At 70.2% G+C, this 56,783-nt stretch carries 57 protein-coding genes (1 of these 57 running past the window's edge); 32 read left to right on the forward strand and 25 right to left on the reverse strand.

Translation table 11 applies throughout. The features are described 5' to 3' along the window. Positions 1-215 (forward strand): hypothetical protein (locus AAF430_19680; GenBank protein MEM7412460.1); only part of this gene is annotated, 215 nt, incomplete at its 5' end. Positions 216-218: 3 nt separating this feature from the next. Beyond that, positions 219-1,274, forward strand: a complete 1,056-nt coding sequence (locus AAF430_19685; protein ID MEM7412461.1) for a lysophospholipid acyltransferase family protein — start codon at positions 219-221, stop codon at positions 1,272-1,274. A gap of 39 nt (positions 1,275-1,313) precedes the next feature. On the opposite strand, the gene AAF430_19690 is transcribed toward AAF430_19685, so the two are convergent. Continuing rightward, the gene (locus tag AAF430_19690) at positions 1,314-2,039 is read right to left on the reverse strand and encodes a Coq4 family protein (protein ID MEM7412462.1); all 726 of its coding nucleotides are present in this window, start codon (positions 2,037-2,039) and stop codon (positions 1,314-1,316) included. Positions 2,040-2,149: 110 nt separating this feature from the next. On the opposite strand from AAF430_19690, the gene AAF430_19695 reads away from it, so the two are divergent. Next, positions 2,150-2,830 (forward strand): TetR/AcrR family transcriptional regulator, encoded by a 681-nt coding sequence (locus tag AAF430_19695; GenBank protein ID MEM7412463.1) that lies wholly within the window; start codon positions 2,150-2,152, stop codon positions 2,828-2,830. 10 nt (positions 2,831-2,840) lie between these two features. On the opposite strand, the gene AAF430_19700 is transcribed toward AAF430_19695, so the two are convergent. The 4 genes from AAF430_19700 to AAF430_19715 are packed head-to-tail and all read right to left on the reverse strand — an operon-like array spanning position 2,841 to position 6,125. Continuing rightward, a complete protein-coding gene (locus AAF430_19700) occupies positions 2,841-3,395 on the reverse strand; it encodes a polyhydroxyalkanoate synthesis regulator DNA-binding domain-containing protein (GenBank protein MEM7412464.1) in 555 nt (184 codons plus the stop codon). Between the two features lie 47 nt (positions 3,396-3,442). Further along, entirely contained in the window at positions 3,443-3,937 is a 495-nt protein-coding gene (locus AAF430_19705) for a hypothetical protein (protein ID MEM7412465.1), read from the reverse strand. A 38-nt stretch (positions 3,938-3,975) separates the two neighbouring features. Continuing rightward, positions 3,976-5,163 carry an ArsA-related P-loop ATPase gene (locus AAF430_19710; protein MEM7412466.1) on the reverse strand — a complete coding sequence of 396 codons (1,188 nt, stop codon included), beginning with the start codon at positions 5,161-5,163 and terminating at the stop codon, positions 3,976-3,978. Continuing rightward, a complete protein-coding gene (locus tag AAF430_19715) occupies positions 5,163-6,125 on the reverse strand; it encodes an ArsA-related P-loop ATPase (protein MEM7412467.1) in 963 nt (320 codons plus the stop codon). The genes AAF430_19710 and AAF430_19715 overlap by 1 nt, the downstream gene beginning before the upstream one ends. A gap of 149 nt (positions 6,126-6,274) precedes the next feature. On the opposite strand from AAF430_19715, the gene AAF430_19720 reads away from it, so the two are divergent. Further along, positions 6,275-7,621, forward strand: coding sequence for a zinc-ribbon domain-containing protein (locus tag AAF430_19720; GenBank protein MEM7412468.1), 1,347 nt, complete (start codon positions 6,275-6,277; stop codon positions 7,619-7,621). 13 nt (positions 7,622-7,634) lie between these two features. Here the strand turns inward: AAF430_19720 and AAF430_19725 are convergent, their stop codons facing one another. The 8 genes from AAF430_19725 to AAF430_19760 all read right to left on the reverse strand — a co-directional run bounded on the left by AAF430_19725 (position 7,635) and on the right by AAF430_19760 (position 13,911). Next, a complete protein-coding gene (locus AAF430_19725) occupies positions 7,635-7,832 on the reverse strand; it encodes a twin-arginine translocase TatA/TatE family subunit (GenBank protein ID MEM7412469.1) in 198 nt (65 codons plus the stop codon). 84 nt (positions 7,833-7,916) lie between these two features. Continuing rightward, positions 7,917-9,008, reverse strand: a complete 1,092-nt coding sequence (locus AAF430_19730) for a thioredoxin domain-containing protein (GenBank protein MEM7412470.1) — start codon at positions 9,006-9,008, stop codon at positions 7,917-7,919. Positions 9,009-9,285: 277 nt separating this feature from the next. Further along, entirely contained in the window at positions 9,286-10,065 is a 780-nt protein-coding gene (locus tag AAF430_19735) for an acetylxylan esterase (GenBank protein ID MEM7412471.1), read from the reverse strand. Positions 10,066-10,099: 34 nt separating this feature from the next. Continuing rightward, entirely contained in the window at positions 10,100-10,678 is a 579-nt protein-coding gene (locus AAF430_19740) for a sigma-70 family RNA polymerase sigma factor (GenBank protein MEM7412472.1), read from the reverse strand. 188 nt (positions 10,679-10,866) lie between these two features. Then, positions 10,867-11,475 carry a hypothetical protein gene (locus AAF430_19745; protein MEM7412473.1) on the reverse strand — a complete coding sequence of 203 codons (609 nt, stop codon included), beginning with the start codon at positions 11,473-11,475 and terminating at the stop codon, positions 10,867-10,869. Next, positions 11,468-12,235 (reverse strand): hypothetical protein, encoded by a 768-nt coding sequence (locus tag AAF430_19750; protein ID MEM7412474.1) that lies wholly within the window; start codon positions 12,233-12,235, stop codon positions 11,468-11,470. The genes AAF430_19745 and AAF430_19750 overlap by 8 nt, the downstream gene beginning before the upstream one ends. Positions 12,236-12,239: 4 nt before the next feature. After that, entirely contained in the window at positions 12,240-13,316 is a 1,077-nt protein-coding gene (locus AAF430_19755) for an AAA family ATPase (GenBank protein ID MEM7412475.1), read from the reverse strand. A gap of 106 nt (positions 13,317-13,422) precedes the next feature. Further along, complete coding sequence (locus AAF430_19760) at positions 13,423-13,911, reverse strand: MerR family transcriptional regulator (GenBank protein ID MEM7412476.1); 489 nt, start codon at positions 13,909-13,911, stop codon at positions 13,423-13,425. 184 nt (positions 13,912-14,095) lie between these two features. Between AAF430_19760 and AAF430_19765 the strand changes: the two genes are divergently transcribed. The 8 genes from AAF430_19765 (at position 14,096) to AAF430_19800 (ending at position 23,388) form a co-directional block, all read left to right on the forward strand. Beyond that, entirely contained in the window at positions 14,096-15,322 is a 1,227-nt protein-coding gene (locus AAF430_19765; protein ID MEM7412477.1) for an ATP cone domain-containing protein, read from the forward strand. A gap of 47 nt (positions 15,323-15,369) precedes the next feature. Then, positions 15,370-16,203, forward strand: coding sequence for a M48 family metallopeptidase (locus AAF430_19770; GenBank protein ID MEM7412478.1), 834 nt, complete (start codon positions 15,370-15,372; stop codon positions 16,201-16,203). A gap of 54 nt (positions 16,204-16,257) precedes the next feature. Next, positions 16,258-17,673, forward strand: a complete 1,416-nt coding sequence (locus AAF430_19775) for a sigma 54-interacting transcriptional regulator (protein ID MEM7412479.1) — start codon at positions 16,258-16,260, stop codon at positions 17,671-17,673. Positions 17,674-17,684: 11 nt separating this feature from the next. Beyond that, complete coding sequence (locus AAF430_19780; GenBank protein MEM7412480.1) at positions 17,685-19,319, forward strand: hypothetical protein; 1,635 nt, start codon at positions 17,685-17,687, stop codon at positions 19,317-19,319. Then, positions 19,319-20,905, forward strand: a complete 1,587-nt coding sequence (gene sppA, locus AAF430_19785; GenBank protein MEM7412481.1) for a signal peptide peptidase SppA — start codon at positions 19,319-19,321, stop codon at positions 20,903-20,905. Before AAF430_19780 ends, sppA begins: the two co-directional genes overlap by 1 nt. Next, entirely contained in the window at positions 20,905-21,594 is a 690-nt protein-coding gene (gene trmB / locus AAF430_19790; protein ID MEM7412482.1) for a tRNA (guanosine(46)-N7)-methyltransferase TrmB, read from the forward strand. Before sppA ends, trmB begins: the two co-directional genes overlap by 1 nt. Before the next feature lie 11 nt (positions 21,595-21,605). Continuing rightward, entirely contained in the window at positions 21,606-22,640 is a 1,035-nt protein-coding gene (gene rlmN / locus AAF430_19795) for a 23S rRNA (adenine(2503)-C(2))-methyltransferase RlmN (GenBank protein MEM7412483.1), read from the forward strand. Positions 22,641-22,710: 70 nt separating this feature from the next. Continuing rightward, a complete protein-coding gene (locus AAF430_19800; GenBank protein ID MEM7412484.1) occupies positions 22,711-23,388 on the forward strand; it encodes a metallophosphoesterase family protein in 678 nt (225 codons plus the stop codon). Positions 23,389-23,445: 57 nt separating this feature from the next. Here the strand turns inward: AAF430_19800 and AAF430_19805 are convergent, their stop codons facing one another. Together AAF430_19805 and ffh are read right to left on the reverse strand one after the other, a co-directional pair. Next, on the reverse strand, positions 23,446-25,662 hold the full coding sequence (locus AAF430_19805) for a LysM peptidoglycan-binding domain-containing protein (protein MEM7412485.1): 2,217 nt from the start codon (positions 25,660-25,662) through the stop codon (positions 23,446-23,448). A gap of 106 nt (positions 25,663-25,768) precedes the next feature. Beyond that, positions 25,769-27,271, reverse strand: coding sequence for a signal recognition particle protein (ffh, locus tag AAF430_19810; GenBank protein MEM7412486.1), 1,503 nt, complete (start codon positions 27,269-27,271; stop codon positions 25,769-25,771). 134 nt (positions 27,272-27,405) lie between these two features. Between ffh and AAF430_19815 the strand changes: the two genes are divergently transcribed. The 6 genes from AAF430_19815 (at position 27,406) to AAF430_19840 (ending at position 33,724) form a co-directional block, all read left to right on the forward strand. Continuing rightward, entirely contained in the window at positions 27,406-27,621 is a 216-nt protein-coding gene (locus AAF430_19815; protein MEM7412487.1) for a biotin/lipoyl-binding carrier protein, read from the forward strand. Between the two features lie 9 nt (positions 27,622-27,630). Beyond that, on the forward strand, positions 27,631-28,482 hold the full coding sequence (locus tag AAF430_19820; protein MEM7412488.1) for a GNAT family N-acetyltransferase: 852 nt from the start codon (positions 27,631-27,633) through the stop codon (positions 28,480-28,482). Positions 28,483-28,552: 70 nt separating this feature from the next. Further along, positions 28,553-29,419 (forward strand): SDR family NAD(P)-dependent oxidoreductase, encoded by an 867-nt coding sequence (locus tag AAF430_19825; GenBank protein ID MEM7412489.1) that lies wholly within the window; start codon positions 28,553-28,555, stop codon positions 29,417-29,419. 67 nt (positions 29,420-29,486) lie between these two features. Continuing rightward, positions 29,487-32,156 carry a 1-acyl-sn-glycerol-3-phosphate acyltransferase gene (locus AAF430_19830; GenBank protein ID MEM7412490.1) on the forward strand — a complete coding sequence of 890 codons (2,670 nt, stop codon included), beginning with the start codon at positions 29,487-29,489 and terminating at the stop codon, positions 32,154-32,156. Positions 32,157-32,199: 43 nt separating this feature from the next. Continuing rightward, on the forward strand, positions 32,200-33,096 hold the full coding sequence (gene hisG / locus AAF430_19835; GenBank protein MEM7412491.1) for an ATP phosphoribosyltransferase: 897 nt from the start codon (positions 32,200-32,202) through the stop codon (positions 33,094-33,096). Between the two features lie 7 nt (positions 33,097-33,103). Then, positions 33,104-33,724, forward strand: a complete 621-nt coding sequence (locus tag AAF430_19840; protein MEM7412492.1) for an NUDIX domain-containing protein — start codon at positions 33,104-33,106, stop codon at positions 33,722-33,724. On the opposite strand, the gene AAF430_19845 is transcribed toward AAF430_19840, so the two are convergent. The 6 genes from AAF430_19845 to AAF430_19870 all read right to left on the reverse strand — a co-directional run bounded on the left by AAF430_19845 (position 33,721) and on the right by AAF430_19870 (position 40,411). After that, entirely contained in the window at positions 33,721-34,209 is a 489-nt protein-coding gene (locus AAF430_19845) for a hypothetical protein (protein MEM7412493.1), read from the reverse strand. The two genes, AAF430_19840 and AAF430_19845, sit on opposite strands and share 4 nt — an antisense overlap. Positions 34,210-34,748: 539 nt before the next feature. Further along, entirely contained in the window at positions 34,749-35,414 is a 666-nt protein-coding gene (locus AAF430_19850) for a heme exporter protein CcmB (GenBank protein MEM7412494.1), read from the reverse strand. Beyond that, positions 35,411-36,118 carry an ABC transporter ATP-binding protein gene (locus tag AAF430_19855; protein ID MEM7412495.1) on the reverse strand — a complete coding sequence of 236 codons (708 nt, stop codon included), beginning with the start codon at positions 36,116-36,118 and terminating at the stop codon, positions 35,411-35,413. The genes AAF430_19850 and AAF430_19855 overlap by 4 nt, the downstream gene beginning before the upstream one ends. Further along, positions 36,115-37,896, reverse strand: a complete 1,782-nt coding sequence (locus AAF430_19860) for a zinc ribbon domain-containing protein (GenBank protein MEM7412496.1) — start codon at positions 37,894-37,896, stop codon at positions 36,115-36,117. Before AAF430_19860 ends, AAF430_19855 begins: the two co-directional genes overlap by 4 nt. Next, positions 37,893-39,845, reverse strand: coding sequence for a heme lyase CcmF/NrfE family subunit (locus tag AAF430_19865; protein MEM7412497.1), 1,953 nt, complete (start codon positions 39,843-39,845; stop codon positions 37,893-37,895). Before AAF430_19865 ends, AAF430_19860 begins: the two co-directional genes overlap by 4 nt. A 110-nt stretch (positions 39,846-39,955) precedes the next feature. Further along, positions 39,956-40,411 carry a cytochrome c maturation protein CcmE gene (locus AAF430_19870; protein ID MEM7412498.1) on the reverse strand — a complete coding sequence of 152 codons (456 nt, stop codon included), beginning with the start codon at positions 40,409-40,411 and terminating at the stop codon, positions 39,956-39,958. A 125-nt stretch (positions 40,412-40,536) separates the two neighbouring features. Here AAF430_19870 and AAF430_19875 point away from each other — a divergent pair, with 125 nt between their 5' ends. Both AAF430_19875 and yihA read left to right on the forward strand, forming a co-directional pair. Then, positions 40,537-41,691, forward strand: coding sequence for an aminotransferase class I/II-fold pyridoxal phosphate-dependent enzyme (locus AAF430_19875; protein MEM7412499.1), 1,155 nt, complete (start codon positions 40,537-40,539; stop codon positions 41,689-41,691). Beyond that, a complete protein-coding gene (gene yihA / locus AAF430_19880) occupies positions 41,688-42,368 on the forward strand; it encodes a ribosome biogenesis GTP-binding protein YihA/YsxC (GenBank protein MEM7412500.1) in 681 nt (226 codons plus the stop codon). The genes AAF430_19875 and yihA overlap by 4 nt, the downstream gene beginning before the upstream one ends. A 3-nt stretch (positions 42,369-42,371) precedes the next feature. Here the strand turns inward: yihA and cofE are convergent, their stop codons facing one another. From cofE to AAF430_19900, 4 genes are read right to left on the reverse strand one after another with little or no spacing between them, the layout of a single operon-like run. Then, positions 42,372-43,118 (reverse strand): coenzyme F420-0:L-glutamate ligase, encoded by a 747-nt coding sequence (gene cofE / locus AAF430_19885; GenBank protein ID MEM7412501.1) that lies wholly within the window; start codon positions 43,116-43,118, stop codon positions 42,372-42,374. Beyond that, positions 43,115-43,744 (reverse strand): 2-phospho-L-lactate guanylyltransferase, encoded by a 630-nt coding sequence (gene cofC, locus AAF430_19890; protein MEM7412502.1) that lies wholly within the window; start codon positions 43,742-43,744, stop codon positions 43,115-43,117. Before cofC ends, cofE begins: the two co-directional genes overlap by 4 nt. Then, entirely contained in the window at positions 43,741-44,697 is a 957-nt protein-coding gene (cofD, locus tag AAF430_19895) for a 2-phospho-L-lactate transferase (GenBank protein ID MEM7412503.1), read from the reverse strand. The genes cofC and cofD overlap by 4 nt, the downstream gene beginning before the upstream one ends. Next, entirely contained in the window at positions 44,694-45,233 is a 540-nt protein-coding gene (locus tag AAF430_19900) for a hypothetical protein (GenBank protein ID MEM7412504.1), read from the reverse strand. The genes cofD and AAF430_19900 overlap by 4 nt, the downstream gene beginning before the upstream one ends. 222 nt (positions 45,234-45,455) lie before the next feature. Here AAF430_19900 and AAF430_19905 point away from each other — a divergent pair, with 222 nt between their 5' ends. From AAF430_19905 to dxs, 12 genes are all read left to right on the forward strand, one after another. After that, positions 45,456-47,081 carry a hypothetical protein gene (locus tag AAF430_19905; protein MEM7412505.1) on the forward strand — a complete coding sequence of 542 codons (1,626 nt, stop codon included), beginning with the start codon at positions 45,456-45,458 and terminating at the stop codon, positions 47,079-47,081. After that, complete coding sequence (locus AAF430_19910; GenBank protein ID MEM7412506.1) at positions 47,078-47,722, forward strand: PEP-CTERM sorting domain-containing protein; 645 nt, start codon at positions 47,078-47,080, stop codon at positions 47,720-47,722. Before AAF430_19905 ends, AAF430_19910 begins: the two co-directional genes overlap by 4 nt. 108 nt (positions 47,723-47,830) lie before the next feature. Continuing rightward, entirely contained in the window at positions 47,831-48,457 is a 627-nt protein-coding gene (locus AAF430_19915; protein ID MEM7412507.1) for a methyltransferase domain-containing protein, read from the forward strand. Positions 48,458-48,681: 224 nt separating this feature from the next. Further along, complete coding sequence (locus AAF430_19920; protein MEM7412508.1) at positions 48,682-49,254, forward strand: hypothetical protein; 573 nt, start codon at positions 48,682-48,684, stop codon at positions 49,252-49,254. A 56-nt stretch (positions 49,255-49,310) separates the two neighbouring features. After that, entirely contained in the window at positions 49,311-50,003 is a 693-nt protein-coding gene (ftsE, locus tag AAF430_19925; GenBank protein MEM7412509.1) for a cell division ATP-binding protein FtsE, read from the forward strand. After that, entirely contained in the window at positions 50,000-50,905 is a 906-nt protein-coding gene (locus AAF430_19930; GenBank protein ID MEM7412510.1) for a permease-like cell division protein FtsX, read from the forward strand. The genes ftsE and AAF430_19930 overlap by 4 nt, the downstream gene beginning before the upstream one ends. After that, complete coding sequence (locus AAF430_19935) at positions 50,902-52,062, forward strand: peptidoglycan DD-metalloendopeptidase family protein (GenBank protein MEM7412511.1); 1,161 nt, start codon at positions 50,902-50,904, stop codon at positions 52,060-52,062. The genes AAF430_19930 and AAF430_19935 overlap by 4 nt, the downstream gene beginning before the upstream one ends. Before the next feature lie 141 nt (positions 52,063-52,203). After that, positions 52,204-53,607: a S41 family peptidase gene (locus AAF430_19940; GenBank protein MEM7412512.1), complete on the forward strand. Its 1,404-nt coding sequence runs from the start codon at positions 52,204-52,206 to the stop codon at positions 53,605-53,607. 2 nt (positions 53,608-53,609) lie between these two features. After that, a complete protein-coding gene (gene xseA / locus AAF430_19945) occupies positions 53,610-54,851 on the forward strand; it encodes an exodeoxyribonuclease VII large subunit (GenBank protein MEM7412513.1) in 1,242 nt (413 codons plus the stop codon). Between the two features lie 90 nt (positions 54,852-54,941). Beyond that, positions 54,942-55,241, forward strand: a complete 300-nt coding sequence (locus AAF430_19950) for an exodeoxyribonuclease VII small subunit (protein MEM7412514.1) — start codon at positions 54,942-54,944, stop codon at positions 55,239-55,241. Next, a complete protein-coding gene (locus AAF430_19955) occupies positions 55,238-56,074 on the forward strand; it encodes a polyprenyl synthetase family protein (protein ID MEM7412515.1) in 837 nt (278 codons plus the stop codon). Before AAF430_19950 ends, AAF430_19955 begins: the two co-directional genes overlap by 4 nt. Continuing rightward, positions 56,071-56,783 carry the start of a 1-deoxy-D-xylulose-5-phosphate synthase gene (gene dxs / locus AAF430_19960; protein ID MEM7412516.1) on the forward strand. It continues 1,180 nt past the right edge of the window, so 713 of the gene's 1,893 nt are visible here — the first part of the coding sequence; the start codon lies at positions 56,071-56,073; the stop codon falls past the right edge of the window. Before AAF430_19955 ends, dxs begins: the two co-directional genes overlap by 4 nt.

Below are 56,783 nucleotides of genomic sequence, written 5' to 3' on the forward strand. Positions count from 1 at the left end.
CCCTGCCGCTGCCTCCGCCGCTCCTGCATCGGCTGGCCTACCTCCCGTCCCAGGGGCAGACCGGCGATCCACCGGCCGCGTTCTACGATTACCTCCGCTACGGGTGGGTCGCCGACGGGCGACGCGCCTGGGAAGCGTTCGGCACGCCGCACTACACCACGAAGGAAGCCTGGAGCTCCTTCGTGTCCGCGCAGCGCTTGCAGAGCTACACCTGAGCCATGAGCGAGACACCCCCCATCGCGCGCAACCGAGCGCCCTCCGACGTCGCTGACGATCCCTGGGAACGCCTGCCCGGCGACGCCGACGACCTGCGCGCGCTGCGCGAGGCCCTCGAAGATCTGCGCAGCGAAATCCGCACGCGCTTCGGCGCGGTGGCGCGCCGCGAGGAGACGCCTCCGGCGCGACCGACACCGGCGATCGACTGGGACGGGATGTTCTCCCAGCTGCGCCGGCGCCTCGCCACCTTCGGGATGCGTGAGTACTCGGGCGAGGTGGACGCCTTCGGGTTCGACGCCGACGCGCTCGAATCGGTCCGACCGGTGCTCGACTTCCTCTACGAGACCTATTGGCGTGTCGCACTGCAGGGCGATTCGCAGCTGCCCGAAGAAGGTCCGGCGCTGCTGGTCGCGAACCGCGCGGGTCTCCTCCCCTACGACGCCTTCATGGTCGGGCACGCCGTCGAGCGCGCGTGCGGTCGCGACGCGCGACCGCGGATCGCGCTCGGCGACGACTGGATGACCTTGCCCATCGCGCAATCGCGGCTGACCCGGCTCGGCGCCGTGCGCGCTTGTCCGGAGAACGTCGAGCGGCTGCTCGAGGCCGGCCACCTCGTGTTGGTCTTTCCCGAGGGCGCACAGGGCGCGACCAAGGAGTTCGGCGATCGCTATCGGCTGCAGCGCTTCGGGCGCGGCGGCGTGATGCGCGTCGCCCTGGAGCAGCGCGTCCCGGTGATCCCGATCGGTGTCGTCGGCTCGGAAGAAGCCCAGCCGCTGCTCCACAAGAGCCGCACTCCGGCGCAGGTGTTGGGGCTGCCCTTCGTGCCGCTCACCGCGACCTTCCCGTGGCTCGGACCGCTCGGCGTCTTGCCGCTGCCGACCCAGTGGACGATCCGGGTGGGCGCTCCGTTCGCGCTCGACGGCCTGCATGCGGATGCGGTCCGCGACGAGCTGCTGTTGTCGCGGCTGACCGAGGAGCTGCGCGCTGCGGTGCAGGCGCTCGTGCACGACGCCCTCGGCGAGCGCGGGTCGGTCTTCGGGTTCGGCGACGAGAGCTGAGCCGCGTCGCGCTGAGCCGGCACGCGATCCGGGAGGCGGCTAGCTGGCGAGGGCCGGCGCCCCTTCCGAGCGGACCTGGGCGTACTCGGGCGGCGCCCCCAGGCGCAGCTGGGCCCGGACGGCTTCGAGCGGCTGTTCGAGCAGGTCTTCCCAACGCTGCTCCGGCAGCCAGGCCGCGTCACGCCCGCGCCGGTAGCCGTCGCGGATCACCGGACGCGCGTGCATCGAGTCCTCCTTCGCCTTCCAGTACGCGGCCGCCACGATCAACCCGATCCCCGGGTTGCGGGTCTGGGCGTAGGTGAAGGCGAGCAGGGCGGCTTCGCCGACGAGGTCGCGCTCGTAGCCCGTGACGACGTGCCAGAGATCGTGCATGTCGCGCAGGCGATCGCCGAACCAGCGCTCTTCGGGGCTGGCATTCGGATTGCGCTGCTCTTCGCTGGCTTCCACGAGACCGTCTGCGTCGATCTGCTCGCGGTTCATGAACTCGGCGTAGGTGCGGCCGAGGGAGCCGGGCGGCAGCGCGAGCAGGGCCTCGCGATCACTGAGCCGGGCCAGCAGGTCGGGTCGCGCCTCGAGCAGGGCGGGGCCGTTCGGCCGCTTGCGGAACTTGCGCAGCACCCGAGTGCGCGTCGGGCCCGAGAGGGCCTCGATCACGTCGAAGACCTTCGCCGTGTCGTCGGGGTCCCGGAGCAGCGCGCGGAGCGCGCGCAGGGCCGCCATCGGTTGGATGCGGGAGGAGGCGGGCGTGGCGCTGCGGTCGGTCATGGCGTCGATCTCCCTGTGCTCGGTGTCCCGGGGCGATTCTTCGTATTGACAACACTGTAAATAGTGCTGACAGGATTGTCAATAGAAGGGCATCGCACCACACTGGAGCCATGGCCCAGCGAAGCGGAGAAGCGGGGGTGCGCCCGGATGCTCCCGGACCCACCGGCAAGCGGGTGCGGCGCAGCGCCGAGGAGGCCCGGCGGGTGATCCTCGATGCAGCCGAGGCGCGCCTGCGCGCGGGCGGACCCGAGGCCCTGCGTCTCCAGGACATCGCCGCCGACGTCGGGATCTCCCACCCCGCCATCCTGCACCACTTCGAGAGCCGCGATGGGCTGATCGATGCCCTCGAGAATCGCGCCATGCAGCGCCTCGAAGACGAACTCGTCGAGATCCTGCGCGATGCCCCCGCGAACGAGGACACCGTCCTCGGATTGCTGGAGCGGGTCTTCGCGACCCTGGGCGACGCAGGCCACGCGCGGGTGCTGGCCTGGCGGGTGCTCGGGCTCGACCGGCCTCGGGCCGACGAGGGCGGGCGTAACCTTCTCCGGGCGATCGCCGACCTCGTGCACGTCCGGCAACGCGAGCTCGCCGAACGCGCGGGGCGTCCCGTCCCCGCGCCGGAAGCGGCCGAGTTCCGCGTTCGCCTGTGCGCGATGGCGATGCTGGGCGAAGGCGTCTTCGGCCCGTTCATCGATGCGGACTTCGACCGCGAAGACGACTCGGACTACCGCCGGCGCTTCCGCGCCTGGTTCGCGCATCTCCTGATGGACGAGGCGTCCGGGTCGGATTGACGCCGGCTCGCTAGTCGCGCGAGAGCGGCTCGGCGCCGCGGGCGCCCTCGAGGCGCTCCAGCGCCTTCGCGACCCGCTCGAGGTTCTCGTTGAGCGCGTCGATGTCACGACGCCGCGGCAGATCGAGGGCCTGGAACACCCGCTCGACGGCGCCCTGGAGGCGGTCGTCCCAATCGGCGCGGGCTCCTTCGAGCGAGTCGCGCCAGCGCTGGGCCTCTTCTTCGCGGCTGCGAACGGCCTTTCGCAGGTTCTTCTGCAGCTCTTCGATGCCGTCCTGGGCGTCGCCGACCCCGCGCTTAAGCGCACCGTAGAGCGCGTCGCCGCTCTTCTGGATCAGGTCGGAGAGCACGCCGCGCGGAACCGTGCCCGAGCCCGGGTTACGCTCGTTGTCGACCAGGATCTGCGAGAGCGCGACCGAGGTGATGTCCTCGCCAGTCTCGTTGTCGATCACACGGACTTCCTGGCCCTGCTCGATGAGCTCGGCGATGCCCTTGAGCGTGATGTAGCGGCTCGTGTCCGTGTTGTAGAGCTTGCGATTCGCGTAGCGCTTGATGAGGACGGTCATTGGGGGTGTCTTCCTCTGCGTCGCGATCGACGCGGCGTGTCAAAACGCTAGCTCGGCTCCGGCGCTGGTGCTCCACCTTCGACGGGTACACGCTCGACCCGGCGCGCCGGACGCGACCGGGGCGTCGGCTCCGCCGGGGTGTTGCGGGGGGAGGACGCCTCGCTCCGGCCGACGCCGAGTTCCCAGAGCAACTCGCGCAGCCCGAGGAACGCGCGCAGTACGGCGCGCGCCTCGTCGTCGTTGCGCGCCTGGTCTTCCCAGCGACGGATCTCGGCGTCCAGCGCTTCGGCGAGCGCGACACCGAGCTCGCTCGCCAGCGGGGCACGGTCGCGGAGCTCGCGTTGTCGCGACGCCACCCAGGCGTCGGCCGTCGCGAACAAGGGGTGCTCGGCGGCACCGACTCCCGACGTCGCCAGCGCCGCGGCATCGAGCAGTGCGCGCCCGGCGAGGAGCGCCTCGGAGAGCGCCTGAGCCGCGTGTCGACGCGCGCGGGCCAGCGCCGCGTCCATCGCGGCGCGGCTGGAGCCGTTGCCTTCAGCCATTGCGCGGGCCCGCGTCGGTGGGGGAGGAAGCCATCGCGTCAATCATCCTGACCGGGTTCGTCGGCGGTCGCCACCAGCGTCAGCGCCCCGGCGACGCGTCCGATACCGCCGAGGTCATGGACCTCGGCCGAGAACTCGGGCACCTGGCGGAAGAAGGCGCCGCGCCGCTCGGCTTCGCCCCGCAGCTCGCGGACGGCGTCGTCGTCCCGGGCCACCAGCGCGGCGTAGCGCCGGGCGGCGCCGAGCGCTGCCTCGGCCGCTTCGTCTGCCGGGAAGTCCGCCCCCCGCTGCTCGCGCAACGCGTCGACGAGCGGCGTCGGGTCGACCGCGGAGAGATCCGGGTCGAGGGGCGCTTCGTTCCCCGGCCACGCGCGAACGCGATTGGCGACGATGCCCGCGGCGTGCAGCTCGGTCGCTTCCAGTCGTTCGAGAAAGCGTCGGGCCTGGGCGACGGATTCGGTCTCGGGGCCGGCGATCAACACGAAGGCCGCGTCGGGCCCGCGCAACAGGGCGCTCACTTCCCGCGCGTGGCGTCGGAAGCCCTCGGACATCTCTTCGAAGGCGAGCAGGAACTCGGAGACGTCTTCCAGAAACCCGAGGCCCGTGATCCGCTCGATCAGGGAGAGCGCGCGACGCGTGCCCCACTGAAACCAACGCACGCCCGCACGGCCGGCCGCGAAGGCCGGATGGATCCACATCTGGACCAGCCGGCTGTCGAGGAACTGCAGAATGCGCTCCGGGGCGTCGAGGAAATCGAGCGCATGCTGCGACGGGGGCGTGTCGACGACGATCGTGTCGAAGGCGTCGCTCTGCGCCATCTCGTACACCTTCTCCATCGCCGAGTACTCGACGCTCCCCGACAACGCGTCCGAGACGTGCTGGTAGATCGGATTCGCGAGGACGCGATCGCGCGTGTCCGGGCTCGAGGCGAGCCGCTCGACGAGATCGTCGAAGGTGCGCTTCATGTCGAGCATCATCGCCGACAGCGCACCCGAAGCCGGCACTCCGAGTCGATCGAGCACCTCGCGCGGGATCGCCTCTGGCTGGTTGCCGAGGGCCTCGACACCGAGCGCGTCGGCGAGACGCCGTGCCGGGTCGATCGTGAGCACGAGCGCGCGGCGGCCCGCCTGCGCCGCCTGCAAGGCCACCGCCGAGGCCACCGTGGTCTTGCCGACGCCACCGCAGCCGACACACACGATCACCCGACGCTTCAGCGCGGGCAGCATCAGGATGGAGCTCCGAGCAGGGCTTCGGACAGCGTGTCGAGATCCGCCGGGCCGCGCAGGCCGTTCGGCAGGTAGGGCAGCTCGGTGATCGGCAGCTCGGTCTCGTCGGCGATCTCGGCGACGTAGCGCGCGTTCAGCGAAGCGCGGTCACGCAAGAGCGCGCCGCACTCGGCGAGCCAGCCCGGCGAGGGCAGGTTGCCGAAGTCGCGATCGCCGGGCAACGCCGCCAGCGTCGTCTCGAGCCCTTCGAACGCGGGCGGGTAGGGCGGGGCGTGAACCGCATTGACCACCACCCGCTCGAGGCCGATGTCGAGTTCGCCGTGCACGCGCTGCACGAGCTCGATGGTTTCGCGGGCGGGTAGCTCCTCGCCGATGGCGACGGGCAAGAGCACCGAGCGCGTGCGGTCGCCGATCAACGTTTCGACCGCCTCGGTGTGCTGGCGCAGAGGGCCCGCGCGCACCGCGCTCACCACGACGCGCGGCACGTCGAGGAAGGTGAGCCCGTGCCCGGTCGCGGGCGCGTCGACGACGATCAGGTCGTAGCGGGGGCGGCGACCCTCCTCCATCTGCTCCAGGTGCCACACTTTCCCGAGCGTGATCAGGTCGCGCCAGCCGGGTGCGGCCATCAGGAACTGCTGGAAGGCCTTCTGGCGGATCACCGGGTCGACGAGTCGACGCGTTCCGAGTTGGAGACCCAGATACTCGCTGAGCGCTTCGAAGGGCTCGATGTGGCAGAACGCCACTCCGCCCGCCTGGACGGGCGTGTAGGTCAGCTTGGCGCGCGGGGCGCCCAACAGGCCGCCGAGGCGGGCGTCGGGATCGACTGCCGCGAGCAGCACGCGGCGTCCGCGGGCCGCGGCTCCATGGGCGAGCGCCGCGGCGACGGTGGTCTTCCCGGTGCCGCCCTTGCCGGTCACGATCACGAGCCGGCGATCCAGCAGCCCAGCTTTCGGTCCCGTCAAGCGATCTCCACCCCGGCCCCCTCAAGCGCACCTGTGCGGGCTCCGAAACGTTCTGGGAACCCGAGTCGCTGCTCCCCCAAAGGGGCATCGCGGGCGGGTTCGTCTCCAATCCGACTCTTCGACCTCGACTGTAACGGGAGAACGGTAGCGTGATCGTTACCTGCGAGCGCTGCGCCACGCAGTTCCAACTCGACGACACCCGCGTGCCCGTCGACGGGGTGCGTGTGCGCTGTTCGCGCTGCAAGCACGCCTTCATGGTCGAGCCGATCGCGAAGACCGAGATCGACCGCGTCCACCAGGCGGCGCGTCGCGCCCTGCGCGAGGAGGCGTTCCCCGGAGTCACCGAGGACATGCCCGAAGGCGAGGCGGCCGAAGCGGCCGCGCCGGCGGACGCACTCGACGACAGCTGGGACGACGAAGAGAGCGATTGGGAGTTCAACGACGATCTGCCCGAGGACTTCGCCGACGAGGATCCGGCGCCGGCCTCGGAGGACGACCCGCCGGCGCTCGGTGAGGTCGGCTTCGCCGACGACGGACCGGTGCCCGACCTGGCGAGCGACCCGTTGCCGCCGTTGGCGGACGAAGGAACTCCGGCGGCGAGCGAGGCTCCGACACCGGTCGAAGCCGCCGCGCCGGTCTCCGCTGAAACGGCCCCGATCGACACGGACGCCGAGAACGACGCCGGTGAGAGCGTGCTGACCGAGGCCGAACTCGACGCGGGTCTCGGCCTGGGGCCTGCGTCGTCGGACGCACCCGCGGCGTTGCCCGACCTCGAGCCGCCATCCGCGGAACCCGCGGCACCGGCGCCGCTCCCCGAAGCCAAGCCCGAGGCGCTGCCTCCTGCGCCCGCGGAAGCGCTGCGCGATCGGAACGACGATTCGAGTGACGAACTCGGCAGTCCGGTGGACTGGGACATCTTCGACGAGGCCCCGGCTGCGGCGCCCGTTCGCGAGCAGCGCGCGGCCGCTCCCATCGAGGTGGTCCAGGACGATGCCGACGGCGAACTCCAGCTCGACGACGACGACTCGGGGCGCTTCGCCGCTCGACTCGGAGCGGGCGTCGGCTGGTGCGCCACACTCGCGCTGGTCGCGGTCGGTCTGTTCGCCGGCCTGTACGCACCCCAGCCGCCGCTCGGCGACGTCGAACTCGCGCCGGGCGTGATGCTCGAGAACGTCGAGCACCGCTGGGTCGACCACGCCTCCTTCGGTCCCGTCTTCGTCGTCTCGGGTGTGCTTCGGAACGCCAGTGATGGATCGCTCGCGGTTCCCGACTTGGCGCTCGAATTGCGCGATGGCGCGGGGAACGGGGTGGGCCGCGCGCTTCCGCTCGGCGCGCCGCGCTCTTCGCGGGTACTGCGCCAGGGAGATCGCGACGCGCTGCGGAGCGCCGGGAGCTTCCGACGCCCGCTCGGGCGCGGAGAATCGCGGGCCTTCGAGGTGGTCGTGCAGCCCCTGCCCGAGAAGGCCGCTCGCTTCGTGGTGCGCGATCAGCGCTAGTCCCGCGCTCGTGCTAGCGGGTCGTCCCGGAATCGCCCTCGGTGACTTCCTCGTTCTTCGGGGTCACGTCGAGCTCGTCCTTGCCGGACAGCCCTGCCTTGAAGTTCTTGATCGCCTTGCCCACCCCGGAGCCGAGCTCCGGAAGACGTCGGGCGCCGAAGACCACGACGACGATGGCGAGCAAGATGAGGAGCTCTTGCGTTCCGAACATGGCAGGCCTCGCGAGACCGCGGACGGCGGGGGATCCGGTCCGTGGCAGTGGGCGGTCAGGGACCGCGAAAGGACGCTCTAGAGATTACTCGGCCGCGGCGGCGGGCGCCGCGGCTGCCAGTTCTTCTCGGATGATTTCCTCGAAAACTTCTGTGGGTTGCAGCCCGAACAGAACGATTCCGTTCACGACGAAACCGGGCGTTCCGGTGATCCCCACGCGGGCTGCCTCGACCGCGTCGGCCTGCACCTTCTGGGCGTGCCGGCGCTCGGCGTAGCAGGCGTCGAAGCGCTCGAGGTCGACCTCGAGCTCCTCGGCGTAGCGTCGCAGGTCTGCGTCGGCGAGCGCGCGCGGATTCTCGAAGACCGTGTCGTGGTACTCCCAGAAGCGCCCCTGTTCGGCGACGCATTCCGAGGCCTCGGCGCTGGCCCGGGCGCGATCGTGGGAGTCGAGGGGCAGGTGGCGGTAGACGACCCGAACCTGGTTCGGGAAGCGTTCGACCAGGTCCTTCATGACGGGACCGGCACGACGGCAATACGGGCACTGGAAGTCGCTGAACTCGACGATCGTGACCGGTGCGTCGTCGGGGCCGATCGACGGACCGCTGCCCGTGACGGAAACGCGCGGACGCTCCAGTTCGGTCTCGATGCCCGCGGCATCGATGAGCGCGCGGACCGCGTCGCGGCGCCGCTCGTTCTGGAGGTGATTGCGGATCTGGGGCTCGACCTGGTCGAGGGTGGCGCCGCCCATCTGGGCGCGGTTCTCGGTATAGAAGGTCGCGACTTCCTGCATCGTGACCTCGCCGAGCTTCGCCGCTTCGGCGTCGACGAGCGCGTCGGCCGTCAGGCCCTGCGCCGCGGCGGCACCATCGAGCACGCGTTGCGCGGAGAGCTGTTGCAGCGCCCGGCTGCGGATTTCGTAGAGCCGCGACTCGTTCCCGCCGCGGGTCTCGCGGCGGAACAGATCGTCCTTCACGAAGTCATCGAGCTCTTCGAGGGTGATGACCTCGTCGCCGATGCGCGCGGCGATTGCGGCGTCCTCGTCCGGCGCTTCGGATGTGGGGGTCTGGCAGGCGACGACCAGGCCCGCGAAGGCCAGGGCCCCGAGCGTCCAGAGTGCGCGATGGAACGACCGATGGCGAAGCCCGTTGCGCGAGCACCCTGTCATCGAAGCGATCATGAGACCTCCGTTGGCTGACATCCACGAGGCGAGCGTCCCAGCGAACACGCTGGCCGTCCGGCGGCCCCCCCGAGGTCGGGGAGTATAGGAAGCCCCTGCGGTGCGCGCGGCCTCGTCCAGAGGGCATCTCATCGACCCCGACCGAGACAGGGGCCCGAGTTCGGCCCGAGGTCGAGGCGCGAAATCGCAGGCATAGCGCCGCTACGGCGAGGTTTCGCAACGAAGAGATCGGGGCGATGACGGGTGCCTGGCGACCGAGGGGTTGTTGAGATGCCCTCTACGCGCGACCGAGCAGAGTCTCGGCGAGGAACCGACCCATCTGCTCCGCGACCTCGCGGGGCAGCGCACCGTTGCGCACCTCGGTATCGAGGCGCCGCGCCGAGCCCTCGGCCGCCGCGTGGAGGGCGTCTCCGGAGCCCACGGGGTCGCAGACAACCAGCAACGGCCGCGGGGCGATGCGACCGACGAAGTGGCGCGGATCGGCGGGATCCGGAAGTGGCTCGTTCCCTGGAAGGGCCAATACGACCGCTCCCGCGCGGGCATCGAGGGCACAGAAGGCGGCTCCGAGCCGGGCGCCCAAGCCGAACCCGACGTAGCCGACCCGCTCGTGGTCGATCCAATCGCGGGTCATCAGCGCGTCGAGCCCGTGCTCGAGATCGACGATGGCCTGCCGCGCGAACTCGAGCTGCAGGTCGTCGCGGAGGGGCGAGGGCGTCTCGCTCCACAGCCAGCTGCGGAGCTTCGCCTCCGAGCGTTGTCCGTGGAGCGGAAAGTCGATCGAGGCGACCGCCATGCCCTGTTGGGCCCACACGCCGCCCATCGCTTCGATCGATGCGTCGTGGGCCGAGCCGCCGAGGCCGTGCTGGAGGAGGACCAACGGGTAGGGGCCGCCACCCTCGGCGGGTAGCAGGACGCGGCCGGTGACGCGGTCACCGCGACTCGAGTACTCGATCTCCTCGACCCGCAGCGTCGGATGCGACGCGACGCGGGGACTCGGCCGGGTCCACAGTCCGAGCGCTTCGCGGTAGCCGGACAGTCGCAGCTCGTCGGTGGGCACGCGCCCGAGGATAGGAGGCTGGTTGGCTTCGCGCTCAGCGCGCGAGGAGCATCTTGCGCGCGCGGTAGAGGTTCGACTTCACGGCGTCCTCGCTCTTGTCGAGGAGCTGGGCGATGTCGGCGATCGGGCGATGCTCGACGTGGTGAAGCACGAACAGGCGGCGCTGTTCCTCGGAGAGCTTTTCGGCTGCCGTCTCGAGTCGCGTCAAGCGCTCGCGGAGCTCGTAGACCTCGAGCGGTGTCGCGGCTCGATCCCCGCCTACCATCGGCTCCCCGGAGAGTTCTCCGTCCTCGTCCAGATCGAACGGCACCGTCGGGTGCTGCTTCTTCTTGAAGCGGCTCGCGATGGTGAAGCGCGCGATCCCCAGCACCCAGGCGGCGAAGGGCGCCTCGGCGCGGAACGAATCGAGCGACGAGAACACCGCCGCGAAGACCTCTTGGGTGGTCTCCTCGGCGTCGGCGCGGTTGTGAAGACGCTTCTCGACGAAGCGGTACACGCGACCCACGTAGCGGTCGTAGAGCGTGTCGAAGGCCTCGGCGTCGCCCGCCAGGACCGCGGTGACCAGCTGCTCGTCACTCAGAGCGGGTGCGGAGCACGCAGCTGCAGCAGACATCCCAATCCCTCCAATCCCAGGTCCGAGAGCGGGCCCGGAGGCCGCATCCCCGCCGAGGTCGGACCCCAGAGTCCGGCCCTCGTGGTGGAAGTGGGATCGAAGGCTAAAGAGGTGTTGAAATTTTCTGCGGTGCGCAGAAAATTTCCCCCTCGGGGGGCGAAGGCGGGTTCAGGGCCGTCGGCCGCCGCTCAGCGCCTCGGCTCGAACTCCGCGTATTCCTCGGCGGAGAGGCCCAGGTCCTCGGCCGAGAGACCGGTCCGGAACGGCGAATCGGAGCCCGCGGGCTCGTGGCCGGGCGGGGCATCCTCTGCCGGACCCGCGACCTCGGGGGCCGCCGCGGACCGGGGAGCGCCCAACGCCTCGAGCAGGGCCACCAACCCGGACCCATTCTGCGCGAACCGCACCTCGGCCAGGCGGATCCCCTGGCTCGCCACCGAGTGGCTGGCGCTGCGCGCCGCATCCGTGTGTTCCGGCGCGATCAGCCAGCTGGTGATCCCGGCTTCGGATCGCAGACCCGCGGCAGGCACCAGCTGCGCCCAATCGGCGATCCGCGCGAACAGCCAGGCCTGGTGCGCGAGGGCCTGGCCGATCAGCGGCAGCGTGTCGCTCTCGGTCGCGCACAGCACGAGCACGAGGCGTCCGCGCCCGTCGTGTCCCACCCAGTCGATCCGATGGTCTGCGGCGAGCACCTGGGCGGCGAGCGGTGTCCAGGTGGACTCGAGCTGGGACAGCGCGCGCTCGATCGCGCGGCGGCGATCGCCATCGGGGATGCGGGCAGCGGGGCGGAGGTCAGCCAAGGTTCATCTTCAGCGCGTCTTGCCAGAGCATTCCGGCGACGTCGCCGACGGCGCGTGCAGCCCGCGACTGCGGATGGAGCAATCCGATCGGACGCCCCTCGGCGGTGGCGCGGTAGACCTGCAGGTCGTCGACGACCAGACCGTAGCTCACCGGACTGCGCGACAGATGCCGACGGGCCGTGCCCGCAATGCGGGCGAAGGCGCTACGCGCGTCACTCGCGTCGCGGGCGCCGTGCACCACCAGACCGATCCGCGCGTCGTTCCCTTGCAGCCAGGCGCGCTTCGCGAGGGCGTAGTTCTGTCTCAGATCGGGCAGGTCGGGCGTGCTCCACAGCAAGAGCCAGCGCAGGAGCGGCCGTGGCAACGTCTCGTGTTGGAGCCACTCGCGCGGCAGAGCCACCAGCACCAGTCCCCCGTCGCTGGCGACGGCGGCCTGCTCGACCGCGAGATCGATCGCGGCGTGGGCCAGGGCGGATGCGTCGTGGGCGGGGGCGTAGTGCACCTGGCAACCGAGGGGGCCCGGGCCTGCCTCGGGCCACAGCGGGGCCAGCGCGCGGTCGCGCGGCGCCACCAGGACACTGCGGGCACCGCGCCGAGCCCACTCGACTCCGAGGTTCCAGGCCAGGCCCGCGCGCACCGCGTCGTCCGGCGCGAGCGGCACGGTCAGCAGAGGCAGCGCGGCCGGGTTCGGGCGGGTCGATTCCTCTTCCTGCGCGGGCGGCAGGAAGTAGTCGAGTACGTCGTCCAGATTGCGGGGCAAGGCCTCAGCGCACCACGAGCACCGAGTTGCGGCCGCCGTTCTGGTTGGTGACGGCGTCCGGGTTCTCGGGGTCGTCCCGCCACTCCCCGTCGACGACGTAGCGGTACTGGTATCGGCCGGGCGACAGCTGAAGGATCTTCGTCCACACGCGATCGTCGCCTTCGGCTTCGACCAGTGAGCGCACGCCGCGATCGGGAACCCAGCCGTTGAAGTCGCCCGCGATCCGAACGTCGTGCGCGCGGCTCTCCCGGAATCGCACGACCACCTCGCGCGAACTCGCCACGGCCGGTTCGGGTGTGGCTTCGTAGACCTCGGGGGCGTCGACGGCCACTTCGATCGCAAGTGCGGCGTAGTCGTGGGTTCCGTTCGCCGTGCGCGAGATCGCGTTGATCGGCTTGCCGCGGCTCGCGGCTTCGCGGAGCTTCACGTTCTGACGGATCACCGTGTCGAAGCAGAGATCCTTGAAGAGCTCGCGGATCTCGCCGAGCGTCTGCCGCGCATAGCGCGTTCGCCCGTCGAAGAGGGTGGGCAGGATGCGCACCGAGAGCTCGTGGCCGATGCGTTCGGAGAGCAGGGCGATCGTCTCGAGCAGCTTCTGCACGCCGTGGATCGCGAAGTAGCTCGTCTCGAGGGGAACGATGACTTCGCGGGCGGCGCGCAGCGCGTTGAAGGTGAGGAGACCGACGTTGGGCGCGCAGTCGATCAACACGAAGTCGTAGCGGTCCTCGAGTGCCTCGATGGCGCGGGTCAGTCGCTCGGTGCGCGTCTCTACGGGCTCGGTCGCGAGCTTCTGTTCCAGGGCGGAGAGCACGATGCCCGACGGGGCGACGTCGAGGCCTTCGCGAACCGCGACGCAGACGTCCGGCAGCCGCGTAGCTCCGCTGGCATCGGCGAAGACCTCGTACAGGTTCTCGTCGAGCCGCTCCGGATCGGCACCGAGGGCGAGGGTCGCGTGGGCCTGCGGATCGAGGTCGACGACCAGGACGCGATGCCCGTCGGCGCAGAGCGCACCGGCCAGGTTGACGGCCGTGGTCGTCTTCCCGCATCCCCCCTTCTGGTTGACGATGGCGATCACGCGCATGGGCAGTTCCCCCTTGTGGAATCCGGACGAATCGATCGGGGGGGCTGCTGCGGAGGATGCGGAGGAGAAACGGGGCGGAAACGGTGGAGGGCGGAGCGGAGTCGGGTCACGGCACGCGCGCCGAGGCGTTGCCGAGAGAGGGGCGTGGAGCGGTTCGGCGCGTGGAGTCGCGCCGGGCTTCGGCCGAAGCCTGCTTCTCGCGATGCGCGTCCACCGCACGCTGGAGCTCGGCCACCTCGAAGATCCACTCTTGACCGGTGATGGCTTCGAAGGCGGTCCCATCCTTGAACGCGAGCACGACGTCGCCGGTCGCGACCAGCACGACCTCGGAGAGGGGGCGGCGGACGGCCGGGAGCATCTCGCGCAGGGCCCGGATCGAGCGACGGATCCGCTGCAGCGAAACGCCGGCGTCGATCAGTCGCTTCGTGGCCCGCAGCGCCACGAGATCCTCGAACGCGTAGCGTGCGTGGCCCCCGCGGGTGCGACGGCTGGGCTGGACCAGGTCGGTCTCAGACCAGTACTGCAGCTGACGTCGGGAGACCCCAATGATCTCCACCACGTCGCCGACGCGATACAGGTCGGACGATGCCGTCATGTCCGTGGCGGACCCCCCTGTCCACTGGACGATGGAAGCGTAAGGCGGTGTTCGGGGGCCAGTCAACCCACCGGGCCTCGGGAATCGTCTGATTTTCCACCCATTGGAAATCGGGAGGGCGGAATCCGTCCCGCTGCGGAGGCGATTGTCCAGCGAGGGGTAGCAGGGGTAGGGTCCAGCGATCGTGTCGACCCGTGAGGACGAACTCCGCCGCCCGAATGGGGCCTCGGGGCGCTCCGCCGAGAGTGCCGAAACGGGCTCCGACGGCCGCCTTTGGGTGGAGCAGGCGGGCGTCCGGCGTCCGTTCATGCGGGGCATCATGATCCACTCGCTGATGGCGCGGGGGGTGCCCTTCGACGAAGCGAACCGCACGGCCAACATCGTGCGCGATCGGCTGAGGCCCCAGGGGGTGGTCGCGAAGGTCGACATCGTTCACGTCCTGCACGAGCTGCTGGACCCCGCGCTCTTCGACGGCGAGCACCTTTCGGCCCAGGGCGTGGAGGTGATCGTCGAAGGCGACGGCAAGAGCGCACCCTTCTCGAAGGGCGTGTTGTCCCAATCGCTGCTGGCCGCCGCGATCGATCCCGACGACGCCTTCGAGGTCGCGCGCGACATCGAGACCGAACTGCGTCAGCGGGCCGTGCGCTCGATCGAGCGGTCGGAGCTACGCCGCCTGGCTTTCCATACCGTGACACGGCGGGTCGGGCCGAAGTCGGGCGAGCGCTACCTGGTCTGGCGGCACTACGAGGAACCCGAGCGTCCCGTGATCCTGTTGCTCGGGGGCGCCGCCGGGGTTGGCAAGACCTCGCTCGCCCTCGAGGTCGCCCACCGGCTCGGCATCGGACGGGTGCTCTCGACCGATTCGATCCGCCAGATCATGCGATTGATGCTGTCCGAGGAGCTCGCACCGGCGATCCACGGCTCGTCCTACGACGCGCATCAGAACTTCGCCGCGGGGGCCCTGGGCAGCGACCCGGTCGTGGAAGCGTTCCGCGCACAGGCGACCACCGTGTCGGTGGGCGTGAAGGCGTCGATCGAGCGCGCCATCGACGAGAACACCCATCTGGTCATCGACGGCGTGTCGCTCTTCCCAGGCAGCCTCGACCTCGACGCCTACGTCGATCGGGCCGACGTGATCTTCCTGGTGGTCGCGACCCTGGATCCCGGCGCCTTCCCCGCTCGGTTCGCGGCCCGCGAGACCACGGGTGGGGGAATCCGGCCGGCCCACCGCTACGTCCAGAACCTCGATGCGATCCTGCACATCCAGGACGCGATCCTGGACGCGGCCGAACGCCTCGACGTGCCGATCGTCGACAACGAGAGCTTCGACCGGGCGGTCCTCCTGGTGATCCGCCACCTGACCGAGGCGTTGCGTGAGCGGCCGGGCTTCGATCCGCAGGGCATGATCTAGCCGTCGGCGGGTTTGACCCGGGCGGGCCGTCGGCCGATAGGGAAGCCATGGAGAGACGCGCTTCGGATCGACGCGGGGGGCTCGCGAAGGGGTTGGGCTGGGTCCTGGTCGCGCTGCTGGCGACCGCCGCCTGCGGAACGCTCTCCGTCACCGAGGAGGAGGAGCTCGGTGCCGACGCGGCGCGCTCCCTGCGCCGCGAGCTCGACTTCGTCCGCGACGAACGCGTCCGCACCTACGTCGAGGAGATCGGCGCGCGGATCGTCGCGGCCGCCGGCTCGCAGCCCTACGACTTCCGCTTCCACGTGGTGAACGACGAGAGCCTCAATGCCTTCGCGCTGCCCGCCGGTCACATCTACATCCACACCGGCATCATCCTCGAATCGGCCGACGTCAGTGAGCTGGCCGGGGTGATCGCCCATGAGATCGGCCACGTCACCGAGCGCCACGTCGCGCGCAACTACCGGCGTCAGCGCAACACGGGCATCTTCTACCAGCTCGCCGCCATCGCTGCGTCGATCTTCGTCGGGGGGCAGGCCGCCGCCGGAGGGCAACTCCTCGGTGAGCTCGCCGCGGTCGCCTTCGTCAACACCTTCACCCGCGAAGCCGAGGACGAAGCCGATGCCTTCGCCGTCGAGGTGCTCCCGCGCGCCGGCTACGACCCGCACGGCCTCGTGTCGTTCTTCGAGACGCTCGAAGCGCAGGGTTCGGCGAACGTGCCCGAGTTCCTCTCGAGCCATCCGACCACCGAGAACCGCATCGAACGTACCCGGGCGCTGTTGGTCGAGGCCGATTTGCCCGAGGGCCTGATCACACGCGACGACGGGAAGCTCCAGATCGTGCAGCGGCGCATCGAGTTGTTGCAGCGATCTCGCCGTCGCTGAGGCCGCTTCCGGCGTAGGGCAGTATCATGGCCGCCTCTGTACCGAGGAGAGCCGATGCCGCCCCAGCCCCCCGAGCCCACCACCCTGGGCGCCCTGCGCAACAGCGGGGCCGCGCCCTTGCGGAGCGTGCGAGAGGAAATCCGCACGAACCTGCTGGACCGCCTCCGCAACGGTAAGCAGATCTTCCACGGCGTCCTCGGCTACGAAGACACGGTGATTCCGGCGGTCGAGAACGCGCTCTTGTGCGGACACGACCTGATCTTTCTCGGCGAGCGGGGGCAGGCGAAGACGCGGATGATCCGTCAGCTCACCCAGCTCCTCGACGAGTGGGTCCCGGCGATCGAGGGCAGCGAGATCCACGATGATCCCCGCCAGCCCGTGTCGGCATTCGGGCGCGCCCGCGTCGCCGAGCTGGGCGACGACACGCCCGTCGTGTGGGTGCATCGGGATGCGCGCTACGTGGAGAAGCTCGCCACCCCCGACGTGTCGATCGCCGACCTGATTGGCGACGTGGATCCGGTGAAGGTCGCGGCCGGCCGGACGCTGGCCGACGAAGACACCATGCACTTCGGCCTGGTCCCCCGGACCCACCGCGGGATCTTCTGCATCAACGAACTGCCGGACCTGACGGAAAAGGTGCAGGTCGGCCTCTTCAACGTGATGGAAGAGCGCGACGTCCAGATCAAGGGCTACCGGATCCGCCTGCCCATCGACGTACTCGTCGTCGCGAGCGCCAACCCCGAGGACTACACCAGCCGCGGCCGCATCATCACGCCGCTGAAGGACCGCTACGCCGCCCAGGTGCGCACCCACTACCCGCCCACCCCCGAGCTCGAGCTCGAGGTGGTGCGTCAGGAAGCGGACCTGCCCGAGGTGCCGGGTGTCGAACTCGCCGTCCCCGACTACATGCAGGAGATCCTCGCCGAGATCACCTTTCAGGCGCGCGCGAGTCCGGACGTGAACCAGGCTTCGGGCGTGTCGGTGCGGATGTCGATCGCGAACTACGAGACGCTCGCGGCGAACGCCGCGCGGCGCGCGCTGGCCGAGGGCGAGGCCTTCGGGGTGCCGCGCATCTCGGATCTCGGCGCCCTCGAGACGTCGACCCTGGGCAAGCTCGAACTCGAGTACGCCGGTGGCGATCGCTCGGAGTCCGAGGTCGCGCGCGACCTCGCGCGGCGCGCGTGCAAGGCGGTGTTCGAGCGCCGCTGCGACCCCGATGCGCTCGCGCCGCTGGTCGCGGCCTTCGACGAGGGGTGGAAGGTCGAGGTCGGCGCGTTCCTGCCGTCGCCCGAGTACCTGGCCGGCCTCGAACAGATCGGACCGCTGGCCGACGCCGCGCGCGACCTGGCCGGACGCGAGGAGCCGGCGTTCATGGCGGCGGCGATCGAGTTCCTGCTCGAGGGCCTGCATCTCTCCAACCGCCTCAACAAGACCGACCACGAGCGCGGCGCGCGCTACGCGCGAGGCTGACGGACGCGCTCTTGGCCCACGCGACCACCCACGTCTACTCCCGCTGGGACGGATCCCAGGAGGAGTTCCGTCTCGATCCCGAGCAGGCCCTCGACGCCCTCTCGGATCTGATGATGGAAGGGCTCGACGCCCGCGAGGCCCTCGAGTGGATGCGGCAGCACGGCTTCGAGATGGCCGGAATGCAGATGCGGGTGATGGGCACGGAGGAGCTGCGCCAGGAGCTGCAGCAGGAGATCCGCGCCCTCGAAGAGCAGTACCATCTCGAGCACGCCACCGAAGACATGGCGCAGCGCTTCGAGGAGGCGCTCGCGCGCGAGCAGCAGGCGCTGGAACACCAGCACGGCTACGAGTCGGCGCGTCTGAACGATTTCCTCGAGCGGCGCCACCGCGACTCCGAGACCCTCGCCGATGCCATCGAGGCGTTTCGCGATCACGAGTTCGCCGACGAGGAGGCGGGCGAGACGATGCGCGCGCTGCTCGAAGAACTCGATCGGCTGCGCGCCCTCGAGGAGTTTCGACAGGAGCGCGGCGAACGATTTCGCGGGAACGAGGCCGCCGACTACGAGACAGCCCAGCAGATTCGCGAGCAGATCCAGGCCCTCGAGCAGCTCCGCCAGGATCTCGCGGACGGGAATCTCTCGGAGATCTCCCCCGAACAGCTCCGCGAGTGGCTGGGCGACGACGCTGCGCGATCGATCGTGCTCTTGCGCGACCTCGAGTCGACGCTGGAGGGGGGCGGCTATCTCCGGCCGGGCGACCCGCAGCTGACGCCGCGCGCCATTCGTCGCATCGGGGCGCAGGCCCTGGCCGAGGTGTATGCGAGCCTCCGCAAGGGGCGTCCCGGCGCGCACGAGGTGGATACGCGCGGGGCGGCGCTGCCGCGACCCGACGAGACGAAGCCCTTCGAGTTCGGCGATCCACTCGATCTCGACGTGGTCCAGACCGTGCTCGCGAGCGTGAAGCGCCACGCCCGCGCCCACCCCGGTGAGGCGCTGCCGATGCCGGTGCCGATGGATGTCGAGGACTTCGCGCTGCGTGAGCGCGACTTCAACACCCAGACCACGACCGTGCTCCTGCTCGACATGAGCTGGTCGATGTCGTGGGCCGGTCGCTTTCCCGCTGCGAAGCGGGTCGCGCTGGCGCTCGATCACCTGGTACGCACCCGCTACCCGCGCGATCACTTCTTCGTGGTCGGCTTCTCGACCCGGGCGCGCGAGCTCAAGCCGAGCGAGCTCCCCGAAGTGAGCTGGGACATGGGCGATCCCTTCACCAACCTCCAGGAGGGGCTGATGATCGCGGAGAAGCTGATCGTCAAACATCCTTCGGGTAGCCCGCAGATCCTGGTGGTCACCGACGGCCAGCCAACGGCCTACTACCAGGACGGCGATCTGCGAGTCGAGTGGCCGATGGGCTTCGGCGGCGTGTCGCCCCACGCAGTGGCCGAGACGATGAAGCAGGTGAGAAGCGTGACGCGCCGTGGTGTGACCATCAACACGTTCATGCTCGACGATGCGCCGGAGCTGGTGGGCTTCGTCGAGCGCATGACCCAGACCAACCGCGGACGGGCCTTCTTTACCAGCCCCGAATCCCTCGGTTCGTTCCTGATGGTCGACTACCTCCGTGGGGGGAAGAGGCGCCGCAGCTGATGGCCGCCCCGCTCGATACCGCCCGCCGCGTCGTCGGCGGCCTGTCGCGTTGGGCGCGCGGCGGGATCGCACGCCGGGCGCTGCGAAGCGACGCGCCGGTCTGGGCCCACTGGGAACTCGATGCGCCGCCGGCCGAGCTACCGCTGCCGGGACCGCACGGGCTCGAAGGGCTGTTGCCGGTGCTGCGCGAACTGGAGATCGCCGCCGACGCGGACACCGCGGGCCTGCGCCTCGAGCTGCGCGCCCCGGTCGGTGGGCTGGCGTGTGCCGAAGCGCTGCGTCGCGCGCTCGATGCCTGGCGCGATCGCGGCAAACCGATCGTGGTGTGGGCCGAGATGCTCGATCTCGCGTCGCTCTACGTCGCCGCCGTCGCCGATCGCTTGTGGATGCCCGAGACCGGGCGACTCTCGCTCTACGGACTGCGGGCCGAGGGGTTCTATCTGAAGGACGCTCTCGACCGCTGGGACGTGAACCCGGAGGTCGTGCGCATCGGAACCCACAAGAGCGCGGGCGAGATGTTCACGCGGCGTGACATGTCGGACGCCCAGCGCGAGCAGCTCGACGGGCTGCTCGACGTGTCCTTCGACACGCTGACCCACGGCATCGCGTCCGGACGCGACCTCGATCCGGCGGCGGTGCGCGGGGCGATCGATGCCGCGGTCTCGGGCGCGCGCGATGCGCGAGAGCTGGGCTTGATCGACGACCTCGTGTACCGCGACGCGTGGGATGCGTCTTTCGAAGCCGAGGCGCCCAGGCTGGCACGTTCGGCGGGTCGGCCGGTCTTCCAGCCCCTGGCGCGGGTCGCGGCCGGTGGGGCGGCACCGCCCGCGCGGGACGCCTGGCGCGAGCCGCTGCGGCTCGCCTACCTGGTGGCCGAGGGGTCGCTCGGACGCGGCGAAGGCGCGCGGGGGATCGCGTCGGAGACCTGGGAGGCGCGCCTCGCCGGCCTGGCGGCCGACCCGCAGGTGCGGGCCGTGGTGTTGCGCATCGACAGCCCCGGCGGCGATGCCCTGGCGTCGGACCTCTTGTGGCGCGCGCTGCGCGCCCTGCGTCGCGAGAAGCCGCTCGTGGCTTCGATCGGCGGGGTGGCCGCCTCTGGTGGGTACTACCTGGCCTGCGCGGCCGACCAAATCTTTGCCGAGCGCACCTCGGTGACGGGCTCGATCGGAGTCATCGGCGGGAAGCTCGATCTCTCCGGGCTCTACGAGCGTCTCGGGATCGGACGCGACGGGGTCGAACGCGGCGCGCGCGCGGGAATGCTGAGCGAGACGCGGGGCTTCCGCGATGACGAGCGCGAGGCCGTCGCCGCCGAGATGCAGGAGCTCTATCGGATCTTCCTGGAGCGGGTTGCGGAAGGGCGCGGCACGACGGTGGATGCGATCGCGCCGATCGCGGAGGGACGCGTCTACGCCGGCGCCGACGCCCTGAAACTCGGACTCGTCGATCGCCTCGGCGGGCCTCTGGAGGCGATCGCCGAGGCGCGGCGCCTGGCCGGGGTTCACGCCGGCGAGCCCCTCGCGATCGAGGTGCACCCGAAGCCGACGCCCTGGGCGTCGCTGGCCGCCTGGTCTCGTCGGATCGTCTGATGTCCCGCACGCTCAAGACGGACATCCCCGGCCCGGATCACCGGGTGGGGCTCGAGGAGATCCACGAGCGCGGCTTCCAGGACATCTTCGCCGGGCGCGTGCCCGAGGCCGGGCCGCTCGTGGTCGAGATCGGTTTCGGGCGTGGGGAATTCCTGCGCGGTCTGGCCGAGGCCGAGCCCGAACAGCCCTTCGTCGGGATCGAACTGTCCTACAAGCGCGTCCTCAAGATGGCGCGGCGCCTGGCGGTCAGTCCGATCCGCAACGTGGTGCTCGTCGAGGGTCACGCCGAGGAGATCCTCCGCGAGGGGTTCGCCGACGGAAGCGTCGCGGGCTTCTGGTTGAACTTCCCGGACCCCTGGCCGAAGAAGCGCCACGCGCGACGCCGCTTCGTGCAGGCCGAGAGCCTGGCCTGGATCACTCGGCGCCTTCGGCCCGGCGGATGGTTTCGCGCCGCCACCGACGATCCGACCTACGCCGAGTGGATCGACGAGCACCTGCGCGCCACGCAGGGGCTGCGCAACGCCTACGCACCCGACCCGTGGCGTCCGGCGGTGGAGGGGCGCCAGCCGACCGCCTACGAGCTCGAGTGGCGCGCCCTGGGCCGCAGCTTCCACTTCTTCGAGTACGTCCGCACCGAGCCCTCCGAGGTCTCCAGTGGGGCCGACACCGCGGAGGCGCCCGCGAGCTAAGCTCCGCGCCCATGGCCGAGCCCTGGCACATCAAGGACCACTCCCTGGACGGGCTGCGAGCGCGGCTCGCCGAGCTGGGGGAGCGTCCCTATCGCGCCGAGCAGATCGCGGCCTGGTTGTATCGCCGCGGGATCGAGGATCCCGACCGCATGACCGACCTGGGCCAGGATCTCCGCGCGCGCCTCGGCAGCGACTGGCGGCTGCGCGCACTCGAGGTCGAGCGCGTCGACCGTTCGCGCGACGGCACCTGCAAGGCCGCGTTGGTCGCCGAAGATGGCGAGCGCGTCGAGGCAGTACTGATTCCGGAAGAAGACCGCATGACCCTCTGCGTCTCCACCCAGGTGGGTTGCTCGATGGCCTGCGACTTCTGCGCCACCGGGTTCATGGGGTTTCGACGCAACCTGCGCGCGGCCGAGATCGTCGACCAGGTGTGTCGCATGCGCGAGCTCGCTCCAGACGACCAGCCCATCAGCAACGTCGTCTTCATGGGCATGGGCGAGCCGCTCCTCAATCTGCCCGCCGTCGTCGAAGCGATTCGACTGCTCATCGACCCGAAGGCCTTCGCGATGGCGCCGCGGCGCGTGACCGTGTCGACCGTCGGGCTGGTCTCGAAGATTGGCGAGCTCCTCGAGCAGGTTCCCGTGAACCTCGCCGTGAGCCTGCACGCCACCACCGACGCGATCCGCGATCGGCTGGTTCCCCTGAACCAGCGCTACCCCCTCGAGAAACTGCTCGACACCCTGCGAGGCACCCCCCAGATCACCCCCCGGCGCCCGGTGTTCTTCGAGTACACCCTGATCGAGGGCGTGAACGATCGGGAAGAAGACGCGAAGCGGCTGCCGGGACTGCTGCACGGCATTCCTTCGAAGCTGAACCTGATTCCGATGAACCCGCACCCGGACAGCCCCTACGGGCCGCCCTCCGATGCGGTGACCGATCGCTTCCTGCGGACGTTGGCCGCTCGAGGGATGACCGTGACGCTGCGGCGCAGCCGCGGTCCGGACATCCAGGCGGCCTGCGGCCAGCTCGCGCTACGACCCTCCTGAGCGCCCCCGTCGTGGGGTTCGTCCTTCAGCGGGCACCGCGTTCCGCCGAAGACGACCCCTGGGGAACTCATTGCTCTACGCAGTTGGTGACATTCACGGCGAGCGCGACCAGCTCGAAGCCCTGCTGGCGGCGCTGCCGCTCCTGCCGGAGGACCGGCTGGTGTTCCTCGGGGACTACGTCGACCGCGGACCCGATTCGAAGGGGGTCGTCGACCTCCTGCTGCGTCTCGACCAGGACTACGACTGCACCTTCCTGCTCGGGAACCACGAGTCGATGATGCTCGACTTCCTGGGCTGGCAGGACGACGCCTATTTCGCCGGAGACGCATTCCTCGCGAACGGCGGCGATCGCACCCTCGCGAGCTACGGCTACTTCGACATGCCGGTGCCCGAGCCGGGACAGTTCGATCTGCCTCCCGAACACGAGAAGTTCTACCGCGAGCTGAAGCTCTTCCATCGCGAGGGCGACTACCTCTTCGTGCACGCGGGGCTCGGTCACGCGCTGCTGAAGGAAACCGACCTCGAGTTCGCCCTGCGCCGCGCGAAGTCCGAGGACCTCTTGTGGGACCGGTCGACCCTCGAGGCGCCGCACTCCCTCGGTGTCAGCATCGTGTACGGTCACACCCCGAGCCCCGACTTCGGCGTGCGCTGGAACAAGCCCTTCAGCATCGGCATCGATACCGGCGCGGTCTACGGCGGGGTGCTCACCGCCATTCGCCTGCCCGACGAGACGATCTTTCAGGTCTAGTCCGGGCGCCCCGGACTTCGCGCAGCTCGGCCGCGTCGCGCGCGAACGCGCCGGCCGTCAGCTCGAGCGCCGCTCCACCACCGGCACGACCATCGCCGTCCCGGCCGGCAACGACGCGAAGTCGAGGTCCGGGTTGTACTGGCGCAGCAGCCACACGGGCACCCGGTACTTTCGCTTCGCGAGGTACCAGAGCGACTCCCCACGGCGGAGCACGTGGCGTTCGGTGCCGGTCACGACGAAGGCGTCGAAGAACTCGTTCTGCAGCGACTGGTGGTGCTCCAGTCGCCGTCGTTCGAACTCCTGGGGCGTGACCCGGGCGAAGTCGAGTCGCAGGCGCTGCCCGATCACGACCGGCTGCTCGAAGCGCATCCGGTTCAGCTGACGCAGGCGGCTGGCGCGCACTTCGAGCCAATCGGCGTAGTGCCCGAGGGTCTCGGCCGCCTGCACGCGGATGCGGTTGCCGTGGACCGCGTAGTCCGACGGATCCGGGCGCGTCGACGGATCTCCCACCGCCGCCGGCGGCGGCTCGGGCTTCGACTCCGGGGCGGGTTCGGTGGCCGGCTCGGCCGCGGGCGTCGGCGGCGGGGTCGGCTCGGCGGGCGGAGCGACCTCCGGCTTCGGTTCGGGCACCGGCGCTGCCGCAGTCTCGGCGGGCTTCGCAGTCTCGGCCGGCGCGCTCGGGGCGGGCTTCGGCGAGGGCTTCGCGGCTGCGGGCTTCGCTTCCGGCGCCGGCGGCTTCGGTGCCGCGGGAGCGGGTGCCGGCTTGGCCGATGCGACCACGGTCGTCGCGCCGGGGATGCGCAGACGCTGGCCGACTGCGATGCGGTTGCGGTTGCGGATCCCGTTCTCGCGCTGGAGGGCGCGTTCGCTCACGCCGAAGCGCTTCGCGATGATCGACAGGGTGTCGCCCCGGCGCACCCGGTACTGGCCGCTGGCGGGCACCGGCTCGCGCGCGACGCTGACCGAGCCACCGCTGCCGCCAGGCAGCACGAGCACCTGGCCTACGCGAATCCGGTGGCGGCTGCGGAGGTTGTTGATGGCGACGAGCTCGCGCTCGCGAACGCCGTAGCGCTTGGCGATCCGCGACAGCGTCTCCCCGCGCCGGACCTTGTGGTAGCGGTCGCGGTGCTGCTGGCTGTGACGCGCCTGGGCCGGGACCTTCGCGATCAGGACGTCGGTCGACTGGTGCAGCGTGCCCTGCGGAACCTTCAGCGTGAAGTTCGCGGGGATGTGCTTGTTGCCGTTCCAGACCGCCGGACGCAACGCCGGGTTCGATTCCTTGAGCACGCGCGTGTCGATGCCGAGGGCGCGGGCCAGCTCGGACGCCGGCGTGAACCAGGGCAGCTTGATCTCCGTGTACTGGCGCGGGGACTGGAACTGCACCTTCCCGAAGTGGCGGGTGGGGTCCTTGTCGACGTTCGATGCGGCCTGGAAGGAGGCGTAGAAGTTGCGCGACGCGAAGCCGAAGGTGCGGCTCTTGTAGCGACGCACGATCTCGCCCATGTCCTTCGTGCCGAGCTTCTTCGACGCGCGCCGCATGCCCGCAGCGCCGTGGTTGTAGGCGGTGATCGCGAGCGGCCAGGCGCCCGTGATCTGGTAGTTCTTCTTCAGCAGGCGCGCCGCCGACTCGGTGGCGATGTACGGGTCGAGGCGCTCGTCGACGACACTGTCGATGCGCATGAACAGGCGACCCGTCGAGCGCGTGAACTGCCACATGCCCGCGGCGCCCACACTGGAGTAGGCCTTCGGGTTGTAGGACGACTCGACGTGCGGCAGGGCAACCAACTCTTCGGGCACGCCGTGGCGGTCGAGGGCCTTTTCGATGTGGCTGCGCCAGATGCCCGACCGCTCGAGGCCGGCGCGGAAGCGGTTGGAGAGCCCGAGCTGGAAGCGCACCTGGTCGGCGGCCTTGCGCAGCGTCGCGTTGCTCACGTTCTTCGGCCACTGGGCGAGCACCCGCGACTGCATCGACGTGAGGCCGGTCCGCTTCCCCTTCGCGAGGGCGAGCAGGGCGGCCCGGATCTTCTTCTTGGTCTTCTCGTTGCGGCGTTCGCGCGCCCGGTAGGAAATGCCCTCCGGGAACCGCACGGTCTCGTAGACCACGCCGAGGTTCACCGAGTCGTGGATCAGTCCCGAGTTGGTATCCACCTCGGTGTAGATCCGCGTCCAGAACCGGACGGCCGGAACCAGGCTCGGCGGAGTCGGCAGCTTCTCCGCCAGAGCGGTCGAAGCCATCAGCAGGATCAGCAGTGCAGCGGCAATCGGTCGAAACATGGACGCGACGTGAATCGGCAAGCTCCCCCCAAAACCTGTGCCGGATCCGCTCACGAATCCCACTCCAGGATCCCCCGAACCGCCGCAACTGTGTTCCCCGTGGGGATCAGCGCTTCCGGTTCTTCTTCCGGGATTTCCGGGCCTGCTTCCGCTTCTTGTTCTGCTGGGTGCGGCGCTTCGCCAGGGTCCGCTGATTGGGCCCCGACGCCCGGCCACCCCCACCGCCGAGCAGGGCGCTGGGATCCAGCCCCCCGGCCCCGGCCAGTTGGCCCATTCCCGGAATCTTCGACAGCAGGCCCCCGCCCGAACCCAGTGCCGACATCATCTCGCGCATCTCGCCGAAGCGCTTCAAGAGCTCGCGCACGTCCGAGCTGCGGCGTCCGCAGCCCCGCGCGATCCGCCGCGCCCGACTCTTGTCGATGATGTCGGGCTGCTTGCGTTCGCCGGGGGTCATCGAGCCGATGATCGCCTCGACCCGCTTGAGCTGGGATTCTTCGACCTGGTCGGCCAGCTGCCCGAACATCGGCAGCTTCGACACCACTTCGCGAAGTGGCCCCAGCTTCTGGACCATCTTCAGCTGCTTGAGCAGGTCGTCGAGCCCGAACTTACCCTTCAACAGCCGCTCGGCGTCGGCTTCTGCCTCCTTCTCGTCGACGACCTCTTCGAAGTCCTTGACGAGGCCGACGATGTCGCCCATCCCGAGGATGCGCGACGCCAACCCTTCGGGTCGGAACTCCTCGAGCCGGTCGAGGGTCTCGCCGGTTCCGAGGAACTTGATGGGGACGCCGGTGACCGACTTGATCGCGAGGGCGGCGCCGCCACGGGCGTCGCCGTCGAGCTTGGTGAGGATCAGCCCGTCGAGGGAGAGCCGTTCGGAGAACGCCTTCGCGACGTTGACGGCGTCGCGGCCCATCAGCGAGTCGCACACCAACAGCGTGTTCGCCGGCTCGGTGGCGCCCGTGATCTCCTCGAGCTCCTCCATCAGGGCGTCGTCGATCGCGAGACGTCCGGCGGTGTCGTAGATGATCGCGTTGAAGCCTTCCGACTTCGCGCGCGCGGCGCCGGCGGCGCAGATCGCGGCGGGCTTCTCGCCCTCGGCACCGGCGTGCACCGGCACCCCGAGCTGTTTGCCGAGCGTCTGGAGCTGTTGGACGGCCGCCGGGCGGTAGACGTCCGCCGCGACGAGCAGCGGGCGACGGCCGCCCTTCTCGAGGTGGCGAGCGAGCTTGCCGGCGATGGTCGTCTTGCCGACGCCCTGCAGGCCGACCAGCATGATCGAGGTGGTGCCACGCTCCCGTGCGAGGGAGGTGTCCACCGGCCCCATCAGCGCGACGAGCTCTTCTTCGCAGGCGCGGACGAAGTGCTGGCTCGGGTTGACCTTGACCAACTTCCCCGCGGCGTTGCGGACCCGGGTCTCGACCTTCTCGCCGAGAGCGCGCTCCTTCACACGGGCGAGGAAGTCGCGCACCACCGACAGGTCGACGTCGGCTTCCAGCAGCGACATGCGGACGTCCCGCAGCGCGTCCGAGATGTTCTCCTCGCTGAGTTCGCGGACGCCGGAAAGACGTTCGCGCGCAGCGGTGAACCCTTGGGTGAGGGTCTCGAGCATGGGGGCGGAGAGTAGCGCGGCGAGGCTATGCTGGGTGACCACTCCAAACCGTCCCGGAACGGCGCGAAACGCGTCGTGACGGCGAACACGAGCCAGTGCGGTGCCGCGCTGCGAAACGGGGAACGGTCAGCGGGATGCCCACGGAAGTCGAAGCCGAGATCGCTGGAAACGTCTGGAAACTCGAGACCGCAGTGGGAGCATCGGTCGAGGAGGAGGACGTGCTGCTGATCCTCGAGTCGATGAAGATGGAGATTCCCGTCGAGGCGCCCTGCGCGGGACGGGTCGCCGAGATCCGGGTGGCCGAGGGCGACAGCATCGAAGAGGGTGCGGTGCTGGTCGTGCTGGACTGAGGCACGCGCGTGATCGCGGATTGGAAGATCCGCTCGCTCACTGCGGCCGGCCTCCCCGCCGCCGTCGCGCTGCTCCAGGGGCGGGCTCGCGACAACCTGCTGCTCCTCGATCTGGTGCGCCGTTTCGGCGAGGCCCCGGCGCCCGGAGAGATGGCCGCCGAGCTGCTCGGCCTGTACGCCGGTGCCGAACTCGTCGGAGTCGCCGCGCTGCGTCCGATCGTGGCCGTCGATGCGGACTTCCCGGGCGCCGCCCTCGACCTGTTGGCTCCCTACCTCGAGGACCTCCAGGTCGGCTTGCTGAAGGGCGATCCGGCGCCGATCGAGCGGCTGTGGTCGTTCATCCGACGGCGCCGGCGCCACCGGATCTGGGTGGACCGACTCGAGACCTGCTTTGCGGTCGATCCCAACTCGGCATGTCTCAGCCCGGCCTCGCCCGAGGCGATCGCCCGCGGAGCCGACTCGCGCGATCTCGATGACCTGGTCTTCGCCGCGCGCGAGAGCCTGCGCGAAGAGGGGCGTCCCGACCCCTTCCGCGGCGACGCCCGGGGCTTCCGCCGCTGGGTGGCGGGCCGCGTGGCCCGAGCGCGATTGCTCGAGACCGAGGCCGGCGTGGTGTTCGTGGGCTACGCGGACGTGCGCTCCGCCGAGGGCTGGCTTCTGCAGGGCATCTACACCTGGCCCGAGGCGCGCCGTCAGGGATTCGCCGCCCTCGGCACGTCGGCCCTCTGCCGCGAGACCTTTGCTGCCGGCGGCGACCACGTGCAGTTGGCGGTCGTCGACGGCAACGACCCCGCGCGCCGGCTCTACGAGGGGCTCGGTTTCAAGCCCTACGGGCGGCTGCGCACGATCCTCTTCACCTAGGCCCGGCCTTTCGGCTTCTCCGCTGCGCGCTTCTCGGCTAGTGTGCGCCGAAACGAAGACGGAGGCGCACATGGGTTGGCTCGACGGCAAAGTGGCGATCGTGACGGGAGCCGGTGGTGGCATCGGGCGGGAGCATGCACTCGCGCTCGCCGGTGAAGGCGCCTCGGTGGTCGTGAACGATCTCGGCGGTTCCCGTGACGGGACCGGCGCCGGTAGCGCGATGGCCGACCAGGTGGTCGAAGAGATTCGCGCCGCGGGCGGCGAGGCGGCCGCGAACTACGACGACGTCTCGACCGTCGAGGGGGGGCAGAACATCCTTCAGGCCGCGGTGTCCGCGTTCGAGCGCGTCGACGTTCTCGTGAACAACGCCGGCATCCTGCGCGACAAGTCCTTCGCGAACACCACCGAGGACCTCTGGGACATCGTCGTGAAGGTCCACCTGAAGGGTACCTACTGCGTGACCCATGCGGTCTACAACCACATGAAGGAGAGCGGGCAGGGCGGGGTGATCATCAACACCTCCTCGACCTCGGGGCTCAACGGGAACTTCGGCCAGTGCAACTACGGCGCCGCGAAGGCGGGCATCGCGGGCTTCTCGCGCTGCCTGGCGATCGAGGGGCAGAAGTACGGCGTGCGTGTGCACATCCTCGCCCCGGTGGCGCTGACCCGACTCACCGACGATCTGCCGGGCTTCAAGGACAACGAGTCGATGAAGGCGAAGATGAACCCGGGGCTCGTCTCGCCGCTGATCGTCTACCTGGCCAGCGATCGGGCGAAGGATCTCACCGGAAAGACCTTCTACGTCGGCGGCGGCCGGATCGCCGAGATGAAGGTGGTCACCCACACGGGTAAGACGAAGGACACCGACGGTGGGCTCTGGACGCCGGAGGAGATCGCAGCGGACATGAAGCCCGGGGAGATCCTGCTGCCCGAGTAGGGACGGGCAGCGCGTGCTGCACGGCGGGAATCGCCCGTGCACGCGTAGGGTCCGCTAGCTTCCCTCCATGCCGGAACACGCTCCCGGTTCCGCGCCTCCCGACGCGGAGGCTCCGGACTCCGAAGCCCTCGAGACGCCGTCGCCGCGCACGTCCGCGTCGGAGGAAGGCCCGCGCGCCGATCCTCTGACGGCGATGACGCCGCGCTTCAATCTGTTCTTCCGCTTCTTCGCGAAGCGCTTCTTCGAGCGCTTCGACCTGGACGAGGGGACCGTCGCGACGCTGCGAGACCTCGAGAGTCGGGGCGCCGTCGTGTACGTGATGCGCTACGCGAGTCGGCTCGACTACTTCCTGTTCAACACGTTGTTCCGCCACGAAGGGCTGCGGCTCTCGAGCTTCGCCAACGGCATTCGCTTCTGGTACTACCGCCCGCTGCGCGACGCATGGCGGACCCTGCGTGGCCGTCCCCGCGGCGTACCCCAGGACGTCGAACTCGTCCGGGCGCGTGAGTACTGTCGGGAGCTGACGCGAGAGGGCGGCTCCTTCTTCCTGTTCCTGCGCACGGCGCGACTGCAGCCGCGGTTGCGTGGACGACAGGGCGCCATCGAGCAGAGCCGTCAGGAGCGCGATCTGCTGACCGAGGTGGTGGCCGCCGCCCAGAGTTCGGGCCGGCCCGTTCACGTGGTGCCGCTGGCGCTCTTCTGGCGCAAGGGGCCGCGCGCCCGTCGGCGCTTCCTCAACCTCTCCTACGGAGCGCTCACCCGTCCCAACGACGTGGCGAAGGTGCTGTCGTTCCTGACCACCTACCGCGGCATCCACGTGAAGGTGGGCGAAGCGATCGACGTGCCGGCCTTCCTGGCCACGCGCAGCGAGCCCACGCCGCAGGCGTTGGCCCGGGTCATCCGGCGCACGCTGCTCTCCTACCTGTATCGCGAGGAGCGCGTCGTCGAGGGTCCCGTGCTGCAGCCCCTCTACCGCGTGCAGGACACGGTGGTGCGTTCTCCCGCCGTGCGCGCTGCGGCCGCCGAGTACGCCGCAGAGAACAAGGTCTCGGAGGAACGCGCGCAGGTCCAGGCCGAGAAGCTCTTCCGCGAAGTCGCGGCCAACATGAGCTCCACCTTCCTCGCGATCCTCGACATCCTGGTCGGCGCGGTGATCAAGCGCCTGTTCGTGCAGGTGGAAGACTCGGGGATGGAGAAGGTGCGCGAGGCGTCGCGCCGGGATCCGATCGTCCTGGTGCCGACGCATCGGTCCTACTTCGACTTCCTCATCATCTCGGTGCTCTTCTACCGTCGCCACATGGTCCCGCCCCACATCGCGGCGCGGGACAACATGGCCTTCGGCCCCTTCGGCTTCCTGTGGCGCCGGGCGGGCGCCTTCTTCCTGCGCAAGTCCTTCGACGACCCGCTCTACAAGGCGGTGTTCCGAACCTACGTCTCGTATCTCATCAAGGAAGGCTTCACCCAGGAGTTCTTCATCGAGGGCGGACGCTCGCGCACCGGGAAGACGCTGCCGCCGCGCCTCGGCATGCTCGCCTGGGACGTCGAGGCCTTCCTGGCGAGTGGCCGTCGCGATCTGCTCTTCGTTCCCCTGGCGCTCACCTACGAGCGGCTGGTGGAAGAAGGGGCGATGGTCGGCGAGCTGGAAGGCGCCGAGAAGTCCGAAGAGAGCATGCTCGGTCTGGTGCGGGCCTGGCGTTTCCTGCAGCGACGCTTCGGGTCGGTCTTCGTGAACGTCGGCGAGCCGATTTCATTGGCGGACGCGATGGGCGATCGCCGCGCGCTGATCGCGCGTGAGGACGACGCCGGCGTCCAGGCTCGTCGCGACTTCGTCGTGACCCTCGGCAACGAGATCGTCGAGGGCATCAATCGCTCGGTGGTTCCCCACGCGACCAGCGTCGCGGCCTGTGCGCTGCTCGGCGACGAACGCCGCGGTCTCTTCCGCGAGGATCTCGCGCTGCGGATGCAGCAGCTGGTGGACGTGCTGCGCATCATGGACGTGAAGCTCACGCCGTCCCTGCTGCGCGACGAAGGCGACTTTTCGGTGTCGATCGCGTCGCTCCTGCGCATGGACCTGATTCGCAAAGCCGAGGACGCCCGCGGCGAGATCCTGTTCTTCGAGCCGGGCCGTCGCCGCGCGCTCGACATCTACCGCAACACGATCCAGCACTTCCTCGCCGTGCCGAGCTTCCTCGCCCGGGAACTCGGGGTCGGGGGCAGCCGCGCCGAGATCGACGCCCGTCTCGACGCGTGGCTCGACCTCTTCTACGGCGAGTTCTTCGCGCGGCGTGATCCCCGCACCTGCGAGCACATCGATCTGCTGCTCCGGCAGTTCGCGGACCGCGGCTGGATCCAGGACGATGGCGGCGCCTGGCGGGCCACCGAGGCCGGCGCGTCGCATCTGGCGTTCCTGGCCGAGCAGACGCGCTCGGTGGTCGAGGGCTACCAGGTCGCCTTCGCGGCAATCGCGCGACTCGACGAGCCGATCGGTCGGAAAGCCCTACGCAAACGCATCTCCGAGCAGTTCGAGCGCTCCGAGCTCTTGGGCGAAGCGGGCATGCCCGAGGCGAGCAACCCGGTGACTTTCGGCAATGCCGTCGACCTGCTCCTGCGCCGCGGCATCCTGGCGGCCGCCGAGGGCGCGCCGACTGCGCGCGATCCGCTCTACGAGCGCGGGCCGCAGTGGGATCAGCTGGCCGCGCTGCGCGAGCAGTTGGCGACCGCGCTCCCCTCCCGGTAGGCTCCGCCGCCCCGCTTTCGGGGCGCGAAACCACAGGGTGCATATGGTCAAGGCAAGGAAGGGAGCCGGTACGGTGCTCCGCCTCGGACTTCCGAAGGGAAGTCTCCAGGAGACGACGCAGAAGCTCTTCTCGCTGGCGGGTTTCGACCTCCGCATCCAATCGCGCTCCTACTACCCGGACATCGACGATCCCGAGATCGAGTGCGTCCTGATCCGCGCCCAGGAGATGGCGCGCTACGTCCAGCAGGGCGTGCTCGACGCGGGCATCACCGGGATCGACTGGACCCTGGAGAACCGGGCGAAGGTGAAGGAGGTGGCCGACCTCCGCGCGCCGTGGCCGAACTACAACCCGGTGCGCTGGGTGGTCGCGGTCAAAGAGGGCTCGCCGATCAAGAATCCGAAGGATCTCGACGGCAAGCGCATCGCGACCGAGGTCATCAACCTCACGAAGCGCTACCTGCGGCAGCACAAGGTGAAGGCCGAGGTGGAGTTCTCCTGGGGCGCGACCGAGGTGAAGCCGCCGCTGTTGGCCGACGCGATCGTCGACGTCACCGAAACGGGTTCGAGCCTCCGCGCGAACAACCTGCGCGTGATCGACACGGTGCTCGAGAGCACGCCGCGTTTCATCGCCAACCGCGACGCCTGGGCCGACGACGCGCGCCGCGCCGTGATGGAGCGGGTGGTGTTGCTGCTCAAGGGCGCCATCACGGCCGCGGATCGGGTCGGTCTGATGATGAACGTGCCTCAGGCGAAGCTCGAGACGATCCTTTCGCTCCTGCCCGCGTTGGGAACGCCGACCGTCTCGACGTTGGCCGACGACCGCTGGACCGCGATCAACACGGTGATCGAGGAGCGTCAGGTGAAGGAGCTGCTGCCGCGGCTCCGCGAGGCCGGCGCTCGCGGCATCGTCGAATACCCCCTGTCGAAGATCATCGACTGACGCCGCGATGGGGCGTGGGGCCCGGCTCGCCGCCTGTCTGCCGAGCTACCTGAGGCTCGCCTGGTGGGGGCTCGTCTCGCCGCGCGTCGAGCGGGATCCGCTGACCGTGCACCAGGCCGTCGTGCTCGGTCCCGAGGGCGTCTTGCTCACCGTGCGCCACGATCTCCAGGGCTGGGAGCTGCCCGGTGGCGCGGCGCTGCCGGGAGAGACGACCGCCGAGGCCGTGCAGCGCGAGGTGCGCGAGGAGACCGGGCTCGAGGTGGAGGCCATCGCCCACGTCGGTGACTACCACCGGAGCGGATTTCGGCCCCACTGCGCGCGTGTCCACCGCTGCGAGGTGAGGGGAGGCGAACTCGCGCCGAGCGCCGAGACCCCCGCGCTCGCCTGGTTCTCGCCGAACGCGCTGCCGCCGACCCTGTTCCCCTGGTATCGCGGGCCGCTCGCCGATGCGCTGGCCGCGCGGCCCGAGCCGGTCGAGCAGCACGAGCACCAGGGCTGGCGTCACATCCTCGCCGGGATGGCGATCGATCTCGCCATGCGCTGGCGAGGCCCCGAACGAGATACGCCCCCGAGCCTGGGCTCGGGGGCGCTGGGATCGGACTCGGCAGGACGCGCCAGCAGGCCCTAGCGCTGGTCCTCACGGAGGCCACTGGCCTCCCACTCGCGCGAGAGCTGCTCGAGCTTCCGCGAGAAGTCCTCGAAGGGCTCATCGAAGGACAGGATGATCTCGGTGGTCCGCGGGATGTCGTCCCCGTTCAGCAGACCGCGGTACCGGTTGAGGTTCGCGAGGATGGCCTCGGCGACCTTCAGGGCCCGCTTCTCCGTCTTGATGAGGGGCGACTGGAGCGTGTAGACGTTGTTGCGTCCCCACAGACTCTCGTCGCGGACGATCGCGATCTCGCGGTACACGCTGTTGATCGGATCGAAGTTGTACTCGACGCGGACCTCTTTGAAGATGTCCGTGTTGCCCGTGTAGAACCCGCGTTCCTTCTCGACCTTGCCCAGCTGCCGGCAGCGCGGGCAATAGAAGGTGTCCCCGTGGTTCAGGAGGAATACGCCCTTGGCGTAGTCCTCACAGTCGGTGTTCTCGCAGTACCCGACGCCTCGCTTCATGCTTGCCATCCCTTGCCTCGGGCCGCCTCCTGGGGGGTTGGGCCCTGGGTGCCGCAGCGCCTGTGCACTGCGGAGAAATCATCGAACCCCACTCGGGCCCTTGCGGAGGGGGATTCGCAAGCCATGTGCCAAAGCCTGGTGGAGGCCGCCCGGCAGAGCTCGAAACGAGGCGATACCACCCCTCTAGAAGGGGATCTGCGGGAAGCTTGCGTGCTCGTGAGCAGGGGACATCAGGAGCAAGGATGGCGGTGGCCCGACTCGGGTGGGAAGGCCTCTACCGTGTTCTGCCGCCTGGATCTTCGAAGCGTGAAGAAAATGTCTCAGTGAGAGCACACGCGCCCCCGGAGGGGGGTGGGGTTGGCGTCGCCTCCAGTCGGTCCGTGCGTGGGTGGGTCGCTACCAGATCTTGGGTCCGAAAGGACTAACCGGGTGTTTACTTCCGCTGTCACGGCGTTGTCAACCGCCATCTTGCGCAGTGCGGAGGTGCGCATCCAACACCGGGAACGCACAACACTTTTCGCGCAGCCGTCGCGCGTGACTCACTCGTCCAGCACGTAGTCGAAGCCCAGGAAGGACAGAATCACGAACGCCGTATCAGTAATGAGCAGGAGCTGCAGGGGTTCGAAGGGGATCGATCCGCTCTCGAGCAGGCCGCTGGTGGCCCGGACGGCTCCAGAGATCACGGGAACCAACAGCGGAAGCAGCAGGAGAGGCAACATCACCTCGCGATAGCGGGTGCGCACGGCCATCGCGCCGAACAAGGTGCCTACGCTGCACAGGCCGAGCGCGCCCAGCGCCCCGATGCCCGCCAGGGGCAGTGCCACCGGCCGCCAGTCGAGGTTGAAGAAGAGCGCGAACACGGTGGCGGCAAGCACCTGAACGACAAACAGGATCAGGAAACTCGCAGCCGCCTTCCCCAGGCCGACCCAGCCCCGGTCGGCGGGCACCAGGGCGAGCGCCGACAGCGCGTCGTTCTCAAGCTCCATCGCGAAAGCGCGGTTCAGACCCAACAGGGCGGCGAACACGCTGGTCACCCACAAGAGCGCAGGGGCCAGCGCCTGGTTCTGGGGCCGGGCGCCGCCCGGGAGGGCGAACTGCAGGATCACCACCACGAGCATCGCGAACATCGCCATCGCGATGGCGCGATCGCGGCTGCGCCATTCCGTGACAAGGTCCTTCCAGAGAATCGCCCAGAAGACGTTCACGCGGCGCGCCCCCGCTCGAGGGCCGCCTCGAACGCGCGCTCGAGCTCCCCGGACCGGGCGGCGCCGGTCCAGACCAGCCGCCCCGTCTCGAGCACCGCGGCGTTGTCGGCGAGGGCCTGGACCGCGTCGAGGTCATGGGTCACCAGGACCGCCGTGACGCCCGCTTCGCGCAGCTGCCCGAGCCGCTGGGTCAGCTGCGCCGCAGCGCCGCGATCGAGGCCGGTGTAGGGCTCGTCGAGCAGCAGGACGCTGGGCTCGTGGACCCGGCTCCGCGCGATCGCCGCGCGCTGGGCCTGCCCGCGCGAGAGGGCGTCGGCGCGGCGAGCCGCGATGTCGGCGAGCGCGTCGCTCTCGAGCAGCGCCGCGACCCGCTCGTCGGGGCATGGGACCCCATAGAGTCGGGCGGTGAAGAGCAGGTTCTCCCGCACCGTGAGCGGTGGCGACAGCAGCGATGCGTGGCCGAGGTAGCCCACCCGGGCGCGCGATTCGCGATGGGTGGCCGGCAGGTCCGCCACCCGGGCCTCGCCGCTGCTGGGACGCGCCAGGCCGGCCCACAGCCGCAGGAGAGTCGACTTCCCGGCACCGTTGGGGCCGACCACGGCGAGGCAGCTTCCGGGCGGCACCTCGAGATCGATCTCTCGCAGTGCGGCGGCGCGCCCGAAGCGCTTCGTCACGCCCCGCGCTGCCAGTGCCGCTTCGCTCACGCGTCTCCCGTCACACTCAACGAGGTACCGCACTGGCTGCAGAAGCGCGCGTCTGGGGCGACCGTGGCCCCACAGGCCGGACACTCCGTGGTTTTCGGCGCGACCGAAGCGGCGGGGGGCTGGCGTTCGAGCAAGAGGGCCGCGGCGCGCGCGCGCAGTCCCTGCCGCATGACCGCGTGGTCCTCTTGGGTCAGTTTGCCGGTCTCGAGGTCTTCGTCGAGGTCCTCGAGGGAACGCTGGATCGCCTCGCGCTCGAGTTCGCGGGAGTCGTCTTCCTGCTGATCGCGTGCTGCGAGGACGCTCGCTTCGGCGCGCAGCGGGCCCGCCAGGAACCCGAACGCGGCGAGTCCGGCGAGTAGGGCGAAGCCCGTGGCGGCCCAGCGTCCACCGCCCGTCTTCGGTGTCGTGCGGCGCAAGCCGAGCTCGAGGGTCTCGCCCGCTTCCAGGGCGAAGGCCTCGAGGTGGAGGTAGAGGCGGTCGCCCGAGCGGATCGAGCGGCGTCGGTGCAGCCGATCGGTGTCCGCAATCACGCCGGTGTCCGCGACCAGGACCGACAGCAGCGGCAGGTCGCGATCGAAGCGGCGCTGGATCTCGCCGCCGCGCGCCGTCGCGGGCAGCCGGTAGCTGAGTGCCCACTGGCGGGTGCCCGACGGAAGCGGACCGTGGAGCGCGAGCGCGCCGCCCGGATCGCGACGCAGGCCCGCTTCGAGCAGGTCGTTCGAGAAGCGCAGGCCGGTGGCCTCCCGCGGCAGCGCCAGGCAGAAGAGCGGGGACCCGGGTGATGCCGGGAGCCCGGCGTCGTCGTCGACCTCCACTTCGAGTCGCTCGTTCACCTCGAGGCTCGCGTCGTCCACCTCGATCCACCATTCCGAGCGGGTCGTTCGCAGCGCGGACTGGGTCGCTTCGCCGAGGCCCAGCGCCACGCGGAGCGTGGCGCGCGCGTCGAGGCCCGGGGCGCTCTGAACCTCGTAGGGTGCGCCCTCGAGCTCGACCGGAGCGCCCGGGATGAAGCCGTCTGCGCGGGCATCGACCACGCCCTGCGGTGTCAGGATCTGCACCGGCGGGGCGCCTGCCGGAAACCCGAGCTCCCAGGTGGTGGTGTCGAGGGGCAGGCCGTAGCCGAAGGGAATCTCCTGGTTGCCCGGATACAGCGGTCCCCAGAACTGCACGCGCGTGCCGTCGCGCTCCAGCCCCGAACGCTCGAGCAGCGACTCGAAGCCGCGGGCATCCGCGGGGATCGCGGCCTCGAAGAGCGGTCGGGTACCCGAGCGCGCCGTCTCGGGAACGAAGATCACCGCGTCGGTCGGGTTCACGACGGTGTAGCTGTGCACCAGTCGCAGCTCGTCGCAGGCACGGTCGACGCGCAGATCGAGGCGCTTCACCGCCGCGGCGCCCGCGTCGCTGCTCGGGTCCGACAGCGTCAGGTTCAGGCGGTGCTCGGTGCTTCCCGCCTCGAAGCGAAAGCGTTCGCCGAAGGGCACGTCGCCAGGACGCGCACCCACCAGGTACACGACACCCGGCGCGTTCGAGATGCCCTCGAAGGCGAAACGCCCCTCGGTGTCGGTGCGGGTTTGGCGCAGGCCAGCGCTCCCGTCGTCGGACAGCGCGTAGAGCACGACGTCCACTTCGGCGGTGGCGTCGGGGCGCGTGTCGTGGAGCAGCTGCCCGACGACGCGGGCCGGCCCGGCCGGGACGTCGGCGGGGCCCTGGGCGCTCGCCACCGAAGCACCGAGCAGCGCGAGCGCAGCGAGGGCCGCGCAGCAGACGACGCGCGTCATCGGCGCTCCGGGTGCGGCCACATCACGGCGATCGTGCCCAGCACGAACACCACGCCCCCGATCCAGATCCAGTTGACCAGCGGGTTGCGGTACACCTTGAAGGTGGCGGAGCCGTCGTTCTCGATCGCCGTGAGGATCACGTACACGTCCTCGCGCAGGGTCGAATACACCGACGGGATCGAAGCCGGCTGCTGCTCGAGCCAGTACATGCGCTTCTCGGGCACCATCGTCACGAGGCCCTCGTCGCCGCGGTAGAGCGCGAGGCGGGCGCGCGCGCCGCCGTAGTGCTGGGCCTGGTTCGCCAGTGCCGTGCGGTACTCGAAGCGGTAGGGCTCGAGGGCGAAGGAGTCGCCGGGGCGGACGTTCTCGAGGCGCTCTTCGTTGAGCACCGAGCCGGTGGTGCCGATCAGCACGAACACGACGCCCAGGTGCACTATGTAGCCGCCGTAGCGCTGCTGGTTCTTCCGCAAGAGAGAGCCGAGCGCGCCGAACACGCCTTCCTCGCCCTTCCGCGTCCGCGCGCGCACGGCGCGGATGTACTCCTGGAGGACCGTGCCGATCACGAAGGCGGCGAGGCTCCAGGCGACGATCGCGTAGAAGCTCAGGTCGCGACCGAGGGTGACCGCGAGCACGGCGAGTGACACCCCGAAGGCGACGCTCGGCCACACGAACTGACGTCGCAGGTTTGCGACCGATGCACGCCGCCAGGCGATCAGCGGCCCGACGCCGGTGAGGAAGAGCAGCAGCAGGGCGAGCGGGCCGTTCATCGTGTTGAAGAACACCGGGCCCACCGCGATGCGGTTGCCGGTGATGGCCTCGGAAAAGACCGGGAACATCGTGCCCCAGAACACGACCATCAGGATCGCGATGAACACCCAGTTGTTGAGCAGGAAGCTCGCCTCGCGCGACACGAGGCTCTCGAGCTGGTTCTCGCTGCGGATCCCCTCACGGCGCCAGAGCACGGCGGCGAGGAACACGAAGGCGGTGACCAGCACGTAGCCGAGGAAGACCGAGGTGAAGAGCGGCGTCTGGGCGAAGGCATGCACCGACTGCACCACGCCGCTCCGGGTCAGGAACGTGCCGAACAGACACAGCGTGTAGGTGAGCCCGATGAGCAACAGGTTCCAGGTCTTCAGCATGTCGCGCTTTTCCTGGATCATCACCGAGTGCAGATACGCCGTGGCCGGGAGCCAGGGCATGAACGACGCGTTCTCCACCGGGTCCCAGGCCCAGTAGCCGCCCCAGCCGAGCACCTCGTAGGCCCAGCGACCGCCGAGCAGGATCCCGATGGACAGGAAGAGCCAGGGGAAGAGCGTCCAGCGCCGCGTGGTGCGGAACCAGGTGGCCGAGAGGTCGCCCGTGATCAGCGCCGCCAGCGCGAACGCGAAAGGCACCACGAACCCGACCATGCCCGTGTAGAGCATGAGCGGGTGGATCATCATCACCGGGTGTTGGAGCAGCGGGTTCAGCCCGCTGCCGTCGGAAGCGACGTGGCCCGGCGGCAGCTTCTCGAAGGGGTCGGTGACGCCCACGAGCAGCACCAGGAAGAACAGGGTGTTCGCGAACAGCACCGCGACCACCCAGGGCATCAGCGTGCGCACCCGGCCCCGGTGGAACCAGACCGCCGCCGCGCCGTAGGCCGTCAGCATCCAGCACCACAAGAGCAGCGAGCCGGCCTGGCCACCCCACAGCGCCGCGAGACGGTATTGGAGGGGCATGCTGCGCGCCGAGTGGGACGCCACGTAGGCGAGCTGGTAGTCGAACTGGGCGAAGGAGACGAAGAGCGCTGCGATCGCCGATGTGACACCGAAGAACACGACGTACACGCTGCGCTCGGACACCTGGGTCCAGACCGCGCGCTTGCTGATCCCCGCGTAGATCGCCGCCACGAAGCCGGCGAGGGCGATCAACAGGGAAAGACGTAGAGAAATCGCTCCGATTTCGGACATGCCGCTCCTGGCTCACTCACTGCGCTCACGGGGGGCGGGAGGGAGTCGAGCAGACATCCCGCTCGACGGGCGTGGACAAGGCCTGGGCTATGTGGACGCGGGGTGCGGTCCTAGCTCTCGGTCGACGGCGGTCCGCCTTCCTGGCCTTCGAACTTCGAGGGGCACTTCGCCAACAGCTTGTCGGCGTGGACGCGCGCGATGCTGCCCTCCCGCAGCAGTCGTCCCTCGAGCACGACCTCGGCCCCGTCCTTGAAGAGGTCGGGGGTCTCGAGGCTCGCGAACACTACGTCCATCGCGCCTTCGGACGAGCCCCCGCCGTGGGGCGGCTCGTTCTGGACGGCGAAGCGGACGCTGCGGCTTCCGACGTCGCGCTCGATCGTGCCCTCGCTGACGTAGCCGTGCACACGGGCGGGCTGGCCCGCCTGGGCATCGACCGAGGCGGTGAACTCTTCGAGCGATTGGTAGTAGGTGAAGGAGGCACCCGCTTCGAGATTGCTCAGCGCGTACCAACCGAGGAGCAGCGCGATCAGCGTCGCGCCCCCCGCTACCTGGAACCCCTTCGACATCGAGGTCGAGCATATCCGAGGTGTCTCGCTCCAGCAAAACGAGGCCGGTCCAGAAACCTACGAAAAACAAGCACTTGCAAGTGGGCCGCCGTTGACACGCAGAACCCGCGCAGCTACCCGGAGGTATGCGCCCGAAGCCCGCCCAGCGGCTCGCCGAAATCCAGCCCTTCCTGGCGATGGACGTCATGGAGCGGGCCTTCGCCATGGAGCGGGACGGCGCCGAGGTGCTCCACCTCGAGGTCGGCGAGCCCCAGTTCGCGCCGCCGCCGGCCGCCGTGGCCGCCTGCCACGCCGCCCTCGACGCGGGGGAGACCCAGTACACGGACAGCCGCGGCCTCCACGAGCTGCGCTGCGCCATCGCGCGGGACGCCGAGGAGCGCCACGGCGTGGCCGTCGATCCCGACCGCGTCCTGGTGACGAGCGGCACCTCGCCCGCGATGCTGCTCGTGTTCTCGGCCCTCATCGATCCCGGCGACGAAGTGGTGATGGGGACGCCCCACTACCCCTGCTACCCGACCTTCGTGCGCTCCTGCGGCGGGGTTCCGGTGTTCGTGCCCACCGATCCGGAGCGGGGCTACGCCCTCGACGTCGACGCGGTCGCCGAGGCGATCACGCCGCGCACGAAGGCGATCATCGTCGGGTCCCCGGCGAACCCGACTGGTGCGATCCAGAGCGCCGACGCACTGCGCGGGCTGGCCGGGCTCGGGCCGCCGCTGGTGTCCGACGAGATCTACGACGGGCTGGTCTACGACGGGGTCCGCACGACGTCGGCGCTGACCATCACCGACGACGCCTTCGTCCTCGACGGCTGTTCGAAGCGCTACGCGATGACCGGCTTCCGGCTCGGGTGGGTGATCGCTCCCGAGGGCGCGATGCGCGACCTCCAGGTGTTACAGCAGAACCTCTTCATCTCCGCGAATCGCTTCGTGCAGCACGCGGGCATCGGTGCCCTCGAGGGTGGCGCGGACACCACCGCTGCGATGTGCGCGGCCTTCGCCGCGCGCCGCGATCGCCTGGTCGGCGGCTTGCGCGAGCTCGGCTTCCGGATTCCCCAGGCGCCGGTCGGCGCCTTCTACGTGTTCGCTGACGCGCGCGCGTTTGGATCCAGGTCGGTCGACCTGGCCTTCGCCCTGCTCGAGCGCGCCCAGGTCGGGGCCGGTCCCGGGCTCGACTTCGGCGAGGCCGGTGAGGGGTGGCTGCGTTTCTCCTTCGCGGTGTCCGAGGCGACCGTCGACGGCGCCCTGGAGCGGCTGGCGGGCGTGATGCCGGAGTTCGCGTGAGCGCGCGGCGCAAGAAGGACGCGCGTCCGAAGCTACGGGTGAAGCAGGCCGAGCTCCTGACGAGCGCCGCAAAGCCCTCCGGCTTTCCCGCGCCCGGTCCGCCGGAGGTCGCGTTCCTCGGGCGTTCGAACGTCGGGAAGTCCAGCTTGCTGAACGCCCTCGTCGGCCGCAAAGCCCTGGCCCGTACCTCGTCGACGCCGGGGAAGACCCGCCTGCTCAACTGGTTCCGCGTGGAGCGCACGAGTGGCGAGCTGTGGTTCGTGGATCTCCCGGGCTACGGGTACGCAAAGGTCGCGCGCACCGAACGCGCCCAGTGGAAGGACTGGATCGAGGCCTACCTCGACCAGCGCGAGACCCTGCGCCTCGCCGTGCTGCTCCAGGATCTGCGCCGCGACCCGGGCGAAGACGAGACGCTGCTGCTCGAGTGGCTGCGCGAGCGCGAGGTGCCCAGCCTCGTCGCGCTCACGAAGTGCGACAAGCTGAAGCCGATGCGCCGCGCCCAGCGGGTGCGCGTGTTGAAGGGGGCGAAGGAGCTTCCGGCCGATCGTATCGTCGCCACCTCCGCCCAGGCCGGAATCGGGCTCGTCGACCTGTGGCGTGCGATCGACGAGGCGACTGGGCTCGGTTCCGCCGCCGATCGCTCGAGCGCCCCCCCCACCGACCCGCCGGCGGAGTGAGCGCTAGCGAAAGAGGTCTTGGGACGGGTCGCGCAGGGTGTCGGCGAGTCGGCCGTCGCCTTGAGGCGTGCGCCCCGTGATCCACACGGCCGGGATGCCGGCGTCCTTCACCATCAGCAGTCCCGCTGCGGCCGCGAGCTGATCCGCAGTCGCGGTCGTCGTGACCTCGAGCGGGCGGCCGGTCCAGTCTTCGCCGCCGCGCAGGTCCTCGATGGGCGCAATGCCCGCGCTCCCGAGGGCGACGTCGACGAGTCCTTCGCGCCAGGGTCGGCCGAAGGTGTCGCTGACGATCACCGCGACGTCTTTCGCGCCGCCGGAGAGCAGCCCGTCGCGCAGCGCCCGCGCCGACGCGTCCGGGTCCTCGGGCAACAGAATCGCCGTGTCGGCGGCGCCGGCGTTCGAGAGATCGACGCCGGCGTTCGCGCACACGAAGCCATGGCGGGTCTCGCTGATCAGCACGCGATGGCCGCGCCGGACGACGCGCGCCGACTCGCGCAGCACCACCTCGACGTGGCGCGGATCCTTGTCGTCCTCGCGCGCGATGCGCTCCGCCTCGGCCGACGGGGTGACGTCCGCCAGCGCGACGATGCGACCCTCGGCCTTCGACACGATCTTCTGGCAGACGACCAGCACGCCGTCGGACAGCGAAACCCCCTGGGCGCCCGCCGCGACGCGCAGCAGCGCCGCGAGGTCGTCACCAGGCTTCACCGCGGGCACCTGCTCGAGGGCGGTCAGCACGAGCGGATTCATGAGCGCTCCCAGACTTCGAGGATGGCGCGCGTGGCGGGGCCGAGGCTTTCGACGTCCAGCGCCGAACGCGCGTCTTCGACGAAATCGATGTCGATGGCCAGCGAGGGCAGGGTGCATTCGACATACGGCACGCCCGCCGCGAGGGCCGCATCGCGGTGGCGCGCGGCGCTGTCGCGGCCGAAGCGCGCCGGGATCACGTCGGGCGGTCGGCGAAACAGGGCGGAGGTCCCGCCGTCGTTCGAGGGCGCGAGGCTCACCCCGTGTTCCGGACCGGCTTCCAGGAGTGCGTGGATGTCGTCCGGCGCCGCCGCCGCGACGTCGCCGAGGACGACCAGCACCCCGTCGCTGGGCCCGGCGAGCTGATGGCAAGCGGCTTCGATCGCCGCGTTGAGCCCCGGATCGTCGCGCAGCAGCGGCTCGGCCCCCGCCTGCTTCGCGGCGTCGGCGACGCGGGCATCGGGGGTGGTCACGGCGACGCGGTCCAGTTCGGGGACGGCACACAGGCAGCGCACCAGATCGCTCATCATCGCGAGGGAGAGCGCCTCGAGTTCTTCGCGCGCGCGCTCGGGGAACATGCGCGACTTCGCGTCGTCGAGACCCTTCACCGGAACCACGGCGGAGATCACGCGAGCGACCGCGCGAGTGCGAGCGCTTCTTCGGAGAGGGACTGGGCGATCTCGGGTGTTCGCATCAGGGTCTCGGTGACCCGCGTCGCCGGTCCGGTGGCGCCGATGGCGGCGGCGAGGTCCGCGTCGCGCTGGTCGATCACGTACCCGTCGAGCAGGTCGCCGTAGAAGCGCGCCACGCCGGCGGCGGACACCTCGTGGCCCAGCCCGCGCAGCAACCGATCGGCCGGGCCCTTGACCGGCGCGCCGCCGATGATCGGGGACACGGCCACGACCGGGGCTCGGGCGGCGCGGACGGCGTCACGGATGCCGGGTACCGCGAGGATCGGTCCGATCGAGACCACCGGGTTGCTCGGCGCGAACAGGATCACGTCGGCGTCGGCGAGGGCCTCGAGGACGCCGGGCCCGGGCGTCGCGACTTCGGCCGCGGAGAGGTCGACCCCCACCACTTCGTCCGGCGCACCGTCTCGCGCCAGGTACTCCTCGAAGTGGAGCTGCCGTCCGCCGCGCAGCGACACCAGGGTGGGGCACGGGTCCTCGGACATCACGAGGATGCGTGTCGCAACGCCCAGGGCCCGGCGCAGGCCGTCGCTGATCTCGCCGAGGCCGACACCCCGCGCGAGCTCGCGTGTGCGGTGGTGGGAGTGGGCGAAGTCTGCGTCGCCGAGTCGGAACCAGGTCTCGTAGCCGAGGGTTCCGAGCGCATCGATCACCGACGTCGTGTCGCCTTCGAGGCCGTAGCCGCGCGAACGATTCACCCGACCCGCGAGGGTGTAGGTCACGATGTCGACGTCGGGCGATACGTGGACGCCGTAGAACTCCATGTCGTCGCCGGTGTTCACGATCGCCGTGACCTGCTCGGGCGGAACGGCGCGCACCACGCCCGAAAGGAACCGGGCGGCTCCCACGCCCCCGGCGAGGACGGCCACGCGCGGCGGAGCGGCCGTGGTCACGGGGTCGGCGCGTCGCTGGCGCCGCGCTGCTGGAGCAGATCCTGCAGCTCGGCCTGACGGCGCGGGAGTCGTTCGGCGACCGCCCGGAACTCGTCGGTCGAGCGGAGCTCCTTCGCGCGCTCGGGATCGCTGATGGCCTCTTCGAGCCAGCGCTCGTCGGCGGCGATCGCGGTCTCGAGCGCGAGGATGCGCTCTTCCAGCGCGGGGTCGGGCGCGGGCGCGTCGACCGGGGCCGCGGCTTCCACGGCGGGCAAGGCATCCGAGTACTTCGCGTCCTCGTCGGTCACGACGTTCCGACCCAGCGGACGCGCACCCCGCGCGAGTGCGGCGTTGTGGAAGGCGTCGTGGCCCGGCTCGATCTCGCGCACGCGCTCCTGGTAGGCGTCGGGGATGCGATCGCGGTCGGTCGTGTAGCGAACGTTCCCGTCCTCGTCCGACCACTGGTAGACGGGGTCGCGTGGACCTGCCGGGGAGGCAGACGCGGTCCCAACGAGGGCGATCGCGAGGGCGAGAGCAGCGGCGCGCGAGGTGTTCACGGGACCGAGTCTTGGAGAGGCCGACCGGAGCGTCAAGCGACGGCCGGGGACCGCCGTTCACGCCGCCGCGGTCCGGCCCGGTCACGCCGCGGTCGGGGCCGTTCCGCGGGGCGCCGCCAACCCCGCGATCCGGCTCGACTGCGGCGGCACGCAGCCCTCGGCACACGCCTTGCTCTTCCGCGGCGCATGCATGCGCGCGGTGGTAAGCAGGCGAGCCGACGGGTGTCGCACCGACGGGTCCGGTGCTCCCGCCGCATCCGGCGATGGAGCTGCGGGATCGCCCTCGCTGGGCTGCTCGTCGACCCGGCTGCGGGCGCATCTCCCGACGCGAGCGTCGCCTGGGAACGCAGGGCGCTCCCGGCCGGCCTGGAGCGCGCGACGGCCGTCGCACTCGTGGTGCCGACCGACGCATCCCAGGCGGCGGCCTGGGCCATCGGGGGGGATCGTGGGGTGGCGGTGGGTGGGCGCGGCATGGAGGTGGCGCAGGCGGGCCCCGCGGGCCGGGTGCTGTCGCGGGGGCCGGTCCGGTTCCTGCATTTCGACGCGGCCACCCCTGCGCTCTGGATCGCCGGCGCGACGGGGTTGTTGCGCGCAGACGGGTCCACGATTCGCACCGAACGGGTCGGGACGGGCGAAGCCGCGCGGGTGGTGCACGCCATCGACACCCAGGGCGACCGACTCGCCGTCGCGACCGACGCCGGCGTGTTCTGGCGTCCCACACCCGATGCCGCCTGGCGCTTGCTCCAGGCGCTTCCATCGGGCGCGGTGACGCGCGCGATCTGGGATGCCCGGGGTGCCGGGATCTGGGCGCGTGTCGAGGGCGCGCTGTGGTGGGGTGGCACCGACGGAACCCGCCGCCGCGTCGTCTGGTCGGGCGTCGCCGAAGGCGCGGGCGTCCTGGACATCAGCCGCAACGCTTCCGGGGAGCCGCTGGTCTTGTGGTCGCGCGCGATCGCCGAACGCGTGGCCGGACGCTGGCGACACGTACCCCTGGACCTGCCGCCCGGCACTCAGCCCGCGTGGCTCCGTGCTTCCGCCGGCCGCTATTGGCTGGCCACGGATGCGGGGCTGCTCTCGTCCGCGCAGCTCGACGGACCTTGGCTGCGTGCACGGGCGCCCCTCGGTCACGTCGCCGTGTCGGGCCTGGCGGCTGCGGGCGATCGCGTCCTCGTCGCGCTGCGCTACGGCGTGTGGCTCGGCCGTGTCGGTGAAGAAGAGTCGCCCCGTGTCGGCCCCGGTCCCGCCGCGGTTCGCGTCGAACTGCAGCGCGTCGGCCTGCCGTCCTCGGATCCACCGATCCGAGCCGTCCAGCGGCGCGCACTCCGCTACGCCGGGCTCGAGCCCGACCATCTCGCGTCGCTTCGGCGCGCCGCCATGCAGCGAGCCTGGCTCCCCGAAGTGCGACTGCGGCTCGGCCACGGCCGCGATCGCGACCGGCTCCGGGACCACGACGAGGCCTATCTCTCGAGCGGAAGACGCACCCTGATCGACCGGGAGCGCCGCAGCGGCGAGGGCAGTGACGCCTCGCTGGAACTCTCCTGGGATCTCGCGGGCCTGGTCTACGAGCCCGAGAGCCTGGACGTGTCGCGCGAAGCGCGCCTCGTGATCCAGCTGCGCGATGACGTCCTGGACGAGGTCAACCAGCTCTACTTCGAACGCCAGGCGCTGCTCGGTGAGCTGGTGCGGGGAGCCGCCGAGGACCCCGCGCGGGTGCGTCTGCGTGCGGCCGCGCTCGCCGCCGCCCTCGACGCCTGGACCGGCGGTTGGTTCAGCTCGACATCGATCCCGGGCGTGGCCCCGGATCGCGATTCCGGTCCCGCCCACCCCGCACAGGAAGACCTCCCATGAAGCATCGAACCGTGACCGCGTGGATGCGCGGCAGCATCACACTCGGGTGTGTCATCGTCGGCGCTGCGGGCGCACCCGCCGCGCCCCTGATCTCCGAGGTGTTCTACGACGCCTCGGGGTCGGATAACGGCAAGTCCTTCGTCGAGCTCTACGCGCCGGCGGGGTTCGTCCTCGACGGTCTGGTCGTCGAGGGCATCAACGGCGCCAACGGCCAGGTGGCCGGCAGCGTCACGCTCTCCGGCACGGTCGGCGCGTCGGGGCTGTTCGTGTTGGCCGACGACCAGGGCGACGGGTCGAGTCTGGTGCTCGGCGCCGACCAGATCGCGAACTTCGACTTCCAGAACGGACCCGACTCGATCGTTCTCCGGGACGACATGGGTGTGCTCGACGCCCTGGGCTACGGCGACTTCGCTGGCGGCGCGGTCTTCGCGGGAGAGGGCACTCCTGCTCTCGACGCCCCCGCCGACTCAGCGCTCGCCCGCGTGTTCGCCGATCTGGACACGGACGACAACGCGACGGACTTCGAAGTGGCGATGCCGACGCCGGGCGCGGCCGCCTTCGCGGTTCCCGAGCCTGGATCCGGGTGGTTGCTCGGTCTGGGGCTCGCCGCGCTGGCCTTCCCGCGCAGGCGAAACCGCTAGCGGCGGCCCCCTCCCTCCCATCACATGGCCGCCGCGGCCCCGGCGCGCTCGCACTCGCGCGCCGGGGCCCTTCGCCGCCGCGATCCCAGCGCTACGCTGCCGGCGCCGATGGACATCCACCGCGTCTATCGACCGCTCCTGCGTCGGTCTCGCCGGCGTCGCATGCAGCGTTTCGCCGAACGCTTTCGGCCCGACGCCGCGACGCGGATCCTCGACGTCGGCGGCACCGCCTTCAACTGGGAATTCCTCGCCGAGCGGCCCGAGGTGACGCTCCTCAACCTGGCCTCGGGTGACGAGGCCTTGCCCTCGCGATTCTCCCGGGTGACTGCCTCGGGGGTCGCGTTGCCCTACGCCGATGCGAGCTTCGACATCGTCTTCTCGAACTCGGTGATCGAGCACGTCGGCGACCTCGAGGCCCAGCGCGCGTTCGCGGCCGAGCTGCGGCGGGTCGCCCCGCGCGTCTGGGTCCAGACCCCCGCCCGCGGGTTCTTCTTCGAGCCCCATCTCTTGACCCCGTTCTTCCACTACCTCCCGCGGCGCTGGCAGCGGCGGTGGGCCCACTGGGGGACGGTCTGGGCCTGGCTCACCGGCGCGAGCCGGGAGCAGGCGGCGCGCTTCGTCGATGGGACCCGGCTGCTCGACGCGGCCGAGTTCGCGTCGCTCTTCCCGGATTGCACCCTCCAGCGGGAGCGGTTCCTGGGCTGGACGAAATCCTACGTGGTCGTCCGGGATTGAGGCGGCGGCCGGGCGTGCGGGCGGATCGTGCCCCGGGGGGATCGCTCAGGTTGCAGCCCCAAGCGCCCGAAACGAAGCGCGATGAGGGTTTGGTGCGCACCGTCACGCAGCGCGCCCGCCTGCGGCGTGGAGCCGTCCTGGTGGGGGGCGCATCGGTTCGGTCGACAAGCCCGGGCCGGCACGGGAAACTGGCGCTTCGCACGAGACGCGGCTGGGGGGCTCGCATGATCACGGGAGCGAACACGAACGTCCGCTACCGGGGCATCCAGTTCCACGTCCAGACCGAGGACAGTGGTCGCTCCAACCCTCACATCATCAGTCACCTCTACCACGGTGGCACGATCCTCGGTTCGCAGAAGACCGACTACTCGGAACACCTGGATTCCGATGAGTTGATCCTCGTCGTGCGCGGCCTGATCGATCAGCAGCACGTGGCGATGGTCGAGAAGCTGCAAGCCGGCGGCTTCGACGACGTGATCGCCGAGCGTCTCGGGGAAACGGCCGCGGAAGCCGGGTTCGCCGCGCCGAGCGAGGTGTCGAAGCCCGACACCGAGCCCGAGCTCGATGGGCCGCTGCCGCCTCCCCAGCAGACCGAGGCCGACACAGAGGTGGATCACGCCGAGCGTCCCCAGGCCGGCTTCGGAAGTGCCGAACCCCAGCGTGGTTTCGGTGAAGGGATCATGGGCGCCGAGAAGCCGCTCGACGAGGTGATCCTCGACTACCTCGCCGAGAAGGCACGCGCGCGCGGTCCGGAGCGCGACTCGGCTGCCGCGCGCAAGATCCGCTCGGGAGGGTGAAGGCCGCGCTGCAACGCTTCTGGGGCGGGCGCGGCCAGGCCGAGCCCCGCGCCGGCATGGGCGAAGCGGCAGCGCAGCTCTTCCACGTCTCGAAGTCCTACGTCGCCGGCAGCTACGCGCTGCGCGACGTCACCCTCGAGTTCGCGCGCGGCGAGTTCGTGTTCCTGACCGGGCCGAGCGGCGCCGGCAAGACCTCGCTGCTGCGCCTGGTGTTCGCAGAGGAGCGCCCCAGCGAAGGGCAGATCGTCGTCCTCGGGCGCAACGCTTCACGCTTGTCGCCGCGTTCGGTGCCCGCCCTGCGGCGCCGCATCGGCGTGGTCTTCCAGGACTTCAAGCTGCTGTCCCGGCGCACGGTCGAAGAGAACGTCGCGGTGGCGCTCGATGTCGTGGGCGTCCCGCGTCGCGCGGCCCGAGCGCGCGTGTTCTCGGTGTTGAAACAGGTAGGGCTGCATCACCGCCGCTATCAGAACCCGCTGTCGCTCTCGGGTGGCGAGCAGCAGCGCGTGGCGATCGCGCGCGCGCTGGTCAACGAGCCCGACATCCTGCTCGCAGACGAGCCCACGGGAAACCTCGACCCCGATCTGACCCTCGAGATCATGGACCTGATCGCGAGCACCGCGACGCGCGGGACCGCCGTGATCGTGGCCACCCACGACCACAGCGTGTTGCAGCGCTATCGCAAGCGCACGATTCGCCTCGAGGGTGGCAAGATCGTCGACGACCGCCCCGCGGCCGGGATCTCACCGTGATCGCCCCTCTGGGCCGCGCCGTCTATTTCCTGCGCACTGCGCTGCGCGGGTTGGCGGCGACGCCGGGGACGGCGGTCACGGCGACGCTCACGATCGCCGTGGCGCTGCTCCTGATCGGTGTGTTCGCGCTGCTCCTGCTCAACATGCAGCGACTGGTGACGGACTTCGGCGAAGCGCTGCAGGTCACTGCCTTTCTCGAGCCCGGGCTCGAGGCGAAGGAGCGAGATGCGTTGTTGGCGAAGGCGAACGCGCTCGACGGTGTCGAGCGTGCGCGGCTCGTCACCGAGGACGAAGCGCTCGAGCGCTTTCGCAGCGGGGTCGGGCGCGGCTTCGATCTGCTCGAGGGACTGGAGTCGAATCCGCTTCCCGCGTCCCTCGAGCTGACGCTCGCGTCGGAGCTGCGCTCGGCGGCGGGCATGGAGCAGATCGCCGAGACGGTGCGTGGCTGGCCCGGGGTCTCCGAGTTAGGGAACAGCGGCGCCTGGGTCGAGGGCTATGTGCGCGCGATCGGCCTGGTGCGTGGCGTCGCGATCGGGCTCGGAGGCATCCTGGCCCTGGCCACGCTCTTGATCGTCGCCAACACGATCCGCCTGGCCGTGGTCTCGCGGCGCAATGAGCTCGAGATCCTGGCGCTGGTGGGTGCGTCACGTGGCTTCGTGAACACCCCGTTCCTGATCGAGGGCGCGTTGCAGGGTCTGTGCGGCGGATTGCTCGCATGGGCCACGCTGTACGGCCTGTTCCGCCTGGTGCTGCCGAGCTTCGAGTTCGGGCTCGCGCTGCTGCTGGGAGGCGAGTCGCCCCGCTTCTTCGAGGGCAGCGAGGCGGCGGGGCTCTGGGCCGGCGGCATGTTGCTCGGGCTGATCGGTTCCTCGCTGGCCGTGACCGCCGAGGGTCGACGGTGAAGCGCGCCACCCGCGCCATGGGGGTGGGACTGGCCGTCCTGGTGGTGGCGACTTCACTCGGCGCCGAGACTGATCTCGAGCGGCTGCGCGGTGCGATCGACGCGAGTCGCGACCGCGTCGCGGCGTTCGAAAGCGAGGAGCGCGGTCTGCTCGAAGCGATCGAGGCGATCGACGAGAGCGCGGAGCTGCTGCGCGTGGAGGCGCGCCGCGCGAAGCAACAGGCGCAGGACATGCAGGAGGCGCTCGGCGCGGCAGAGTCCAACGCGGCGGACGTGCTGGCGCGGCTGGCGAAGCTCGAGGCGTCGCTCTCGTCGCGCGCCGTGGCGCTCTACCGCGCGGGCGAGCTCGGTGCGGTCCGCATGCTGTTCGGGTCGAGGGATCTCGAGCAGTTCTTCAGCCGCGTGCAGACCCTGCGCTTCCTGGTCGAACACGACAGCGCGCTGATCGCGGCGCACCGCGAGGAATCGCGCGCCCTGCTCGAAGCCCGGCGCCGCGTGGCCGAAGCGAGTGAAGACGCACGGCTCGCCGAAGAGACGCTGGCCGAGCGCACCGCGGCATTGGCGACCGAGCGTGAGCGCAAACGCGAACTCGCGCGTCAGCTGTCGCGCAATCGGGCGCTCGAGCGTTCTGCACTCGGCGAACTCGAGGTCGCCGCGCGCGCGCTCGAGGAGACCGTCTCCGCGTGGGGGGAGCGCACCCAGGCCGCAGTGCCGGTCGTCGACGGGCCGGCCTTCACGAGCCTGGCGGGGAAGCTCCCCGACCCGGTCCGAGGCAAGCTGGCCGGGCGCTTCGGCAAAGTGGTGGACCGGGCGTCGCGAACCGCGACCTTTCGCAAGGGTGTGCGCTGGAGCGCCGCGCGTGGCACGCCGGTGCACGCAGTGGCCGCCGGACGCGTCCGTTTCGCCGGGCGCTTTCGCGGCTATGGGAACGTCGTGATCCTCGACCACGGGGAGGACCACTTCACCGTCTCGGCGCATCTGGACGAGGTGGCGGTCGGCCTGGGCGAGAACGTCGCGGCCCGGGAGCGGATCGGCGCGGTAGGAGACAGCGGGTCTCTGGACGGGACCCAGCTCTATTTCGAGGTACGCCGCGGGGCCGAGGCGCTGGACCCGGCCAGCTGGCTGCGCGCGCTCGGCGGGCGCCGGGCCAAGCGGTAGACTGGGTCCCAGCGTCAAGGCGCCGGCCTGGCAGACCGAAGACATCACAAAAGGTCGCCGTTTCGTCGCCTTGGCCGAGGTGTTTGCACCCAGCGCGAAGCGCGCGTGACCGTCCGCACGACCGGGAGATCCAGAACGCCCATGCAACCCCAGCGCCTCCGGTTCCTCTTGACCTTCCTCGCCGGAGTGATCGCGTCCGCAGGCGGGCTCACCGTCGTCGCGGGTTTCACGAACGTGGCCGCCGCCACCCGCTACGACGATCTCGGGCTCTTCACGAACGTCTTGAACCTGGTGCGACGCAACTACGTCGAGCCGGTCGACGAGAGCTCGCTCCTGCGCGGCGCAGTGCGGGGCATGCTCGCCGAGCTCGACCCCCACTCCTCTTTCCTCGACACCGAGGCCTACCGCGAGATGCAGGTGGATACGCGCGGCGAGTTCCACGGCCTCGGCATCGAGATCAGCAAGCGCCGCGACGGCTTCATCGAGGTGGTCGCGCCGATCGAGGGAACGCCGGCTTTCAACGCGGGCATCCGTGCCCGCGACAACATCGTCGCGATCTGCCCGACCGAAGTCCCGGACGACTGGACCGAGGACTGCCGCAGCAGCAAGACGATGACCCTCTTCGAGGCGGTGCAGCTGATGCGCGGGAAGCGCGGTACGGAGATCACGATCGAGATCTTCCGCGACGGCTTCGAAGAGCCGAAGCCCTTCAAGATCCGCCGCGACGTCGTCAAGATCCAGTCGGTCTCCGGGCGGATGGTCGAGCCCGGCTACGCCTACGTGCGGATCCGCGCCTTCCAGGAGACGACGATCGACGATCTCGAAGACGTCATCGAGCGGCTCCGAGAAGAGGAAGAGGGGAAGCCCTTCGACGGGCTGGTCCTCGACATGCGCGACAACCCGGGCGGGTTGCTCGATCAGGCCGTGAAGGTCTCGAACGTCTGGCTCGAGGACGGTCTCGTCGTCTACACGAAGGGCCGCGTCGACAACCAGCGTCAGGACTACCGCGCCCAGGCCGAGGGCACCGAGCCCGACTACCCGATCACCGTCCTCGTGAACGACGGTACGGCGAGCGCTTCCGAGATCGTCGCGGGCGCGCTGCAGGACCAGCACCGCGCGCTGGTGCTCGGCGAGAAGACCTTCGGCAAGGGCTCCGTGCAGACCGTCTACCCGCTCGACCGGGGCGCCGGCCTGCGCCTGACGACGGCCCTCTACTACACGCCGAGCGGCCGATCGATCCAGGAAGTGGGGATCACCCCCGACATCGCGGTCAATCCCGAGGCGCCCGAAGCCGCCAGCGACGGCGGGCGGCGGATTCGCGAGAGCGATCTCGAAGGGCACATTCGCCACAACGAGACCGACGATCCGGACGAGTCCGAGAACAGCGCCGAGGCAGACGGCCCGGCGCCGCTCGGGACCGACGGAGACATCCAGCTCTCGCGCGCTGTCGAGGTCTTGAAGAGCTGGGCGTACTTCGAGCGCTTGCGCGGCGCACCGTCGCAGCTCCAGGCCACCGCGCCGGAATCCGACACCGCGGTCGAGTAGCCGTGACCCAGAGCGCTGCGGCGCCGCGGGTCTACCCCGTCGGGGCAGTGGTCGCCGGCGTGCGCCGACTGCTCGAGGAGCGGGTCGGACGACTCTGGGTGGTCGGTGAAGTGAGCAACTTCCGGCGCCCCGGGTCCGGGCACTGCTACTTCACGCTGAAGGACGGAGACGGCCAGCTGCGCGCCGCCCTGTTCCGAAGCCAGGCCGCCCGCCTCGCCTTCGAGCCCGAAGACGGCATGGAGGTGCTCGCCTACGGCGACCTCACGGTCTACGAGGCGCGCGGGGAGATGCAGCTCGTCGTCCGTCAACTGGAACCGCGCGGCGTCGGCGCACTCCAGCTCGCCTTCGAACAGCTGAAGGCGAAGCTCTCGGCGGAGGGGCTCTTCGACGCCGATCGGAAGCGCGAACTTCCGGCGCTGCCGCGACGGGTCGGGGTAGTCACGTCGTCGAGCGGCGCCGCCTTGCGCGATGTCCTCGAGGTCTCGCGCCGTCGCTTCCCGAGCCTCCCGCTGCGTCTGGCGACCTGTCGGGTTCAAGGCGTGGGCGCCGAGACCGAGGTGGCCGGGGCCTTGAACGCGCTGGCCCGCGACGGTGACTGCGACGCGATCCTGCTGGTGCGCGGGGGAGGCTCGCTGGAAGACCTGCAGCCCTTCAACACCGAGACCCTGGCGCGGGCGATCGCGGACTGCGCGGTGCCCGTCGTCAGTGGCGTCGGACACGAGACCGATCTCACGATCGCCGACTGGGTGAGCGATGCGCGGGCGCCCACACCGTCGGCCGCCGCCGAACTCGCGATTCCCGACCGCCGCTCACTCGCGGCCCAGGTGGCGCGTCAACGTCAGCGACTCGGGATGGCGCTTCGCTCGGAGCTCGCCCACGCCGAGTCCCGCTGGCAGACGCTGGCGCGCGCGCTCCAGGCCCAGGCACCACACCAGCGTGTGTCTTCCGGACGCGAGCGTTGGTCCACCCTCGCGCGAGATCTCCAGCGCGCCCTCGACGCGCACGTCGAACGGGCGCGTGCCGCGCTCGGTGAGGGCGCCGCCCGGCTCGAGGCGCTCTCGCCTCTGGCGGTGCTCGGACGTGGCTACGGGCTCGTCCGCCGCGAGTCGGACGCGGGCATCGTGCGGAGCGCGGCCGATGCGCCGCCCGGCGAACGTCTCGACGTCCGGGTGGCTCGCGCGCGCCTCGTCGCGCGAGTCGAGTCGAGCCGGGATGATCCCGGAAGCCCTACGGAAGAGCCGTAGCTCCGAACGACACGCAAAAGCGCTTTGAAAACAAAGAGTTCGTCGCTCTTCGCGTTTGCGGCGCCGACGCCGCGCAGCTAGCTTCGGCAAGTGAGCAACCCCCACGACGCGGGCACCGCCCCGGACGGCGCGGGTGCCCCCGACGACCTCAGCGAGTTGGAATTCGAGGGGGCCCTCGACTCCCTCGAGAACGTCGTCGATCGTCTCGAAGCGGGTGAGCTGAGTCTCGAGGAGGCGCTCGCGACCTACGAGCGTGGTGTCGCCCTGTCGCGCCGCTGCGAAGCGCTCTTGTCCCGTGCAGAGCGTCGCATCGACGAACTGGTCACCAGCGCCGAGGGCAGCGAGCTGCGTCCCTTCGACGCCGAAGAGGAAGAAGACGAAACCGCATGAACGCGCCCCGCTATCTCGAAGCGTGCCAGCCCCTGGTCGAAGCGGCCCTGGACGCGGCCTTGCCGCCCGAGGGGGAGCCGCCGGCTCGGCTCCACGCCGCGATGCGGCACCTCGTGTTCCCGGGTGGAAAGCGCCTGCGGCCTGCACTGGCGTTGGCGGCTGCCGAAGCGGTCGGCGGCAAGCGCGAGGCGGCATTGCCGGCGGCGGTGGCCGTGGAGCTCGTCCACGTCTACTCCTTGATTCACGACGACCTGCCGTGCATGGACGACGACGTCGAGCGGCGCGGTCGCCCGACGGTGCACGTGGCGTTCGACGAGGCGACCGCGGTCCTGGCCGGCGATGCGCTCTTGACGCGCGCCTTCGGCGTACTGGTCGAAGACGCTGGCGACGACGACTTCGCGCGGCGGCTCGATGCGGTGCGCACACTCTCGGACGCGGCCGGTGCCGCCGGGTTGGTCGGCGGACAGGTCGACGACCTCGCGGGCGACGCAAAGGACACGGCCTCGGTCGAGAGCGTGCACGCGCGAAAGTCGGCGGCCCTGATCGCGGCTTCGATCACCTGCGGTGCGCGGCTGGCCGGCGCCGACGGCACGCGACTCGCCACCCTGCACGAGGCGGGTCTGGCGGCCGGTATCGCCTTCCAGATTGCGGATGACTTGCTGGATGCCGAGGACGAAGAGGACTGCTCGCTGGTCCCCGTGCTCGGCGCGGATGGGGCCCGCGCCCGTGCGACCGAGCTGTTGGCGAATGCACTCGACCCGCTAGACCGGATGGGGGAACCCGCCGAGCCGCTGCGGGGTCTGCTTCGTTACGCCGTGGAGAGAGAGATTTGAGCGAACGCTTCCTCGATGCGATTCGAACCCCCGCCGACCTCCGGGAGCTCGGCCCCGAGCAGGCAGCCCAGGTGGCCGAAGAGATCCGATCCGAGATCATCGACACGATCTCGCGCACCGGCGGTCACCTCGCTTCGAGCCTGGGCAGCGTCGACCTGATCACGGCGCTCCACTACGTGTTCGAGACGCCGCGCGACCGACTCGTCCTCGACGTCGGACACCAGGGCTACGCGCACAAGCTCCTGACAGGGCGTCGTGACGAGTTCGAGACCCTCGGCCAGGAGGGCGGCATCGCGAAGTTCCTGCGCCGCTCCGAATCCGAGTTCGACCACTTCGGTGCCGGACACGCGGGTACGTCGATCTCCGCGGCGCTCGGAATGGCCCAGGCGATGCACCAGCAGGGCCGCGATGGCTGCGCAATCGCGCTGATCGGCGACGGATCCATGACCGCGGGCATGGCCTTCGAGGCGCTCAACCACGCCGGCGATCTGCCGCGCAAGAACCTCGTCGTCGTCCTCAACGACAACGAGATGTCCATCTCGCCGAACGTGGGTGCCTTGTCCTCGTTTCTGTCGACGAAGATGTCCGCACCCACGGTGCGACGCGTGAAGGGCTGGGCGAAGGACTTCCTGCGGTCGCTGCCGGCGGATGCGCTCCACTGGGCCCAGAAGACCGAGGAATCACTGAAGGTCTTCTTCTCGCCGGGCCT

The sequence above is a fragment of the Myxococcota bacterium genome, assembly GCA_039030075.1.
Classification (GTDB): domain Bacteria; phylum Myxococcota_A; class UBA9160; order UBA9160; family SMWR01; genus JAHEJV01.

Coding starts and splice junctions, on each gene's coding strand:
- hisG (MEM7412491.1), top strand. CDS start 32,200: ATGGTCAAGGCAAGGAAGGGAGCCGGTACGGTGCTCCGCCTCGGACTT.
- AAF430_19940 (MEM7412512.1), top strand. CDS start 52,204: ATGCAACCCCAGCGCCTCCGGTTCCTCTTGACCTTCCTCGCCGGAGTG.
- AAF430_19690 (MEM7412462.1), bottom strand. CDS start 2,039: ATGACCGACCGCAGCGCCACGCCCGCCTCCTCCCGCATCCAACCGATG.
- rlmN (MEM7412483.1), top strand. CDS start 21,606: ATGGCCGAGCCCTGGCACATCAAGGACCACTCCCTGGACGGGCTGCGA.
- ftsE (MEM7412509.1), top strand. CDS start 49,311: ATGGGCGAAGCGGCAGCGCAGCTCTTCCACGTCTCGAAGTCCTACGTC.
- AAF430_19740 (MEM7412472.1), bottom strand. CDS start 10,678: ATGTCTGCTGCAGCTGCGTGCTCCGCACCCGCTCTGAGTGACGAGCAG.
- ffh (MEM7412486.1), bottom strand. CDS start 27,271: ATGCTCGAGACCCTCACCCAAGGGTTCACCGCTGCGCGCGAACGTCTT.
- AAF430_19825 (MEM7412489.1), top strand. CDS start 28,553: ATGGGTTGGCTCGACGGCAAAGTGGCGATCGTGACGGGAGCCGGTGGT.
- AAF430_19815 (MEM7412487.1), top strand. CDS start 27,406: ATGCCCACGGAAGTCGAAGCCGAGATCGCTGGAAACGTCTGGAAACTC.
- AAF430_19775 (MEM7412479.1), top strand. CDS start 16,258: ATGCCGCCCCAGCCCCCCGAGCCCACCACCCTGGGCGCCCTGCGCAAC.
- AAF430_19685 (MEM7412461.1), top strand. CDS start 219: ATGAGCGAGACACCCCCCATCGCGCGCAACCGAGCGCCCTCCGACGTC.
- AAF430_19840 (MEM7412492.1), top strand. CDS start 33,104: ATGGGGCGTGGGGCCCGGCTCGCCGCCTGTCTGCCGAGCTACCTGAGG.
- AAF430_19725 (MEM7412469.1), bottom strand. CDS start 7,832: ATGTTCGGAACGCAAGAGCTCCTCATCTTGCTCGCCATCGTCGTCGTG.
- AAF430_19730 (MEM7412470.1), bottom strand. CDS start 9,008: ATGATCGCTTCGATGACAGGGTGCTCGCGCAACGGGCTTCGCCATCGG.
- AAF430_19870 (MEM7412498.1), bottom strand. CDS start 40,411: ATGTCGAAGGGGTTCCAGGTAGCGGGGGGCGCGACGCTGATCGCGCTG.
- AAF430_19755 (MEM7412475.1), bottom strand. CDS start 13,316: ATGCGCGTGATCGCCATCGTCAACCAGAAGGGGGGATGCGGGAAGACG.
- AAF430_19865 (MEM7412497.1), bottom strand. CDS start 39,845: ATGTCCGAAATCGGAGCGATTTCTCTACGTCTTTCCCTGTTGATCGCC.
- AAF430_19915 (MEM7412507.1), top strand. CDS start 47,831: ATGGACATCCACCGCGTCTATCGACCGCTCCTGCGTCGGTCTCGCCGG.
- AAF430_19710 (MEM7412466.1), bottom strand. CDS start 5,163: ATGCTGCCCGCGCTGAAGCGTCGGGTGATCGTGTGTGTCGGCTGCGGT.
- AAF430_19920 (MEM7412508.1), top strand. CDS start 48,682: ATGATCACGGGAGCGAACACGAACGTCCGCTACCGGGGCATCCAGTTC.
- AAF430_19875 (MEM7412499.1), top strand. CDS start 40,537: ATGCGCCCGAAGCCCGCCCAGCGGCTCGCCGAAATCCAGCCCTTCCTG.
- AAF430_19695 (MEM7412463.1), top strand. CDS start 2,150: ATGGCCCAGCGAAGCGGAGAAGCGGGGGTGCGCCCGGATGCTCCCGGA.
- trmB (MEM7412482.1), top strand. CDS start 20,905: ATGTCCCGCACGCTCAAGACGGACATCCCCGGCCCGGATCACCGGGTG.
- AAF430_19805 (MEM7412485.1), bottom strand. CDS start 25,662: ATGTTTCGACCGATTGCCGCTGCACTGCTGATCCTGCTGATGGCTTCG.
- sppA (MEM7412481.1), top strand. CDS start 19,319: ATGGCCGCCCCGCTCGATACCGCCCGCCGCGTCGTCGGCGGCCTGTCG.
- AAF430_19770 (MEM7412478.1), top strand. CDS start 15,370: ATGGAGAGACGCGCTTCGGATCGACGCGGGGGGCTCGCGAAGGGGTTG.
- AAF430_19910 (MEM7412506.1), top strand. CDS start 47,078: ATGAAGCATCGAACCGTGACCGCGTGGATGCGCGGCAGCATCACACTC.
- AAF430_19760 (MEM7412476.1), bottom strand. CDS start 13,911: ATGACGGCATCGTCCGACCTGTATCGCGTCGGCGACGTGGTGGAGATC.
- AAF430_19700 (MEM7412464.1), bottom strand. CDS start 3,395: ATGACCGTCCTCATCAAGCGCTACGCGAATCGCAAGCTCTACAACACG.
- cofE (MEM7412501.1), bottom strand. CDS start 43,118: ATGAATCCGCTCGTGCTGACCGCCCTCGAGCAGGTGCCCGCGGTGAAG.
- AAF430_19860 (MEM7412496.1), bottom strand. CDS start 37,896: ATGACGCGCGTCGTCTGCTGCGCGGCCCTCGCTGCGCTCGCGCTGCTC.
- AAF430_19955 (MEM7412515.1), top strand. CDS start 55,238: ATGAACGCGCCCCGCTATCTCGAAGCGTGCCAGCCCCTGGTCGAAGCG.
- AAF430_19705 (MEM7412465.1), bottom strand. CDS start 3,937: ATGGCTGAAGGCAACGGCTCCAGCCGCGCCGCGATGGACGCGGCGCTG.
- AAF430_19830 (MEM7412490.1), top strand. CDS start 29,487: ATGCCGGAACACGCTCCCGGTTCCGCGCCTCCCGACGCGGAGGCTCCG.
- AAF430_19845 (MEM7412493.1), bottom strand. CDS start 34,209: ATGAAGCGAGGCGTCGGGTACTGCGAGAACACCGACTGTGAGGACTAC.